Source organism: Bradyrhizobium sp. CCBAU 11386, from assembly GCF_028128955.1.
Taxonomy (GTDB): domain Bacteria; phylum Pseudomonadota; class Alphaproteobacteria; order Rhizobiales; family Xanthobacteraceae; genus Bradyrhizobium.
On record NZ_LBKA01000215.1, the window covers coordinates 1 to 44,308 of the forward strand.

39 protein-coding genes are annotated in these 44,308 nt (G+C 65.6%); 15 read left to right on the plus strand and 24 right to left on the minus strand.

Translation table 11 applies throughout. The annotated features are described in order from the left end of the window. Positions 1-168: 168 nt before the first annotated feature. A complete protein-coding gene (locus XI09_RS17570; RefSeq protein ID WP_271567941.1) occupies positions 169-1,863 on the minus strand; it encodes a bifunctional diguanylate cyclase/phosphodiesterase in 1,695 nt (564 codons plus the stop codon). Between the two features lie 221 nt (positions 1,864-2,084). On the opposite strand from XI09_RS17570, the gene XI09_RS17575 reads away from it, so the two are divergent. After that, entirely contained in the window at positions 2,085-2,345 is a 261-nt protein-coding gene (locus XI09_RS17575) for a hypothetical protein (RefSeq protein ID WP_271567942.1), read from the plus strand. 6 nt (positions 2,346-2,351) lie between these two features. Here XI09_RS17575 and XI09_RS17580 read toward each other — a convergent pair whose 3' ends face one another. From XI09_RS17580 to mtgA, 3 genes are all read right to left on the minus strand, one after another. Beyond that, positions 2,352-3,005 carry a hypothetical protein gene (locus XI09_RS17580; protein WP_271567943.1) on the minus strand — a complete coding sequence of 218 codons (654 nt, stop codon included), beginning with the start codon at positions 3,003-3,005 and terminating at the stop codon, positions 2,352-2,354. A gap of 144 nt (positions 3,006-3,149) precedes the next feature. Beyond that, a complete protein-coding gene (gene rpmF, locus XI09_RS17585) occupies positions 3,150-3,332 on the minus strand; it encodes a 50S ribosomal protein L32 (RefSeq protein ID WP_007598106.1) in 183 nt (60 codons plus the stop codon). A 168-nt stretch (positions 3,333-3,500) separates the two neighbouring features. Beyond that, positions 3,501-4,175, minus strand: a complete 675-nt coding sequence (mtgA, locus tag XI09_RS17590; RefSeq protein ID WP_271567944.1) for a monofunctional biosynthetic peptidoglycan transglycosylase — start codon at positions 4,173-4,175, stop codon at positions 3,501-3,503. A 161-nt stretch (positions 4,176-4,336) separates the two neighbouring features. On the opposite strand from mtgA, the gene XI09_RS17595 reads away from it, so the two are divergent. Further along, the gene (locus tag XI09_RS17595; protein WP_271567945.1) at positions 4,337-5,260 is read left to right on the plus strand and encodes a polyprenyl synthetase family protein; all 924 of its coding nucleotides are present in this window, start codon (positions 4,337-4,339) and stop codon (positions 5,258-5,260) included. Positions 5,261-5,267: 7 nt separating this feature from the next. Continuing rightward, a complete protein-coding gene (locus XI09_RS17600) occupies positions 5,268-5,954 on the plus strand; it encodes a DUF1345 domain-containing protein (RefSeq protein ID WP_271567946.1) in 687 nt (228 codons plus the stop codon). 53 nt (positions 5,955-6,007) lie between these two features. Here the strand turns inward: XI09_RS17600 and XI09_RS17605 are convergent, their stop codons facing one another. Continuing rightward, positions 6,008-7,837 carry a caspase family protein gene (locus XI09_RS17605; protein ID WP_271567947.1) on the minus strand — a complete coding sequence of 610 codons (1,830 nt, stop codon included), beginning with the start codon at positions 7,835-7,837 and terminating at the stop codon, positions 6,008-6,010. Between the two features lie 174 nt (positions 7,838-8,011). Next, entirely contained in the window at positions 8,012-8,440 is a 429-nt protein-coding gene (locus XI09_RS17610) for a GFA family protein (RefSeq protein ID WP_271567948.1), read from the minus strand. Between the two features lie 94 nt (positions 8,441-8,534). Between XI09_RS17610 and XI09_RS17615 the strand changes: the two genes are divergently transcribed. The 3 genes from XI09_RS17615 to XI09_RS17625 all read left to right on the plus strand — a co-directional run bounded on the left by XI09_RS17615 (position 8,535) and on the right by XI09_RS17625 (position 11,594). Further along, positions 8,535-8,909 carry a nuclear transport factor 2 family protein gene (locus tag XI09_RS17615; RefSeq protein WP_007598116.1) on the plus strand — a complete coding sequence of 125 codons (375 nt, stop codon included), beginning with the start codon at positions 8,535-8,537 and terminating at the stop codon, positions 8,907-8,909. A gap of 135 nt (positions 8,910-9,044) precedes the next feature. Further along, the gene (gene bla, locus XI09_RS17620; RefSeq protein WP_271567949.1) at positions 9,045-9,938 is read left to right on the plus strand and encodes a class A beta-lactamase; all 894 of its coding nucleotides are present in this window, start codon (positions 9,045-9,047) and stop codon (positions 9,936-9,938) included. Between the two features lie 48 nt (positions 9,939-9,986). Then, positions 9,987-11,594, plus strand: coding sequence for a Na+/H+ antiporter (locus XI09_RS17625; RefSeq protein ID WP_271567950.1), 1,608 nt, complete (start codon positions 9,987-9,989; stop codon positions 11,592-11,594). Between the two features lie 201 nt (positions 11,595-11,795). Here the strand turns inward: XI09_RS17625 and XI09_RS17630 are convergent, their stop codons facing one another. Further along, positions 11,796-12,623, minus strand: a complete 828-nt coding sequence (locus tag XI09_RS17630) for an N-acetylmuramoyl-L-alanine amidase (protein WP_271567951.1) — start codon at positions 12,621-12,623, stop codon at positions 11,796-11,798. A gap of 201 nt (positions 12,624-12,824) precedes the next feature. On the opposite strand from XI09_RS17630, the gene XI09_RS17635 reads away from it, so the two are divergent. Continuing rightward, on the plus strand, positions 12,825-13,691 hold the full coding sequence (locus XI09_RS17635; RefSeq protein WP_271567952.1) for an FRG domain-containing protein: 867 nt from the start codon (positions 12,825-12,827) through the stop codon (positions 13,689-13,691). A 9-nt stretch (positions 13,692-13,700) separates the two neighbouring features. On the opposite strand, the gene XI09_RS17640 is transcribed toward XI09_RS17635, so the two are convergent. The 4 genes from XI09_RS17640 to XI09_RS17655 form a co-directional block, all read right to left on the minus strand. Beyond that, positions 13,701-14,597, minus strand: coding sequence for a TauD/TfdA dioxygenase family protein (locus tag XI09_RS17640; RefSeq protein WP_271567953.1), 897 nt, complete (start codon positions 14,595-14,597; stop codon positions 13,701-13,703). Positions 14,598-14,860: 263 nt separating this feature from the next. Further along, complete coding sequence (gene ispG / locus XI09_RS17645; protein WP_271567954.1) at positions 14,861-16,144, minus strand: flavodoxin-dependent (E)-4-hydroxy-3-methylbut-2-enyl-diphosphate synthase; 1,284 nt, start codon at positions 16,142-16,144, stop codon at positions 14,861-14,863. A gap of 12 nt (positions 16,145-16,156) precedes the next feature. Beyond that, complete coding sequence (locus XI09_RS17650) at positions 16,157-17,110, minus strand: DMT family transporter (protein WP_271567955.1); 954 nt, start codon at positions 17,108-17,110, stop codon at positions 16,157-16,159. Between the two features lie 34 nt (positions 17,111-17,144). After that, positions 17,145-17,639 carry a Fur family transcriptional regulator gene (locus tag XI09_RS17655; RefSeq protein ID WP_271567956.1) on the minus strand — a complete coding sequence of 165 codons (495 nt, stop codon included), beginning with the start codon at positions 17,637-17,639 and terminating at the stop codon, positions 17,145-17,147. Positions 17,640-17,794: 155 nt separating this feature from the next. Between XI09_RS17655 and XI09_RS17660 the strand changes: the two genes are divergently transcribed. From XI09_RS17660 to XI09_RS17670, 3 genes are read left to right on the plus strand one after another with little or no spacing between them, the layout of a single operon-like run. Further along, positions 17,795-18,277 (plus strand): MarR family winged helix-turn-helix transcriptional regulator, encoded by a 483-nt coding sequence (locus XI09_RS17660; RefSeq protein ID WP_271567957.1) that lies wholly within the window; start codon positions 17,795-17,797, stop codon positions 18,275-18,277. Continuing rightward, complete coding sequence (locus XI09_RS17665; RefSeq protein WP_271567958.1) at positions 18,270-19,433, plus strand: HlyD family secretion protein; 1,164 nt, start codon at positions 18,270-18,272, stop codon at positions 19,431-19,433. The genes XI09_RS17660 and XI09_RS17665 overlap by 8 nt, the downstream gene beginning before the upstream one ends. Positions 19,434-19,461: 28 nt before the next feature. After that, complete coding sequence (locus XI09_RS17670) at positions 19,462-21,018, plus strand: MDR family MFS transporter (protein ID WP_271567959.1); 1,557 nt, start codon at positions 19,462-19,464, stop codon at positions 21,016-21,018. 189 nt (positions 21,019-21,207) lie between these two features. Here XI09_RS17670 and XI09_RS17675 read toward each other — a convergent pair whose 3' ends face one another. The 6 genes from XI09_RS17675 to pcaF all read right to left on the minus strand — a co-directional run bounded on the left by XI09_RS17675 (position 21,208) and on the right by pcaF (position 27,946). Beyond that, complete coding sequence (locus XI09_RS17675) at positions 21,208-22,299, minus strand: phosphotransferase (protein ID WP_271567960.1); 1,092 nt, start codon at positions 22,297-22,299, stop codon at positions 21,208-21,210. Positions 22,300-22,348: 49 nt separating this feature from the next. Next, the gene (locus tag XI09_RS17680) at positions 22,349-24,040 is read right to left on the minus strand and encodes a methyl-accepting chemotaxis protein (RefSeq protein ID WP_271567961.1); all 1,692 of its coding nucleotides are present in this window, start codon (positions 24,038-24,040) and stop codon (positions 22,349-22,351) included. Between the two features lie 261 nt (positions 24,041-24,301). After that, positions 24,302-24,904, minus strand: coding sequence for a protocatechuate 3,4-dioxygenase subunit alpha (gene pcaG / locus XI09_RS17685; RefSeq protein ID WP_271567962.1), 603 nt, complete (start codon positions 24,902-24,904; stop codon positions 24,302-24,304). After that, positions 24,905-25,606 (minus strand): protocatechuate 3,4-dioxygenase subunit beta, encoded by a 702-nt coding sequence (gene pcaH, locus XI09_RS17690; RefSeq protein WP_271567963.1) that lies wholly within the window; start codon positions 25,604-25,606, stop codon positions 24,905-24,907. 120 nt (positions 25,607-25,726) lie between these two features. Further along, positions 25,727-26,620, minus strand: a complete 894-nt coding sequence (locus XI09_RS17695) for a dioxygenase family protein (protein WP_271567964.1) — start codon at positions 26,618-26,620, stop codon at positions 25,727-25,729. Positions 26,621-26,737: 117 nt separating this feature from the next. Next, on the minus strand, positions 26,738-27,946 hold the full coding sequence (pcaF, locus tag XI09_RS17700; protein WP_027542154.1) for a 3-oxoadipyl-CoA thiolase: 1,209 nt from the start codon (positions 27,944-27,946) through the stop codon (positions 26,738-26,740). A gap of 216 nt (positions 27,947-28,162) precedes the next feature. Between pcaF and mutS the strand changes: the two genes are divergently transcribed. Further along, on the plus strand, positions 28,163-30,901 hold the full coding sequence (mutS, locus tag XI09_RS17705) for a DNA mismatch repair protein MutS (protein WP_271567965.1): 2,739 nt from the start codon (positions 28,163-28,165) through the stop codon (positions 30,899-30,901). Between the two features lie 101 nt (positions 30,902-31,002). Here mutS and XI09_RS17710 read toward each other — a convergent pair whose 3' ends face one another. The 5 genes from XI09_RS17710 to XI09_RS17730 form a co-directional block, all read right to left on the minus strand. Continuing rightward, entirely contained in the window at positions 31,003-31,809 is an 807-nt protein-coding gene (locus XI09_RS17710; protein WP_271567966.1) for a hypothetical protein, read from the minus strand. 172 nt (positions 31,810-31,981) lie between these two features. Beyond that, positions 31,982-32,491, minus strand: a complete 510-nt coding sequence (locus XI09_RS17715) for an OsmC family protein (RefSeq protein ID WP_027542149.1) — start codon at positions 32,489-32,491, stop codon at positions 31,982-31,984. Between the two features lie 55 nt (positions 32,492-32,546). Continuing rightward, positions 32,547-33,332: an ABC transporter ATP-binding protein gene (locus tag XI09_RS17720; protein ID WP_271567967.1), complete on the minus strand. Its 786-nt coding sequence runs from the start codon at positions 33,330-33,332 to the stop codon at positions 32,547-32,549. A gap of 4 nt (positions 33,333-33,336) precedes the next feature. Continuing rightward, positions 33,337-34,182: an ABC transporter permease gene (locus XI09_RS17725; RefSeq protein WP_271567968.1), complete on the minus strand. Its 846-nt coding sequence runs from the start codon at positions 34,180-34,182 to the stop codon at positions 33,337-33,339. A 299-nt stretch (positions 34,183-34,481) separates the two neighbouring features. Then, positions 34,482-35,453: an aliphatic sulfonate ABC transporter substrate-binding protein gene (locus tag XI09_RS17730; RefSeq protein ID WP_271567969.1), complete on the minus strand. Its 972-nt coding sequence runs from the start codon at positions 35,451-35,453 to the stop codon at positions 34,482-34,484. 188 nt (positions 35,454-35,641) lie between these two features. Here XI09_RS17730 and XI09_RS17735 point away from each other — a divergent pair, with 188 nt between their 5' ends. Beyond that, complete coding sequence (locus tag XI09_RS17735) at positions 35,642-38,431, plus strand: [protein-PII] uridylyltransferase (RefSeq protein WP_271567970.1); 2,790 nt, start codon at positions 35,642-35,644, stop codon at positions 38,429-38,431. A gap of 144 nt (positions 38,432-38,575) precedes the next feature. Here XI09_RS17735 and XI09_RS17740 read toward each other — a convergent pair whose 3' ends face one another. Continuing rightward, positions 38,576-39,106, minus strand: coding sequence for a methylated-DNA--[protein]-cysteine S-methyltransferase (locus tag XI09_RS17740; RefSeq protein WP_271567971.1), 531 nt, complete (start codon positions 39,104-39,106; stop codon positions 38,576-38,578). A gap of 95 nt (positions 39,107-39,201) precedes the next feature. Here XI09_RS17740 and XI09_RS17745 point away from each other — a divergent pair, with 95 nt between their 5' ends. Beyond that, complete coding sequence (locus XI09_RS17745; protein ID WP_271567974.1) at positions 39,202-39,558, plus strand: DUF1304 domain-containing protein; 357 nt, start codon at positions 39,202-39,204, stop codon at positions 39,556-39,558. 161 nt (positions 39,559-39,719) lie between these two features. Beyond that, positions 39,720-40,946, plus strand: a complete 1,227-nt coding sequence (locus XI09_RS17750; protein WP_271567972.1) for an ABC transporter substrate-binding protein — start codon at positions 39,720-39,722, stop codon at positions 40,944-40,946. Positions 40,947-41,242: 296 nt separating this feature from the next. On the opposite strand, the gene XI09_RS17755 is transcribed toward XI09_RS17750, so the two are convergent. Continuing rightward, a complete protein-coding gene (locus XI09_RS17755) occupies positions 41,243-41,668 on the minus strand; it encodes a DUF1330 domain-containing protein (protein WP_135175061.1) in 426 nt (141 codons plus the stop codon). Positions 41,669-41,848: 180 nt separating this feature from the next. Here XI09_RS17755 and XI09_RS17760 point away from each other — a divergent pair, with 180 nt between their 5' ends. Continuing rightward, positions 41,849-44,062: a transglycosylase domain-containing protein gene (locus XI09_RS17760; protein WP_271567973.1), complete on the plus strand. Its 2,214-nt coding sequence runs from the start codon at positions 41,849-41,851 to the stop codon at positions 44,060-44,062. The last annotated feature ends 246 nt before the right edge of the window (positions 44,063-44,308 follow it).

Here is a 44,308-nt window from a genome sequence, read left to right on the forward strand (position 1 = left end):
GGCCGTCACCCGGGCTGGGCCATTCCTCACGGAACGGCACCATCATAAGCGCTCGCGCTAATACAAGGGTGGGCAAAGGCGCATTGCGCCGTGCCCACCATCGCGCCCCGAATGCAAAGGAAATGGTGGGCGCGCTCCGCTTCGCCCACCCTACGGCTCTACGATGTCTCAGCCCGCCGCAGGCAGCGCGCTGTCCGGCGGCGTACTCCACGGGCGCTCGGCTGACGCCAGCCCGATCAGGCGACCCTGGATGTAGTCGCAGCCCCAGTCGCGCAGCATGTTTGCGGCCTCGTCGTCCTGCACCCATTCCGCGACCGTCTTGATGTCGAGGCGGCGGGCGAGGTCGATCAGGGTGTGCACGAAAGCGCGATCGTCGGCGGAACGGGTGATGTTCTGCACGAAGGCGCCGTCGATCTTGACGATGTCGACGCCGAGCTTGCGCAAATTGCGGAACGAGGTGTAGCCGGCGCCGAAATCGTCGATGGCGATGCGGCTGCCGAAATTCTTCAGCCGGGTGACGAAGCCGCGGACATCGTCGATGTCCTGGATCGCGACCGTCTCGGTGATCTCGACGATCAGCCGCTCGGCGACCCCGGGATGGGCCAGCATCAGCGACTCAATTCCCGCCCACCAGTCCGGATCCATGGTGGTGTCGGGCGAGATGTTGAGGCTGAGACTGACATCGGGCGCGGCCGCGAGCTCGGCGACCACGAGCTCGAGCACGCGATGATCGACGAGGCGGATAAGGCCGAGCCGCTCGGCGACCGGCACGATGTCGGGCGCGAGCAGCACCTGGCCGTCGCCCTGGTCCATCCGCACCAGGCATTCATGGAATGCGCGCTCGCGCGAGACGGCCGAGACCACCGGCTCATAGGCGAGCTTGATGCGGCGCTCGTTCAGTGCGGTGACGATCTCGTCGGTGACGCGGATGTTGACGCGGCGCTGCGCGTCGCGCGTGGCATCCGGACGCCACGCCGCAAACGAGCCGGAGCGCCGGCGCTTTGCAGCGTCCAGCGTCTCATGGGCGCGGTTGACCGCCTCGTCCGTATTGCGGGCATAACGCGGCACGCTGACCGCGCCGATCGAGGCGGTGACCGAGACCGGACCGGATTTCGTCGGTACCACCTCGTCCCGGATACCGGCGAGGAAACGCTCGGCCGCGACGTTCATGTCGTCGGTGGTGCAGTTCTTCAGGATCAAACCGAACTTGTTGCCGGAGAAGCGCCCGAGCACGTCGCCGCCGCGCAGCCGCGCGCGAATGCGTTTGCCGACGTCGAGGATCACGGCATCCGCAACGTCGAAGCCGAAGGCGTCGTTGACGCGGGCGAGATGATCGATGCCGACCAGCATGAAGGCCGCGGTCGAGCGGAAGCGGGTCGTCTCCTCGATCGCCTCAGCCAGCGCCGCGATCAGATGGGAGCGGTTGAGCTCGCCAGTCAGCGGATCGAGCCGGGCCAGCCTGGTCAATTCCTCGTCGCGGGCGTGCCGCTCATTGTTGATGCGGACGGAGCCGATCGCGCGGACCGGGCGGCCGTCGGGGCCGGCGAACCAGCGGCCGGTCTCCTCGACCCAGACCACGGGATCGGAGGCGCTCATGCGCACGCCGTATTCGAGCCGGTAGGGCGTGCCGTCGGCGCCGTGCACGGCGGATGTCTGCGCCAGCGCGGCGGTGCGCAGCGACTGCGCGGGCTCGATCAGCTTGGCGAATTCGGTGCCGGTCGCGAGCCGCTCGGCGGGGATGCCGGGGAAGACGGCACTGAGCTGCTCACCCCAGACGATGACGTCGCTGGCGATGTCCCAGGCGAACACGGCCTGGCCGAGCGCGGCCAGGATGTCGGAGGCTTGCGGCAATGCGGGGGTCAATATCGCCTCGTTTCGGGACAGCGGGGAGTCCTGTGCCGGCACAGGATAGAGCCAGATTCGCCCCCAACCCTAGGCAAAGTTGATAAACAATTTGGAAACCATGTTTCGGGGCGGTGCGGAACCAAACCGGCCTGGCCGGCATAGGCCTTGCGAGTACATGACTCGCACCGGCGCCCGCGTCCCGAAACGCGACAATCTTCGCCGGATCAACGGTGATTGCGATGTTGAGTACCGATCGATCGGACTTGGCGGACTACGGCACAGGCTCGGCCCTGGTGCCGGTGCTGCCGACGTTACAGTGGGTTAACAAGGCGCCGATGCCTCGCCCCGATCCGAGCTTCGTCACCCAACTCATCGCCAATGCCGAGCATTTTCCCCAGGCCAGCCGGCTCCGCCGCGCCTCCTCTGAAGATGCGCGGATGGCCTATGGCAGCAAGCGCCCGCTCGGAAGCGTCAGCGCGCGCACGCGGCAGGTGGCTTGAGATCGATCAGCGCGGCGGCGCGTCGGGAGACGGCGTGCCGTTGCCGTTGCCCGGCTGCAAATGCGGCGAGGGGATTTCCGGCGAGGACGTGCCTTGCACCGGCTTCGGCGCCGGATGGTCCATCAGCACGGATTCGGCGACCGATTGCGCGGAGGGCGCGGGCGGCACCGGGGCTGCTTGCGGTACCGACACCGGCTCGAATTTGGGCTCGGACGCAACGTCATCCGCCGGCGCCTCGGCCTGGCGCTTGGCCTTGCGCGGCGCCGGCACCGTCGTCTCGGCGACATAGGTGACGCGGCGGCGCGCGCGCTGGGCGATGCCGCCGAGGAAATCGGCCATCGCGAGCAGCACCAGCAGGAAATAGGTGGAGTTGCCGAATTTGGGCCACATCACGAATTCGGCCGCGGCGGCGCCGAACAGGATCAGCGACAGCAAATGATCCATCAGGAATTTCGCGCCGGGCCGCGCGCCCTTGACCACTTCGAGCAGCAGCAGCACCACACCAAGCGCGAGCAGGAGATCTGCGAGCGTGACCGGCCAGGTCTCGCCCGTGATCATCGGCACCTTGAACAGCACGTCCGAGAAGGACACGCTGGGCATCAGGAAGGCGATGATGTTGTAGACCGCGAGCGGAATCAGAAGCAGCGGGAAACCGACCATCGGCAAAATGCCTTCTCGATCAAGATATCCGGACAGAACAACGCAGCGGCGAAGCATTCGCTCCGCCGCCGTCACCGTCATATCTCATGGGGTGGCCGAAATCAGGCAGGTCAAATCATCCCGCCTGAAGAAAAAGTCCTGACCTCAGGACTCTTTCTTCTTCAGGACCTGCCGGCCCTTGTACATGCCGGTCTTGAGGTCGAGATGATGCGGACGACGGAGCTCGCCGGAGTCCTTGTCTTCCACGTAGGTCGGCTTCTTGATGGCGTCTGCCGAGCGGCGCATGCCACGGCGCGACGGCGAGGTTTTTCTTCTCGGAACGGCCATTTCAATATCCTCTAGGGATTGGTGTTATCAGGGCATCGTCCGCGAGGGACGGCTCAGCACCCGCAATACGAGGCGAGCTGAATGCCGATCAAGGCCGCGCTTATAGAGGAAGGCTGGCCGCAAAGCTAGGCTCTTGGGCCGGAAAATGCGCCCGAAAAGGGCCCGAAATCAGCGATTTTCCCGCCAGCAGGTCGCAAGCGTCGAGGCCTGCGCCCTTGCCACATAGGTCCCGGCCAGCCGCCGGACACCCGGCCCGGGGTTCCTGGCGCTGCGTTTGACCGGATTCGGCAGGATCGAGGCCAGAAGTGCCGCCTCCCGTGAGGAGAGGCTGGCGGCCGATTTGCCGAAGGCATAGGCGCTGGCCGTCTCCACCCCAAACTGCCCCTGCGGACCGAGCTCGGCGATGTTGAGGTAAATTTCCAGGATCCGCGGCTTGGGCAGGACGAAATCGATCCACAACGCCAGCGGGAATTCCAGCGCCTTGCGGATGAAGTCCCGCCCCTGCCAGAGGAACAGGTTCTTCGCCACCTGCTGGGTGATGGTGGAGGCGCCGCGGAAGGCGGTGCCGTCCTCCTTCGCGTCGTCGATCGCCTCGCGCAGCGCGCCCCAGTCGATGCCATGATGCTTGCAGAAATGGGCGTCTTCGGCCGCCACCACCGAGCGCGGCAGGTAAGGCGACATCGCCGTGAGATCGATCCATTCCCGCTGCATCGGCGCGCCCCGCAAGCTTCGCCAGGCCATCAGCGTCGAAACGGGATGGCCGGTGCGGTAGAACGGCGCGATCACATAGGGCGCGAGAACTACGACCGCGAGCGCTAGCAGCAGGATTTTAACGATGCGCAAATCGACCTTTCCGGCGCAAAATGAAACGCGGCCACGGGCCCAGCCATTAAGTCTGTGATAATTCGGGTCTTTTCCAGCACTTTTTAGGCCTTCCAAACGATTGACTGAGACGGGCTCATAAAGGATTGTCCCGCCGAATTTTAGTTCTGGAGCCCTTCTTGATGACCGGCACGTCCCCGTCCGATTTCGCCAAACGTCTGGACAAGACCGCTGATGACACCGAGGCCCTGCTCGGGCGCCTCCTGGCGGACGACATCCTGCCCGATGAAATCGCCCGTCCCAAGCGACTGATGGACGCAATGCGCTATTCGAGCCTGAACGGCGGCAAGCGCCTGCGGCCGTTCCTGGTGGTCGAAAGCGCGGCCGTGTTCGGCGTGCCGCGCGAGGCGGCCCTGCTCGCCGGTGCGGCGCTCGAATGCATCCACTGCTACTCGCTGATTCACGACGACCTGCCGGCGATGGACAATTCGGACCTGCGCCGGGGCCGTCCCACCCTGCACAAGAAGACCGACGATGCGACCGCGATCCTCGCCGGCGACGGCCTGCTCACGCTCGCCTTCGACATCATCACCCGCGACGAGATCCATCGCGACGCCAATGTGCGGCTGCTCTTGACGCGCGCGCTGGCGCGCTGCGCCGGCATCGGCGGCATGGTCGGCGGCCAGATCCTCGATCTCGCCGGCGAAGGCCGCTTTGGCGGCAACGAGCCGATCGATGTCGCGCGCATCCAGCAGATGAAGACCGGCGCGCTGCTGCGTTACGGCTGCATCGCCGGCGCGCTCCTCGGCCAGGCCACGCAAAAGGAATATCAGGCGCTCGACGATTACGGCCGCGCGCTCGGCGAGGCCTTCCAGATCGCCGACGATCTGCTCGACGTCGAAGGCGATGCCGCCGCGCTCGGCAAACCCTCCGGCCAGGATGCTGCGCTCGGCAAGACCACCTTCGTCACCCAGCTCGGCATCGAAGGCGCCAAGCAGCGCGTGCGCGACCTGCTCGCGCGGGCCGACAGTGCAGTCTCGATCTTCGGCGATCGCGCCGCCGTGCTGCAAGCCGCCGCGCGGTTTGTCGCCGAGCGCAAGAACTGACAGTGCGATGACGGGCATCGACAAAGACGATCCCGTCCTCGCGCGCTTCCAAAATATGTCGCGGCCGATGCGCGTGATTTACGCGCGGCCGCGGACATTCATTTCACTCGGCTTCGGCATTCTGGTCTTTCTGTTGCTGCCCGGCTCGCTGCGGCTGGCGACGCGGCTCGTGCTCGGCTGGGACGCGCTGATCGCGGTCTATCTGGTGCTGGTCTACGTGATGATGCTGAACAACGACCACGAGCACATCCGCCGCAACGCAGCGATGCAGGACGACGGCCGCTTCGTGATCCTGCTGGTGACGGCGATCGGCGCGTTCGCGAGCATCGCGGCGATCGTCGCCGAGCTTGGCGCCCATCGCGGCGCCGCGGAGCTGACGATTGCGATCACCACCATCGCGCTGTCATGGGCCGCCGTGCACACCACCTTCGCGCTGCATTACGCCCACGACTATTACCGACACCCGCCGGGCGGGTTGCAGTTTCCGAGCGGCGACAAGGAAGACCACGCCGACTATTGGGACTTCGTCTATTTCTCGTTCGTGATCGGCATGACCGCGCAGGTCTCCGACGTCGGCATCACCGACAAGACCATCCGCCGCACGGCGACGGCGCACGGCATCGTGTCCTTCATCTACAACACGGCGTTGCTGGCGCTGACGGTGAACATCGCGGCAAGCGCGATTGCGACGTGATCCCCCGACATTGCCCCGGCTAAGCCGGACGATGTCGGGAAGCAGTAGCCTTCTCAGTTGCAGACCTCGGCATTGGCATCGACGTGAGGGCCGCCGCCACCGCGATATACGAGGTGGCAGCCGGGCCTGACCGGCCGGCAGAGGAGATCGTTGCAAAAAATCTGACCGCTGCCGCCCGAGGCGCGACCCGCGCGGGTCGCCGCAGATGCAGCGGCACCATAGCCGCCCGCCGCACCAGCAGCCGCGCCGCCGGACTGACGACCCTGCCGTGCGGGACGCTCATCGCCGTCGTCGCGCTTGGCCGTCGTCGGCTTGGCCGTTGCGGGCTTGGCGGCACGCTGCTTCTCGCACTCATTGTCGTCGTTGACCGCATAGCCGTCCCGACAGACGATCTTGCTGCATTTGTCGCCATCGGCCTTGAAGCCGTGCTCGCAGACCAGCGGGCAGACGCGCGACGGCTTCGACTTGACCGTATCGAGCGCATCGGTGCTCGCCACCTTCACGTCGAGCTTGGTGCCGGCGTAGCGGTTGAACTGCGACAACGACCGCTGCGAGGACGTATTCCAATTGCCGTCAGCCTGCCCGGAGAAGCAGCCGACGCGGCCGAGCTCGGTCTGCACCGAGCGGCTGAGATCGGCCGGCGTCGTCGCGGGCGTCAGTGACGCGACGTTGGTGCCGGCCGGGCTCGCCGTGCTGGCCGGCGCAGCGCCCGGGGCCGTGGCGGCAAGGTTGACGCGCTGCTGCTCGGCGGCGGCCGCCTGCTGCTGCGCCTGCTCCTTCGCCTTCTGGGCGGCAAGCTGCGCCTGCTCGGCGGCCTTTGCATCGGCCGCCGCCTTGGCCTGCGCATCCTTCTGCGCACCGAGGGCGGCAAGACGATCACGCTCGGCCTCGGCCTGCTTGGCCTTCTCGATCGCGGCCACATGGGCCTGCTCGGCGCCGATCTTCTCGAGCTGGAGCTTGGCGAGGCTGGAATAGAAGCCGTCGGGATGCTGGGCGAGGAAGGCGTCCCATGCCGCCCTGTTGCCGACCTGGAGCGCGAGCTCGTAATCGCGGCGGATGTCGGCCTGCGGGTTCGCCACGGGCGCCCCTGCAGCAGCAGCCGCCACCTTGACCGGCACCAGCGGGACGTCGTCGCCGCCGAGCGAGCCATAGACGAACGGCTCCTGCTTGTTGCCGGTCGACTTGAGCACGTCGTCGCGCACGAAGCCGAAGGCGCGGCGGACATCGAGGCCCGGCGTCGTCAGGTGCTTCGACAGCGCAACCGTAAACGGGCTGTTGGCGCCGTCGCCGTCCTGCGCCGTGAAGCCGGCCTTGGCCGAATAGGCAATCAGCGTGTTGGGACTGGTCGGCTCGACCTGGGCGAGGCCCCGGCCGATGCCGCGCGAGGCCACCGTGCGCTTCATGGTCCTGCCGAACGGATTGTCGCGGCAGGCATCCAGGATCACCAGGCGGAGCTGCTTGGCGGGTTCGACGGCGACCAGGACGCGGTCGAGCGAGAGTGCCTCGTCATAGACGTCGGTATCGCGCTCGAGCTTGGCGTCAACGGGGATCAGATAATTGGAGCCTTCGACCTCGATGCCGTGACCGGCGTAGTAGACCACGGCGATGTCGGCATCGCGGGTCGCGTCCGCGAAGTCGCGCAGCACGCGCCGCGTATCCAGGGCCGACAAATCGTGCCGGTAATCGACAGTGTCGAAACCGGCATCCTTCAGCGTCTTCGCCATCACCGAACCGTCATTGACAGGGTTGGTGAGTGACGGCGCATGCTGATAGGCCGAATTGGCCAGCACCAGTGCCACGCGCTTTCCGGCAAAAGCAGGTTCGGCGCCGAACAGCAGCGCGAGGGCGAGGAGAAGCGGGCAAAGTCTGAGCAAATTGCGCATGACACGACTTCCGAAAGTTCAGGGCCGTTCGAGCCCTTTGGGATCGTTCTAGCAGGCTCCAGCGCCGGTCCTTGTGATGGAGGTCACGAAGGCGGCGCCGACGACAGACCGGATGCCCCCTCTGGTTTGTCGCGCCAGCGCCGTCGCGGTTCGCTGAGGCGTAGGCTGGTTCCCTCATCCATCCCCGATGTGCCCCCGGTATTGCGGCAGATTGTCCGTAATCTCATGCCAGGGCGCCTTCGAGCCGACGAAAATATGGGCGCTCGGCCGGATCGAGGGGGCATCGACCAGGGTTCCCATGGCGACATGGACCCATTTTCCGTCGCGCACCCGGGAATAAAGCAGCGAGCCGCAACGGGCGCAGTGGGCATCATGGGTGGTGTCGTCCCCGAAAATGATCCGCTGGTCGTCCCCCTGGACGATGCGGAGCTTCTCTTGCGCAATGCCGGCGAACGGCTTGAAAGCGGAGCCGGTGGTGCGACGGCAGTTCGAACAGTGGCAGTTCATTGCGTAAGAGAATTGGTCCGCTACCTCGTAGCGCACGGCGCGGCAGTAGCATTCGCCGGTGAGGATACGAGCGTTCGAGTTTTCTGATCCGGTCATGGCAAGGCCTGCGCGCAATTGGCTGACACACCCATAGCGCATTTTAGTGCGTACGACTAAATTCCCGCCAAGCCATCATTCAAAGGGATGACCCATGAGCCAGAATCGTTCGAGCGTCGAAGCCGTCGTGCAAAGCTATTTTGACGGGCTCTACGAGGGCGACGCCGAAAAGCTCGGCGCCATCTTCCATCCCTCCGCCGACCTTCGCTGGGTCGAGAAGGGTGAGTTACAGGTACTGACCGTGCCTGATTGGCTCGACCGCGTGCGCAAGCGTCCCTCCGGCAAGGCCGAAGGCAAGCCGCGCGAGGATTTCATCGTCACCATCGACCGTTCGGACGACAAGACCGCCTTCATCAAGGTCCGGTGCCAGCTGCCGCCCCGTTTTTTCACCGACTACCTGGTGGCGATGAAGCTCGCCGACGGCTGGCAGATCGTGTCGAAATCGTACCGGTATGACCTGAGGGAGTGAGATCTCGAGCTTTCGCTGCCCGAAATCGGGCGCACTCGCCCGCCATTCTCCGTCATTGCTTCGCTGCGCTCGCAATGACGACGCCGATAACGCGTACGTTGCATCTCCCGCCCCCATCTCGTCCGTAGGTCCCCCATGCATCTCGACCGCCGCTCCCTGCTTGCCTCGCTGTGCTGGATGGCCGCTTCTCCCGCGCTTGCCGCCGACGCGCCGCCTGAGCTCAAAGCCTATGAGCGCGAAAGCGGCGGACGGATCGGGGTCTATGCGGAGAACCTTGCGACTGGCGCGAAGATCGCCTGGCGCGCCGACGAGCGGTTCGTCATGTGCTCGACGTTCAAGGCCTCGCTTGCGGCCTGCGTGCTGGCGCGAGTCGATCGCGGCCAGGAGCAACTCGCGGCCATGATCCCTTACGGCCAGGCCGACCTGCTGAGCTACGCGCCTGTTGCCAAGCAAAATCTCGCGGCCGGCAAGATGTCGGTCGCCGAGATGTGCAAGGCGATCGTCGAGCTCAGCGACAACACCTGCGCCAATCTGCTGCTGGCGCGGATCGGCGGGCCGGCCGCCCTCACCGCTTTCTGGCGATCGCTTGGCGACACCACCTCACGGATCGACCACAACGAGCCTGAGGTCAACCGCTCCCCGCCCGGCGATCCCCATGACACCACGACGCCGGCGGCGATGGCCGGCAATCTGCGGCGGCTGGTGACCGGGGAGGCGCTGTCGCCGGCATCGCGTGCCCAGCTCACCGACTGGATGGTGGGCTGCAAGACCGGTGCGAACCGGCTGCGCGGCGGTCTGCCGGCGAGCTGGACCATCGGAGACAAGACCGGCAACAACGGCAAGGACGCATCGGGCGATATCGCGGTCGCCTGGCCCAAGCCGGATATTAAGTCCGATATCAAGTCCGACACCAAGTCCGATGCGCCGATCCTGATCGCGGCCTATACCCAGGGCGGCACGCCGAGCGCGGCGCAGATCGAGGCTGTGTTCGCGCGGATCGGGCGGATGGTGACCGAACGGCTGGCGTGAGCCCGCCGCATTGACCTTGCGGCCGCTTCCGGGTGAAGACTGATCATCATGGAAGCGAAGTTTCAGACCTTTCTCATCCTGCTTGCCGTGCTGGCGGGTGTGGCGCTGGCCGCACGCCGCTTCAACGTGGCACCCGCCATTCTCCTGATGCTGGCCGGCGTCGGCCTCGCCTTCGTGCCGGGCATGCCGCCGGTCGAGCTGCCGCCGCAGCTGGTGTTGCTGATGGTGCTGCCGCCACTGATCTACTCGGCCAGCGTCGCCATGAGCTGGCGCGAGTTCCGAAAGAATCTGCGCCCGATCGTGCTGCTCGCGGTGGGCGCGGTGATCTTCACCGCGGCGATGGTGGCGGCCGCCACACACTATTTGATCGGCCTGCCCTGGACGATCGGCTTCCTGCTCGGGGCCATCGTGGCGCCGCCCGACGTGGTGGCGCCGCTGGCGATCGCGCGCCGGCTGCACATGCCACGCCGGATCCTGGTCGTGCTCGAGGGCGAAGGCCTCGTCAACGACGCCACCGCACTGATCCTCTACCGTTTTGCGGTGGCCGCGATCATGGTCGGGCATCTCTCGCTGCCGCTGGCGGCCGGCGAGTTTGCCCTCATCGTCGCCGGCGAGATCGCCTTCGGCATCGGCGTCGGCTGGCTCTCGCTGCGCTTCCGCAAATGGGCGAGGGATCAGCAGGTCGAGCTCACTCTGTCGCTGATCACGCCTTACGTCTCCTACTGGCTGCCCGAGCATGTCGGCGGCTCCGGCGTGATCGCCACCGTGGCCTGCGGGCTCTATGTGAGCTGGAACGGCCCGCTTCTGATCTCCTCGGCGACGCGCCTGCAAGGCATCTTCTTCTGGGACCTCATCATCTACCTGATCGAGGGCCTTCTGTTCCTGCTCACCGGCTTCCAGATGCGCGCGCTCTACGAGAAGTCGAAGGCGTTTCCGCTCGACGACATCATGATTGCGACCGCCGTCGTCATGGTCGTCATCGTCCTCGCGCGCTTCGCCTGGCTCTATCCCGCCACCTATCTGCCGCGGATTCTGAGCAAATCGCTACGCGAGCGCGATCCGTCGCCGCCCTGGCAATGGGCGTTCACGCTCGCCTTCACCGGCGTGCGCGGCGCGGTGTCGCTCGCAGCCGCGCTGGCGTTGCCGTTCACGCTGCCGGGCGGCGAGGCCTTCCCGTTTCGCGACCTAATCCTGTTCGTCGCCTTCGGCGTCATCTTCATCACGCTGATCGGCGTCGGCCTGACGCTGCCGCCGGTGGTGCGCTGGCTCGGCATCGCCGAGGCCGGCCGCCACGAGCATGTCAGCGAGCATGAGGCCGAGATCACGGCGCGGCGCCAGGCGCTCGACGCCGCACTGAAGTCGCTCGACGCTCTGGCCGAGGGAAAGGAGGTCTCGGATGAGGTGATGAGGCTTCTGCGCGCCCGCCACGAGATCCGCGCCAACCAGCTTCCTGATTCCCTCGATCCCGCGCACCACGACGTCTCCGCCGCCGGCACCGCACTGACCCGCGAACTGATCGTCGCCGAACGCAAATTCATCCACGACCTCCTGCGCGACGGCCAGATCACCGACGAGACGCGGCGCCGGATCGAGCGCGATCTGGATCTGGAGGAGGCGAGTCTGGCGAACCGGGAGTATCGGGGCGTGCCGCTGTAGGCACACTGTCGTCCCGGACAAGCGAAGCGCAGATCCGGGACCCATAACCACAGGCAGTGGTTTGACGAAGACTCGTGGTTGTCGGCATCGCGCCACAACTGCTCCCTGGGGTTATGGGTCCCGGCGTTCGCCGGGACGACGGCGGAGGATTGGTCAGCGTCATTACGCTCGCAATGACGCTTGCTGAACCGGCTGCGCAAGCTACCGCCTCGCGCAAAACTCCCCCATCGCCGCCGCGACGGCTCCCGCGATCAGCTCCTGCCGCTCCAGGGAGTTCATCGCCATTTCCTCGTCGCGGTTGATGATCGAGCCGGCTTCGAGCAGCACCGCGGCGCTGTTCGTTCGCGACAGAACGACGAGCCCGTCATAGCGATAGACACCGAGATCCTTGTCAAGCAATTGGCGCCGGTAGCGGCCCATCACCGGCAATGTGTATTGGCTGGCATAGTGCAGGCCCTGCTCTTTCAACTGCCGGCCGATCATCCGGGCCAGCAACAGGCTGGTGGCAAAGTGCGAATTGCGTTCGGATACGAACAGCGAATGGCCTGAAAACCGATCGCTGAAATAGCTCATCGCGCCGTCGAATTCCCAGGCCTCGAGCAGCTTGTCCGGCACCGAGTCGTGATGGATCGACAGCAGGAGATCGGCCCGGCCGTCATTCGCGGCACTGACGCGCTTGAATAGGCTCGGCCGCGCCTTGCCGTCCGTGACGAGCAGGCGGGTTGCGGCAAAGCCTTGGTCTCTGAGTTTCGCCGTGATCAGCTTTCCGAGCCGGAAGTTGAAGCCGAATTCCGGATCATTGCGCGCGCTCAGCGCGCCGTAGGAATCCGGGGTGTGCCCGACATCCACGACGATCCGGAATTTCGGCATCTCACATTTGGCCGATGACGCCGGCGGCTTCGGCTTGGACTTGGGCCCGAGCTTCGCCATCGTTCGCGCGGCGGCGGCATGTCCGCGCTCAACAGGGGCCAGCGGCGACAACAGGGTCGACGCGACCAATCCGGCGATGATGCTGCGCAATTGCCTCAAGCGCTACTCCGCTGCCGCGACCTTGGGACGGCCGACGAACTTGTTTTGGGCAGACTGGCGCAGAGCGCCGCTATCGTCAACGCGATCGCCGCCATTCCCGTCCGCGACCGCTGCTGCTCCGCAGGCGACCGGCGGGAGAGGACAGATCAATCCAGACGGGCTAATATCCAGTCATGCATCCTTCACCCGGGACCGTGACCAATGCCTTTGGAGATGAAGAAAGACCGCCTGGTCAAGACGTGGGACGAACTGCACACTGTGCTGTACGGAATCAAGATCGACCGTCACAATCGATATCGTTCTGACTTCGTCTATCGCGGCGTCGGCGACAGGAATTGGCATCTGGACACGAGTCTGCAGCGGCTTGGCAGCCACTACGACACGGTCGAGGGCCCGCTGCTGCGGAACTTCCTGAAATATGCCGGACCTGACGAAGTCGATTCGGATGCCTTGCTGTATCGGCTCGCCCTCGCGCAGCATCACGGACTTCCGACACGTGTGCTCGACTGGACGACATCGCCAAAGGTCGCGGCCCACTTCGCCACATGGGAAGAGGCGCATTTCGAAAAGGATGCGGCGATCTGGTGCGTGGACGTCGTGCAGGCGCGCGAACTCCTGCCGAAAAACCTGCGCAACAAACTGCATGTCGAGAAGGCTTTTCTGTTTTCAGTGGAGATGCTCGACGAATACAAGCGCCTCTCCGAGTTCGACGATCTTGGCGGCGAATTTGCCTTGTTCTTCGAGCCTCCATCGCTTGACGGGCGCATCGTCAACCAGGCCGCGATCCTCTCCATCATGCCCGGCGCGGGCCTCGACATGAAGAAATTCCTCGAAAAGCACGACTATCTGTACGAACGCATCATCATTCCCGCGAAGCTGAAATGGGAGCTGCGCGACAAGCTCGACCAGGACAACGTCACGGAACGGATGTTGTTTCCGGGCCTTGATGGCACCTCCCGCTGGCTGAAGCGCTACTATGGCGCCGGCCCCAACGGCCCGGACGCCCGCGTCAATGTCAATGCGGATCCGAACGCACCGAGTGTTGCCGGAAATTCGCCAACCGTTTGACAGCGCATCTCACACCGGCCGCTCCCCCTTCACCGTCACCCGCGTGCCCGAGCGCGTATGCGGCCAGTAGTCCCACATCGCGCGGTGCTGGGTGCAGCGGTTGTCCCAGAAGGCGATGGCGTTCTCGGTCCAGCGGAAGCGGCACTGGAACAGCGGGTTCTCGGCGTGCTGGTAGAGATAGGCGAGCATCGCGTCGCTCTCGTCGCGCGGGATACCGTTGATGTGGCGGGTGAAGCCGCGGTTGACGTAGAGCGCCTTCCTGCCGGTGACCGGATGCGTGCGCACCACCGGATGCTCCGCATTCGGATAGGACGGACGATCGGCGACACCATAGTTGGCATAGAGGCCGCGATAGATCGGCTCGCCATCATGCAGTGCGGTCAGGCCGTCGAGATAGGCCTTCATGCGATCCGACAGCGCCTCATAGGCCGCATACATGTTGGCGAACAGCGTGTCGCCGCCGCGCGGCGGGCACTGCTTGATGTAGAGGATCGAGCCCATCGGCGGCTCGAGATCGCAGGACACGTCGGAGTGCCAGCCCTCGCCATTGGCGCGGGGCGAGTTTTTGTCGGCATAGATCTTCATCAGCGCCGGGTCTTGGTCCTCATGCGGCGCGGCGGGATGAAAATGCAGCTCGCCGAACTTGCGGCCGAAGGCGAGATGCTGCTGTGGCGTGATGTGCTGGTCGCGGAAGAAGATGACGAGGTTTTCCGCGAGCGCGCGATGAACCTCGTCCATTTGCCGGTTGGAACGGCCATCGCCATCGACGAGCTTGCCGATGTCGACGCCGGATATTTCAGCACCGATGATCGGTGTGAGCTTTTCGACCGCGATAGTTTCGTAAGGCGCGCCGTCTTCCGCCATGTGGCGGTAGCGCGGACCCTGCTTGCCGGCGAGTGAGCTCATGGCGTGTCTCCCGATCGTTTTGATTGGAGACATCGTAGCGTGCGGTAACAGATACGCAATCTGCGCTGCAAACACAGCCGTCGTCCCGGACAAGCGCAAGCGCAGATCCGGGATCCATAACCACAGGATGAGGCTTGGTGAAGACTTGGAGTGACAGCCTGCCGTAACCACACAGTCCTGTGGTTATGGGTCCCGGATCGGCGCGCACTTTTGGGCGCGCTTGTCCGGGACGACGGGGATGTATGGGCGCGAGCGGAGTACGACTACTCCGCCGCGGTCACCGGCACCTTGGCGCCCTGGCCGTAGCGCTGGTCGATGTAGTCGATCACCAGCGCCTTGAAGTCGGCGGAGATGGTCGGGCCGCGCAGCGTGCGGAACTTCTTGCCGTCGACGAAAACAGGCGCGGCCGGCGCTTCACCGGTGCCGGGGAGCGAGATGCCGATATTGGCGTGCTTGGATTCGCCGGGGCCGTTGACGATGCAGCCCATCACCGCGACGTTGAGCTCTTCCACACCCGGATATTTCGTCTTCCAGGCCGGCATCTCGTCGCGGATGAAATCCTGGATCGAGCGCGCCAGCTCCTGGAACGTGGTCGAGGTGGTGCGGCCGCAGCCGGGGCAGGCCGCGACCAGCGGCACGAAGGTTCGGAAGCCCATGGTCTGCAGGAGCTCCTGGCCGACCTGCACCTCACGGGTACGGTCGCCGCCGGGCTCCGGCGTCAGCGAAATGCGGATGGTGTCGCCGATGCCCTGCTGTAGCAGGATGCCGAGCGCGGCCGAGGAGGCGACGATGCCCTTCGTGCCCATGCCGGCCTCGGTGAGACCGAGATGGATGGCGTAGTCGGAGCGCGACGCGAGATCCTGGTAGACCGCGATCAGATCCTGCACCGCCGAGACCTTTGCGGAGAGGATGATGCGGTCCTTGGGCATGCCGAGCTCTTCGGCGCGCGCGGCCGAGAGCAGCGCCGACTGCACCATCGCCTCGCGCGTCACCGCGCGCACGTCGCGCGGATTGGCGGACGCGGCATTCTCGTCCATCAGCTTGGTCAGCAGCTCCTGGTCGAGCGAACCCCAATTGGCGCCGATGCGCACCGGCTTGCTGTTCTTATTCGCGATCTCGATGATGTCGGCGAACTGGGTGTCGCGCTTGTCCTTGAAGCCGACATTGCCGGGATTGATGCGGTACTTGGCGAGCGCCTCGGCGCAGGCCGGATAGGCCGCGAGCAGCTTGTGGCCGATATAATGGAAGTCGCCGATCAAGGGCGTGGTGATGCCGCGCTTGGCGAGGCCGTCACGGATGTGCGGGACGGCGGCCGCGGCCTCCTCGCGATCCACGGTGATGCGGACCATTTCGGAGCCGGCGCGCGCGAGCGCTGCGACCTGGGCGATGGTGCCGTCGATATCGGCGGTGTCGGTGTTGGTCATCGACTGCACGACGATCGGCGCACCGCCGCCGACGGCGACGTCTCCGACCTTGACCTGGGTGGTCCGGTGCCGGGGCGCGGGGCCCGCGATGTCTGAATCGATGGTGTTTTCGAGCTTGTTCATGGGGTCCAAATATCAGGTTTTGGTGACGTTCAGCAATGCATCGCGCGGCGCCGCAGCACTTTGGCTGGGACGGTTAACCAGAAAAAGCCCAGCAATTACAAGGACCGCGGCGGCCCCGAATGTCAGGCTCAAGGTGTCGTGCATGATGAAATAGCTACCCACCACGCCAAACAAAGGGGTGATGAAGGTAAAAGCGGACAATTTGCTGGCCGAATAGGCCTTCACCAGCGCGAACCAAAGCGTGAACGTGGTTCCCACCACCCAGATCGCCTGGAAGGCCATCAGGGCGAGGGACAGCGGCGCCGGCGCGTGGCTGATGGATTCGCCGAACAGCCAGGCCGCCAGGCCCAGGATCGGGATCGAGGTCGCAACCTGGTAGCCCAGCGCCTTCTCCGGCGCGGCAAAGCGCAGCCGCGTGCCCTTGGCGACCAGCGTGGTGGCCGCCCACAGCGCGGCACCGCCGACGATCATGAGGTCGCCGAGCAGTACCTTGGCATCGACATCCGGCTGCGGCACGCCAATGGCGAGCGCGACGCCGGCAAAGCTCACCGCGAGTCCCAGCCATTGCGTGCCGCCGAGCCGTTCGCCGAGCACCTGGTAGGAGCCGAGCGCGACGAAGAACGGTGCGGTGTAAAGAAAGACCACGGCGCGGGACGCCGGCGTGAGGCGCAGGCCCTGGAAGATCAGCACGAACTCGATGCCGAACATCAGCCCGGCGATCAGGCCGGGCTTCCACGTCCCGTCCTTCTCGAAGAATTTAACGCCACGTAAGCTGCCGATGATGAACAGCACCGGCAGCGCGCCCATCGAGCGGATCATCGCCTGGAGCATCGGCGGGATGTCCGGCAGCACCAGCTTCACCGCGATCTGGTTGAACCCCCAGGTCAGGCACAGCATCAGCATCAGGGCGATGGCGCCGGCACTGAGGGGGCGACCGGCGGACGGAATGGCTTCAGGTGAGGACATTTCTTCCCGATATCGGCTTTGCGCCGTTGTTGCTTTATGCAGTTTTCTGACAATGGGTGCAGATGCCCGTGATCTCCACCACAGACAATTTGGGGGCAAAGCCTGAGCTGCGCGCGGCGGCGTTGATATCCTTGGCGAAGGACGCTGACGGGATCTCGCCGACCAGACCGCAGCGCTCGCAGATCAGGAACGCCACCGCCGAGGTCGCATCGTGGTCGTGGGCGGCGCAGGCGAGATAGGCGTTGCGGCTTTCGATGCGGTGCACGAGGCCGTTGGCCATCAAGAAATCGAGAGCACGGTAGACCGTGATCGGGGCCGGCCGCGGCATCGACTTGGCGAGCTCGTCGATCACCTCATAGGCGCCGAGCGGGCGGTGGCTGGAGAGCAGCGCCCCGAGCACCTGGCGGCGAATCGGCGTGAATTTCTGCGCGCGCTGCTCGCAGACCTCCTCGGCATGCGCCAGCGCGTCCGCAGTGCAGCGGCCGTGATCGTGGTCGGGCGCGGGAAATGCCGGCTTTGCGAGGGTCATTGCCGTGCGTTCTAGCATTTCGGCTGGGGAACCCAAAGGCCGGGCCACGCGCGGCTGTCAGCCATGCTTTTCCAGCGGGACAGCGTCGCATTAACCCGCCATGAAATAATCATAAGCTTGCTTATAGTATCTCAAGCTTATTGGAGACCAAGCTCATGAGCCGCGGGCCCGTGGACCAGAACTTCCTGTTTACGCTCGCCGAGCTCTATCGCCTGCTGCGCGTCTACGCCGACAAGGAGGCGTCGCGCTTCGGCATCACCCGCGCGCAATGGGCGGTGCTGGCCAAGGTCGAGCGCAGCGAGGGCATGAAGCAGTCGGAACTCGCCGAGCTCCTCGAGGTGCAGCCGATCACGCTGACGCGCCTGATCGACAAGCTCTGCGACAATGATTGGCTCGAGCGCCGCAATGACGCCTCGGACCGCCGCGTCAAACGCCTCTACCTGAGGAAGGCCGGCCGGCAATTGCTCGGCAAGATGAGCGGGCTCAGGTCCGAAATCACCGCCAACGCGCTCGACGGTATAAATCCGGCGGATGCCCATCGTCTCCTCACCCAACTCGAAGCAATCAAGGAAAACGTGCGTACCGCGATCCAGACATCCGGAGCGGAACAAGCACGTAAGGAGCAGCGCTATGGCTGATCAAGTCATCAAGTTCCAGCCCGAGCAGAAGATCGACAGCGGCAAGCCCACCAAGAAAGCCGGCACCGATCCCCGCCGCCGCATCATCGCAGGCCTGCGGCGCTATCGCCGCTTCCTGCTGATGGTCGTGCTGCCGATCGTCGTCGCCATTGGCGGCTTGACCTTCTATCTGAATGGCGGCCGCTATGTCGGTACCGATGACGCCTATGTCGGCGCGCAGAAGGTGCTGGTGACGCCCGACATCTCCGGCAAGATCGAGAAGGTCGTGGTGAGGGAAGGTCAGCTCGTCAAGCAGGGCGATGAGCTGTTCGAGATCGATCCCGTGCCGTTCCGCCTCGCCGTGGACGAGGCCAGGGCGCAGCTCGCGCAGGCGCAGTCGACCTACGACAATCTCCGCGCCAACATCAAGATCTACGGCGACATGCTTAATCTCGCCCAGCAGGGCATCGACCTCAAGCAGCGCGACGTCGAGCGCAAGCAGGCGCTGGTCAAGAACAGCTACGGCTCGCAGCTCGACCTCGACAACGCCGCGAACGCGCTGGTCACATCAGGCTCGATCGCGCAATACGTCAAGCAGCAGATCTCGGCGGCCAAGACGCAGCTGCTCGGCGATACCGACCTGCCGCTGGAGAAATTCCCGCCCTACGCGCAGGCCAAGTCCAAGCTCGACAACGCCGAGCGCAATCTTGATCACGCCGTGGTGCGCGCGCCGATGGGCGGCGTCGCGACGCAGGTCGAGCAGATTCAGCTCGGCCGCTACGTCACGGCCGGCACGCCGGTGTTCTCCATCATCGACGTCGCCCATCCCTGGGTCGACGCCAATCCGAAGGAGAGCGACCTCACCTACGTCACCGAAGGCCAGCCTGTCACCCTCGAGGTCGACGCGTTCCCGAACCACGTCTTCAAGGGGAAGATCGGCTCGCTCTCGCCGGGCACCGGCGCGCAATTCGCGATCCTGCCGCCGCAGAACGCCACCGGCAATTTCGTCAAGGTGGTGCAGCGCGTGCCGATCCGCATCTATTTCGACGAGACCGACAAATACGTGCGGAAGCTGAAGGCCGGCATGAGCGTCTACGCCACCATCGACACCGGACATCGGCGCTCGCTCGCCGGCCTGCTCGGCCTGTCGGCGACCGCGGGCCAGGACAAAGACTAAGCCAAAGACCAAGACAAGGACTGATCCGATGTCCGGCCCCAATGCCAGCCTGATGGTCCCCGGCCTGCGCCGGAACATGGTGACGATCTGCGCCATGACCGCGACCATCATGCAGGCGCTGGACACCACCATCGCCAACGTCGCCCTGCCTTACATGCAGGGCACGCTGTCGGCCTCGCAGGACCAGATCAACTGGGTCTTGACCTCCTACATCGTCGCCGCCGCGATCATGACGGCGCCGGTGGGCTGGATCGCCAACCGCTTCGGCCGCAAGCGCATCTTCATCATCTGCTCGGCCGGCTTCACCATGGCCTCGGTGCTGTGCGGCCTCGCGCAGGACATCAACCAGATGGTGCTGTTCCGCCTGCTGCAGGGCGTGTTCGGCGCGGCGCTGGTGCCGCTGTCGCAGTCGGTGATGCTCGACTATTACACGCTCCAGGAACGCGCCAAGGCGATGTCGATCTGGGGCATGGGCGTGATGATGGGCCCGATCATGGGTCCCTCGCTGGGGGCCTGGCTCACCGAGACCTATTCCTGGCACTGGGTGTTCTTCGTCAATCTGCCGTTCGGCGCCATCACCGTGCTCGGGCTGATCATCTTCATGGACGAGACCAGGAAGGATATCAGCCTCAAATTCGACTGGTTCGGCTTCGCCGCGCTGGCGGTCGCGATCGGCTCGCTTCAGCTCGCGCTCGACCGCGGCGAGCAATTGGGCTGGCTCGAATCCAACGAGATCGTCGCGGAGTTCATCGTCTCCGCCGTCGCCTTCTACTTCTTCGTCGCGCACTCCTTCACGACCTCGACGCCGTTCATCCGCTTCGCGCTGTTCAAGGATCGCAATTTCGTCACCGGCTGCATGTTCATGGTCGTGATGGGGCTCGTGCTGTTCTCGACCATGGCGCTGGCCTCGCCCTACATGCAGAACGTGATCGGCTACCCCATCATCACCGCCGGCCTGCTGCTGGCGAGCCGCGGCTTCGGCACCTTCTTCGCCATGATGCTGGTCGGCCGCATGATGCGTTATTTCGAGGCGCGCACCCTGATCATCTCAGGCCTGACGCTGACCGCGGGCTCGCTCTACCAGATGACCGGCTGGACCGACCTGACCCAGGTGCCGGAGATCGTGACGGTCAGCGTCATCCAGGGCTTTGGCTTCGGCCTCGTCTTCGTGCCGCTCTCGACCGTTGCGTTCCTGACGCTGTCGAACGATTTGCGCACCGACGGCACCGCGATGCTGACCCTGATGCGCAACGTCGCGAGTTCGGTCGGCATTTCCGTCGTCATCGCCCAGCTGACGCAGGGAACACGCCGGACCTATGCGATCCTCTCCGAGCACATCAACCCGTTCAACCACGCGCTCCAGATGCCCGACGTCAGCGGCCTCATCAATCTCTCCACCGATGCCGGCCGCGCCATGGCCGACAGGATGGTCAGCGTACAGGCGCAGATCATCGCCTTCGCGCACGACTATTTGCTGGTGATGGTCTTCATCCTCTGCACCATCCCGCTCGCTTTGTTGATCGGCTCGACCAAGGCCACGCTGCGCAAGCAGGCCGCGGGACCGGAACATGCGGTGATGGAGTAGCGCCTGAACCTCCGTTGTCGTCCCGGACAAGCGAGCGCTGATCCGGGACCCATAGCCACTGGCAGACGTGGTTACGGGGACTCGGAGTTACCACTTTCGCAGGACGACTCCGTTCCGGGAGTATGGATCCCGGATCGGCGCGCGCTTTGGGCGCGCTTGTCCGGGACGACACTGAATGGGTAGCGCGCGCTACCCCAACAATTCCTCGCAGCCCAGATCCTCGACCGCCATCATCACCCGCTCCAGATTGTTCCACCAGATCAGCGGCGGGATGTTGATGCTCCACTGCCAGACCGGCCTGGTGATGTGCCAGAGCACCGACCACCGGTAGTCGCGATCGAGCGCACCGCGCGTGTAGCCGGTGATGCCGCTCTCAATCAGCGTGTCGTGGTAGAGATTGAGCAGCGAGCGTTCGAGCGCCTGCCGGCGTTCCGGATACCAATGCATGGCCATCATATAGGCGAGGTCGTTGGTCGGAACGTTGATACTCCACAGATCTAAATCGAAGATGCGCACGGTGTCTGCCACGCCGGCGCGCGGCAGCATGAAATTCCAGATATGGGCGTCGCCATGGGTGATGCTGAGGTGCCGGCGTGAATGGTAGCGCTGGGACAGCCGGTCCGACTGATCGATGAGACGACGATAGAGGATGCGCCGCTCCTCGCTGAGGCGATCCCCGAGCAGATCGGCGAAGCGGTCATAATGGCCCGCAAACGTCTCCATGTGTTGCGCGCTGTCCTCGGTGCTCGCCCAGGTGCCGGCGGTGTCGCCAAGTCCGGGATGGTCCCACCACGCCGCGTGCCAGCGTGCGAGGGTCATACCGATCGCAACCGCCTGATCGCGCGATGGCGGCAGCGGCCAAGCCGTCGCGATTTCGTGGCTGTCAGTGAGGTCCTCGAGCAGAAGGTGCCAAGTGAGGCTGTCCTCGTCGAAATGTCCGTCGAAGCAGCGGGGCACGAGTCCCGGCGGCATTTTCGGTGCGAGCTGGGTGTAGAAGGCCACTTCGTGCCGGCCGCCATTTGCCAGCGTCTGCGCGAATGCGGAATTGGCAGTCTTCAGGATCAGCGATTGCGGGGCACCGGCGGACTCCCCAACATAGCGCAGGCCAAGGCGGATGATGTGTGACACGACGGTGTCGCGCTGATGCAGCACCTTCACCTCGCGGACCGCGCCAGCGTCCAGCACGCCGCCCCTGCGTAGCGCGGCCGTCAGTTGGGCGGGCTCAACGACCGCCGGCAGTTGTGGAGGTGTCATAACCACGATGCCCCTGCCCCGCGCCATCCTGCACGATCACAACCCCGGGCACCAGCGGGGGACCTGGCGCCTGGCTTCAGGCCGCAGCCGTCGAGTCGCGCACGGTCCGGACCACGACCGACCGCAGCTGTTCCAGATTGGACGCCATGCCGGCGATCGCCTGCCTGACCTCCGCGGCGCGCTCGTTCACGGAGGCGGCGTCGCGGCTGACATTGCCGATCTTGGCCGAGACCTCCTTCGCGGCGGACGCCGATTCGGAAATCGACCGCGCGATCTCCCGCGTCGCGGCGTCCTGCTGTTCCATCGCGACGGCAACCGAGGTCGCCACACCGTCGATCTCGACGATGTGGCCGCCCATCGTCTCGACGGCATCGACCGCGGCCTGCGTCGAGGCCTGGATCTCGGCAATCAGCCGCCCGATCTCCTCGGTAGACTTGGCGGTCTGGTCGGACAGGGATTTCACTTCGGCGGCGACCACCGCGAAGCCGCGGCCGGCCTCGCCGGCACGCGCCGCCTCGATCGTGGCGTTGAGCGCCAGCAGGTTGGTCTGGCCGGCGATGCCGCCGATGAGGTCGGAGACCTCGGCAATCTTCTTCACCGATCCCGCCAGCGCCTGAATGGTCGAACGCGCCTGCTCGCGGCCGGCAACGGCCGATCTGGTGACCGTGCTGGTCCGCGCGACCTGGCCCGCGATCTCGCGGATCGAGGCGCTCAGTTCTTCGGCCGCGGCTGAAACGGTCTGGGAACTGCCGAGTGCCTGGGTAGAGGCGGCGGCCACCGCCTGCGGCTCCGAGGACAGCGATCGCGCGATCTCGGACAGGCTGGAGACGGCCCGCTCGACGCCCTGGCTCGCCGCGCTTGCGGTGTCGACCGAGCGCCCGGTCTCGCGCTCAACGGTCTCGGCCATCTGGTGCAGGGCGCCGCGCTTGGCGAGCGCGGCCTCCTGCTCCTTCTGCAACTGCTCCTCGCGCAGCCGCGAATTCTCGACCGCGGCCTGCTTGAACACCAGAAGCGCGCCCGCCATCGAGCCGACTTCGTCCTGGCGGTGGGCAAACGGAATGTCGGCGGCGATATCGCCGGTCGCGAGCTTTTGCATCGTATCCGTCATGCGCACGATCGGGCGCACCACGCCGAGGGCAACGCCGAGCAGCCCGGCTGCAATGAAGGCCAGGACGGCGGCGGTCACGCCGAGGAGGATGTAGAGGATCGAGCTGTCGCGCTCCGCGGCCAGCTTCTCCATGTCGGCATTCTGCTTGTTGGCGCTCTCGACGATGCTGTCGATGACGGCGCGATGCGCGGTGTAGGCGTCCTTGAGCTGCGCGTAGGCGCGTTCGGCAGCGGCGGTGTCCTTGGCCTTGAGGGCCGGCAGGAGCTGGTCCGACAGCAGCTTCCAGAACTTCTGCACCTCGGCATCGGACTTCGACACCAGCGCCGTCTTCAGGTCGGCCGAGAGGCTGGAGGCGATCCAGAATGCCTTGCGCTCGTCGTAATCCTTGCGGAGCTGGACCAGGCGCTCGCCATGGGCCGCCAGCTGGTCCGGCTCGCGCATGGCGAGGGTCGCTTCGAGATAGGCCTCGATGACATATTCCGGGGGCGGCAGGATGTCCGCGATGAGGTCGTTGCCGAGCTTGATGTCGGAATAGAGTGGACCGCCGACCTTGAGCTCCTTCAAGGCGTAAAGGCTGGTGGAGACCACGGCCGTGAAACCGATGGCCAGGACGATGCCGAAAGCAATAATCGCGGAGGAAAGCGACACACGAATTTTCATGAAACAATCCGGGGCATGCGTCGAAACAGCAGCGACCCTAGACGAATACGGTAAATACGGGATTGCTTCGCGCCGAAATTGTATCGCGCGTGCTCCGCACAACTACGGGAATTGGGCATCAAATCATCGGTTTTTGAGTCAGCGAGGCTGACACACAACGTGAAAGAGAGTGATTTCAGGCCCGATACAACGCAGCGCCCGCCTTGATGCAGGGAATGAGAAACGCGCGCCGGCGGAGCAGGCCTCCCGGCGCGCGTTGCCTCACACGTCGAAGAACACCGTCTCGTCGTCGCCCTGCAAACGCAGGTCGAGGCGATAGACCGCCTTGCCGGCCTCGCGCGTCGCGATCAGCGTGGCGCGGCGCTCAGTGGGCACCAGCGCCAGCACGGGATCGGCGGCGTTGCCGGCCTCGTCACTGAAATAGATCCGGGTGTAGAGATGCCGCAGCATGCCGCGGCCGAACACCGCAAGGAGGATATGCGGCGCCTGCGGCTTGCCGTCGGGATCGGGCACCACGCCCGGCTTGACGGTGTCGAAGGCATAATTGCCGTCCTTGTCGGTGCCGCAGCGGGCGAAGCCGCGGAAGCTCGCATTCGGCAGCGCGCGCTTGTCCTGCGGGTCGGCGAAGCGCCCTTGGGCATCCGCCTGCCAGATCTCCAGCATGCAATCCGGCACGGCGACGCCGTCACCGTCGAACACGCGGCCCTCGATGCGGACACGATCGCCCGTGACGTCGGGCGTCAGCGTCGAATTGGTGAACGCGTCGTTCCACGCATAGTCACCGGTCGGCGTCAGCCCGTATTTGAAGAACGGACCGACCGTCTGCGATGGCGTGATCCCGTTGTCCTTCACGTTGTCCTGCACTTAATGGTTCTCCATTGGCGTGGCGTTCTTGCCGCGCAGCACGATGTTGAAGCGGTAGCACAGCGCCCATTCGGGCTGGGTATTCTCGAGATCGAACGACGAGACCATCCGCGCGCGCGCCTTCTCGTCCGGTACCGAATTGAAGATTGGATCGAACGGGAACAGCGGATCGGCCGGAAAGTACATCTGAGTCACCAGCCGCGTGACGAAGGCGTGACCGAACACCGAGAGATGGATGTGTGCGGGACGCCAGGCGTTGTGGTGATTGCCCCACGGATAGGCGCCGGGCTTGATGGTGACGAAGCGGTAGTAGCCGGAGGCATCGCTCTGGGTGCGGCCTGCCCCGGTGAAGTTCGGATCGAGCGGCGCCGGATGCTGGTCGCGGACATGGACGTAGCGGCCGCAGGAATTGGCCTGCCAGATCTCGACCAGCGAATTGGGCACGCCGCGGCCGTCCTCGTCGAGCACGTGGCCGTGCACGATGATGCGCTCGCCGAGCGGCTCGCCGGTGTGCTGGCGGGTGAGGTCGTTGTCGCCCTCGCGCACGGTTTCGTGGCCGTAGACCGGGCCGGTCAATTCCGACAGCGTGTGGCGCATCGGGATCAAGGGCTTGTTCGGCGCGCGCTTGATCGAGCTCTTGTAGTCGGGCGACAGCGGCAGCGGATGCGCCTTGTTGCTGTCGACGGGATAGATGAAGGTCATCGGCGAACTCCTCCCCGGCCATGTTCGGTCCGGCCGGTCAACGTTTCCGCCAATCATTATAGGATATAACTAATTGGGGGAAGCGGGTTTGGCGGGCTTCCTTCCCCCGGCAGAGCCGCCCTATTTGATCGGCGGACGCGGCAGCACGGCCTCGCCGGTCTCGAGCCGGTAGGTGTGGTCGAGCGAATACCAGGGGGTTGCAACGTCGCGCGCGGCCGGATGCGGGGAATCATGGCGCAGGAACTTGCCGATCAGCGCCTGCGTCACCCCGAACTGCACGTCGCTGTCGATATGGGGGTCGGCGGGGTCGTAGACCTGCGAGATCAGCACCTTGAATCCGGGCTTGAAGATCAGGGCGTGCAGATGCGCGGGGCGACAGGGGTGCCGGCTCTGCGCCTTCAGCAGGCGGCCGACCACACCATTGGTCGGAATGGGATAGCCCACCATCATCACCGAACGGAAGGCGAAGCGTCCCTCCTGGTCGGTCGTGAACTTGCCGCGCAGGTTCATGTCGGCCTGATCAGGGTCCTGGTTCTCGTAGAGACCGACCGGCGAGGCGTGCCAGACATCGACCTCCGCGCCGGCGACGGGACGATCGTCCTTGTCCACGACGCGGCCGCTGACGAACAGCGGCGCCCCCGGTGTCTCGGAGCGGACGATCGATCCGCCATTCTCGACCCGCGGCGAATTCAACCGCCAGAACGGTCCGAGCAGCGACTGGTCGGTTTCCGTATTGCCCTGATCGCCATTGTTGAGCAGGCACACCAGCGGCGAGACGCCGAGCGAGCCCGCCATCAGCACGACCTCGTTGTGCGTGTCGGTCGTCAGCTTGCCGAGCTCGGCCAGGATCGCGGTGGCGTCGCGGAATTCTGCCTCGGTCAACCGAACATCGCGAACGAAGCCGTGCAGGTGCTTGACCAAGGAGACCATGATCTGGCGAAGCCGCGGATCGGATGTCCGCTCCATCACCGCCAGTGCCGCGGCCGTGACGTCCTGCTCGCGCTCGATGATCATGGCGCCATCCTTCTCCCTGTCATTCCGGGGCAGCCCGCATGGCTGAACCCGGAATCTCGAGATCCCGGGTTCAGCCCTGTCGGGCTGCCCCGGGATGACGGGACGCTACGCGTCCCGTCAATTCAGCTTCTCGATCGCCACGGCAACGCCCTGACCGACGCCGACGCACATGGTGGCAAGCGCAAGCTTGCCGCCGCGCTTCTCCATGCCGTGCACGGCGGTGAGCGCCAGGCGCGCGCCGCTCATGCCGAGGGGATGGCCGAGCGCGATGGCCCCGCCATGCGGATTGACGAAATCGGCATCGTCGGCAACGCCGAGCTGGCGCATGCAGGCGATGCCCTGGGAGGCGAAGGCCTCATTGAGCTCGATCAGGTCGAAATCGCTGATCTTCTTGCCGAGCCGCTCCATCAGCTTGCGCGTTGCCGGCACGGGACCAATGCCCATGATGCGCGGCGGCACGCCGGCCGAGGCGAGGCCGAGGATGCGCGCGCGGGGCGTGAGACCATGCTTCTTCACCGCGGCTTCCGAGGCGAGGATCATCGCGGCGGCGCCGTCATTGACGCCGGAGGCGTTGCCGGCGGTCACCGTGCCGGGATTGCGCACGATCGGCTTCAGCTTGGCGAGACCTTCCAGCGTGGTTTCGGGACGCGGATGCTCGTCCTTGTCCACCGTGATCGGACCGGCCTTGCCGCCGGGAATGGTGATCGGGGTGATTTCTTCGGCGAAATAACCGGCTGCAATCGCCGCACCCGCGCGCTGCTGCGAGCGGATGGCGAAGGCGTCCTGGTCGGCACGCGAGACCTGGAATTCCTCGGCGACGTTCTCGCCGGTCTCAGGCATCGCATCGACGCCGTACTGCGCCTTCAGCAGCGGATTGATGAAACGCCAGCCGATGGTGGTGTCGAAGATCTCGGCCGAGCGGGAGAAAGCTTCCTGCGCCTTGCCCATCACGAAGGGCGCCCGCGTCATGGATTCAACGCCGCCGGCAATCGCAAGCTCGATCTCGCCGGAGCGGATGGCGCGGCCGGCCGCGCCGACCGCATCGAGGCCGGAGGCGCAGAGCCGGTTCAGGGTCTGGCCGGGAACCGAGTCCGGGAGACCCGCGAGCAGCAGCGCCATGCGCGCAACGTTGCGGTTGTCCTCGCCGGCCTGGTTGGCACAGCCGAAGAAGACCTCGTCCACCTGCGCCCAATCGAGATTGGGGTGCTTGGCCATCAGCGCCTTGATCGGCGCGGCGGCCAGATCGTCGGCGCGCACCTTGGCGAGCGAGCCGCCGAAACGGCCGATCGGGGTCCGCACGGCATCGCAGATAAAGACGTCACGCATCGTTGTTCTCCCTGAATGCCGCGATCCGGCCCAAATTCTTCAATGTCGGCGGAGTTTTAGGAGGGCGCCCGCGGCAGGTCAATTGACTGATACGCGCGTGTTCCGAGGGGCGTGCAGGCCTGCCACGCATGCCGCGGTGCGGACAGCGTGGAAAACCCGCCCTCCCCGGCCAAAGCGATAGGAGCACGGGACGAAATTTTGTAGGTTGCGCCGCCCATGACGATGCAACAGCCCATTCCCGCGCCAGACCCGGAACCCACGCCCGCGCAGCAGGCGGAAGCCGCCGCGCGCGTCACGCCGATGATGGAACAGTATCTGGAGATCAAGGCGGCGCATCAGGGCCTGCTGCTGTTCTACCGGATGGGCGATTTCTACGAATTGTTCTTCGAGGACGCCGAGATCGCCTCCAGGACGCTCGGCATCGTGCTGACCAAGCGCGGCAAGCACCAGGGCGCGGATATCCCGATGTGCGGCGTTCCGGTCGAGCGCTCTGAGGATTATCTCCACCGCCTGATCTCGGCCGGCCACCGGGTCGCAGTCTGCGAGCAGACCGAGGATCCCGCCGCCGCGAAAGCGCGCGGCAACAAGAGCGTGGTGCGCCGCGGCGTGGTGCGGCTGGTGACGCCGGGCACGCTGACCGAGGACACGCTGCTCGATGCGCGCGCCAACAATTACCTGCTGGCGATCGCGCGCGCCCGCTCGTCTTCCGGAGGTGATCGCTTCGGGCTCGCCTGGATCGACATCTCGACCGCCGAATTCATGCTGACGGAATGTTCGGGCGGCGAACTCGCCGCGACGCTGGCGCGCATCAATCCGAACGAGGCGATCGTCACCGACGCGCTCTTCAACGACAACGAGCTCGGACAGACCCTGCGCGAATTGCCGGCGGTAACGCCTCTGACCCGCGACGTCTTCGACGGCGCCACCGCCGAGAAGCGGCTGTGCGACTACTTTGCCGTCGCGACCATGGACGGGCTGGCACAGCTGACCCGGCTCGAAGCGACGGCTGCGGCTGCCGCCGTCACCTATGTCGACCGCACCCAGGTCGGCAAGCACCCGCCGCTGCCGCCGCCCGCGCGCGAAGCCTCGGGCGCAACCATGGCGATCGATCCCGCCACGCGCGCCAATCTCGAGCTGACGCGGACGCTCGCCGGCGAGCGCCGCGGCTCGCTGCTGGATGCGATCGACTGCACCGTGACCTCGGCGGGCTCGCGCCTGCTGGCGCAGCGTCTGGCGGCGCCGCTGACGGATGCGCCGGCGATCGCGCGGCGGCTCGATGCGGTCGGCGCCTTCGTTGCCGATTCCGCCGCGCGCGAAGACATCCGCAGCATCCTGCGCGGCGCGCCCGACATGTCGCGGGCGCTGGCCCGTCTCTCGGTCGGCCGCGGCGGACCGCGCGACCTCGCCGGCCTGCGCGATGGCATCATCGCCGCCGACCAGGTGCTGGCGCGGCTCGGCGAACTCGACCAGCCGCCACAGGAGATCGCGGCGGTGATGACGGCCTTGAAGCGACCATCGCGCGAGCTCGCGGCCGAGTTTGCGACGGCGCTCGGCGAGCAACTGCCGTTGATCAAGCGCGACGGCGGCTTCGTCCGCCAGGGTTACGAGCCTGCCCTCGACGAAGCACGAAACCTGCGCGACGCCTCGCGCCTCGTGGTGGCCTCGATGCAGGCGCGCTACGCCGACGACACCGGCGTGAAGGGCCTCAAGATCCGCCACAACAACGTGCTCGGCTATTTCGTCGAGGTGACCGCGCAGCACGGCGACAAGCTGATGTCGGCGCCGCTGAACGCGACCTTCATCCATCGCCAGACGCTGGCGGGCCAGGTGCGCTTCACCACCTCCGAGCTCGGCGAGATCGAGGCCAAGATCGCCAATGCCGGCGACCGCGCGCTCGGGCTCGAGCTCGAGATTTTCGAGCGGCTCTGCGCCAAGGCGCTCGCTATCAGCGACGATCTGCGCGCCGCGGCGCAAGGTTTCGCGCTGCTCGACGTCGCAACGTCGCTGGCAAAGCTCGCCGTCGACGAGAACTATGTGCGCCCCGAGGTGGATTCGTCGCTCGGGTTCGCCATCGAGGCTGGCCGCCATCCCGTTGTGGAGCAGGCGCTCAAGCGCAACGGCGAGCCGTTCATCGCCAATGCCTGCGACCTGTCGCCGGGACCTGCGCAAAAGTCCGGCCAGCTCTGGCTGCTCACCGGTCCCAACATGGCCGGCAAGTCGACCTTCCTGCGCCAGAATGCGCTGATCGCCCTGCTCGCGCAGATCGGCAGCTTCGTGCCGGCCACACGCGCCCGCATCGGCATCATCGACCGCCTGTTCTCGCGCGTCGGCGCCGCCGACGATCTCGCCCGCGGCCGCTCCACCTTCATGGTGGAGATGGTCGAGACCGCGGCGATCCTCAACCAGGCCGGCGAGCGCGCGCTCGTGATCCTCGACGAGATCGGCCGTGGTACCGCGACCTTCGACGGCCTCTCGATCGCCTGGGCCGCGATCGAGCATCTGCACGAGAGCAACCGCTGCCGCACGCTGTTCGCGACGCATTATCACGAGCTGACCGCGCTCTCGGCCAAGCTGCCGCGGATGTTCAACGCCACCGTGCGGGTGAAGGAGTGGCAGGGCAACGTCGTATTCCTGCACGAGGTGCTGCCGGGCTCGGCCGACCGCTCCTACGGCATCCAGGTGGCGAAACTCGCCGGCCTGCCGCCCGCGGTGATCACACGCGCCAAATCCGTGCTGGCGAAGCTCGAGGCGCAGGATCGTGGCCAGACCGCGCGGGCCCTTGCCGACGATCTGCCGTTGTTCGCCGTGCCCTCACGCGCCGCCGCTGAAGCCGCGCCGCCGAGCGAGGCGGAGCTGCTGATGGACGCGGTGAAGGCGCTGCACCCCGACGAGATGTCCCCGCGCGAGGCGCTCGATGCGCTCTATGCGTTGAAGGCCAAGCTGCCGAAGCAGTGAATAGTGCGTAGGGTGGGCAAAGCGTAGCGTGCCCACCGTGCAACGACAAATTTGCGGATGAATGGTGGGCACGGCGCGCGAAGTGCGCGCCTTTGCCCACCCTACGAAGCCCGCCCCGCCAGCCGCTTTCGCCGCCCGTTCCACCACAGCGTCAGATTCCAAACGATGCAGGTCGTGAGCCCAAGGCTGAGGCCGATTGCGGAGCCGAAATTGGCGACGCCGGCATGCATGACGGCGATCGCCATGCCGAATCCGAGCAGGCCCCAGGCGGAGTTGGCGAGCACGGCGGCGGTCGGCGGACCGCCGATGCGCGGATGCAGGATCAGCATGATGCTGGAGAACACCACCGGATACAGCGCGATGATGCCGCTGATGCGGGGGCCGACCCAGCCCGACGTCGAAACCACGATGGCGACGAGGGTCGCGACCAGCGCAGCACGCACGGGGACGTCGTACCAGCGCCGCGTCACCAGCGGCATCTTCGCGTGGCGATAGCCTGCGAGCAGCGGAATGCAGATGCCGAACGCGATCAGATTGGCGGCAAGCCCGGCGGTGAGCGACCAGTCGAACTGGCGGATGATCGAGGCCAGCGCGATCCACACCGCGACGGCGCTGCCGCAACTCACCACGAGATTGTGCCGCTGCGACAGCACGACATAGGTGAGGCACATGAAGATGGTCGCCGCGTTCACCGGCAGGCTCGCCAGCGCGCCCTGCGCGATGAAGCCGGCGTCATGATCGATTGCGAGAAAGACGTAGGACGGACCGGCCGAAACCGGCAGGGTGGCGATCAGTGCGCCGATCACCGGCCCCGATCGTTCGGTGATGATCGAGGCCGTCACGACGAACGCCGCCGCGATCGCCATGCGCAGGAGCAGGAAGAGGATGAAGTGGAGCTCGGGGGACATTTAACGCGGGAGATTATTGTTGAGGTAAATTATCCGCGGGTTCGTTCACCTCTCCCATAGGGAGAGGTCGATTTGCGCAGCAAATCGGGTGAGGGCTTCAGGTCCCACGAGATGGCGCAACCCCTCACCCGCGCCTTCGGCGCGACCTCTCCCTATGGGAGAGGTGGGCAGCTCACATCCGCTGCATCGACACCGACACCTTCGGGCCGTTCTTGATGGTCTGGTAGACCACGCAATAGCGCTCGGTGAGCTTGAGCAGCAGATCGAGCTTGTCCTGCGGCGCGGGCGTGTCGACCTCGAAGCGCAGGCGGATCTCGGCGAAGCCGACCGGCGTCTCCTTGTCGACGCCGAGCGTGCCGCGGAAATCGAGATCGCCCTCGGCATAAACGTTGCCGGTCTTGAGCGGCACCTCGATCGCGGTCGCAACCGATTTCAGTGTGACGCCGGCGCAAGCAACCAGCGCCTCAAGCAGCATGTCGCCGGAGCAGAGTTCGAGGCCGGAGCCGCCGGTGGCCGGATGCAGGCCGGCAAGCGCGATGGCGCGGCCGGTCTCGACCTTGCAGGCGATGCCGTCGCTGTCGGTCGAGCCCTTCGCCTTCAACGTGATCAGCGCGGTCTTGGGATCGGTCTTGTAGCGTTCCTTGATCGGAGCCTGCATCTGGCGCAGTTGAGCAGCGTCCATCTTCGTTCTCTCCCGGAAAAATCGCTCCCCGATGTACCGGCTTGGGGAGAGATTGTCACCACCACATGGCCTGGCCGGGACCCTGGGTTGCGTCACGGTCGGGCACACTGCGGTCGAGCGAACGGTCGAGTGACGTCAGCACACTTCGCTTGAAGTTCTCGAACAATTGCGAATTGCGGTCGCGCGGCCGGCCGAGGTTGATCTCGATCTGGTCGAACAAGCGCCCCGGCCGCGGCCGCATCACCAGCACGCGGTCGGCCAGCACCACGGCCTCGTCGACGTCATGTGTGACGAGGATCAAGGTCGGGCGCGTGTCGGCCCAGAGATCGAGCAGATGATCCTGGAGATCCCTGCGGGTGAAAGCGTCGAGCGCGGAGAACGGCTCGTCGAGCAGCAGCACCTCGGGCTGCGGCACCAGCGCCCGCGCGATCGCGACGCGCTGCGCCTGCCCGCCGGAGAGCTCGCGCGGCCAGGCCTGCGCCTTGTCGGCGAGCCCGACGCGCTCGAGCGCGCGCGCCACCTTCTGGCGCCGCTCGGCCGCGGGAAGATCGGCAAGGCCGAAACCGATATTGTCGGCGACGCTGAGCCAGGTCAAAAGCCGCGGCTCCTGGAAGATGATGCCGATCTTGGCGTGCGGCGAACTGATCGCCTCGTCGTCGAGCGTCACCGTGCCTGAGCTGGCGCGGTCGAGGCCGGCGATGGCGCGCAGCAGCGTGGACTTGCCGCAGCCGGAGCCGCCAATGATGGCGACGATCTCGCCCTGCCTGATCTCGGCGGAAAAGCGCGCCAGCGCCTGGACGCCGTTGGGATAGGTCTTGCCGACCCGGTCGAGCGCCAGCATCGAGTTATGCTCCCCTGCCGCGCCCGAAGGCGTCCTGCCAGCGCAGGAAGGGCGCGGACCCGACCTCGATCAGCCAGTCCGTGAGCTTGCCGAGCATGGCGAAGATCACGATCGCGGCGAGGATCTGCGCCGGCTTGCCGAGCTGCTGGCCGTCGAGCAGGAGATAGCCGAGGCCTTCGGAGGCGCCGATCAATTCGGCCGCCACCACGAACATCCAGCCGAGCCCGAGGCCGACGCGCAAGGAGACGACATAGGCCGGCAGCACCGCAGGCAGCAGGATGCGGCGGATCATCGCCGGTCCGGACAGGCGGAAGGTGCGGCCGACCACGACGATCTTGCGATCGACCGAGAGGATCGCGCCCATGACGCCGCGATAGACCGGGAAGAACACCCCGACCGCGATCAGCGCGATCTTCGAGGTCTCGAAGATGCCGAGCCAGAGGATGAACAGCGGCACCCAGGCCAGCGAGGGAATCGCGCGCAGCGCCTGCACGGTCGGATCGAGCAGCCGCCGCGCCAGCGACCAATAGCCGGAGATCGCCCCGAGCAGCGTGCCCGCGACGACGCCGAACGCGAAGCCGAGGCCGACGCGCCACAGCGTCGCGGCGATGTGGCGGACCAGTTCGCCGGAGCGGGCGAGATCAGCGATGGTGACAAAGACGCGCGAGGGCGGTGGCACCAGCCGGCCGTTGGACCAGCCAGACCACACCACGAACTCCCAGCCGAGCGCGAACGCGAGCGGCAACAGCAGCCCCAGCACCGGCCGCGCGTAACGCGCAACGCGCGAGGGAACAGCGGCGCTCTCGGCCGCATCAGAGGATTGTTGCAAGGCAGGCGCGTCGGAGATCATGGCCGGTAGGAAGCGCGTCTTGTCGGGGAATGCAACACTACTATTGCTGCGTTCTCCGCCGTCGTCCCGGACAAGCGAGCGAAGCGGAGCGCAGATCCGGGACCCATAGCCACAAGAAGACGTGGTTACGAGGACTCGGAGTGACCGCCTTCACACAACAACCACGCCCTGTGGTTATGGGTCCCGGGTCTGCGCTTACGCTTGCCCGGGACGACGGTGGAGTTTACTGCCGCAGCGAGCATCTATCCACCTGCGTAGCTCGGATGGAGCGAAGCGCAATCCGGGCTACAAGAGCGAGATCAATTCGTCGGCAGCGGGACCTGGTCGTCGATCAGCGCATCCAACGTCGCCTTCACGTCGACCTTGGCGTCGACGACTCCCGCCTGCTGCAACGCCAGGCCCGCGGCGAGGATCGACTCGCGCTGGGGCGCGCCGATGCGGCTATGCGTCAGCTCGGTGCGTTCCTTGAGCTGCTTGTCGACGACGGCCTCGGGAAGCTTGGTCACGGCGATGAAGATCTTCTTCAGATCGTCATAGTTCGCCAGCGAATATTTGCGCGCCTCTTCGTAAGTTGCGAGGACGCGGCGGGCGATGTCCGGATAGTCCTTCAGGAACTGCTCGCGCACATTGAGGATGCCGCAGGTGTTGGCGTCGGCCTTGCGGTAGAACAGCTTGGCGCCCTCCTCCACCTCGGTCTGTGCCATCATCGGATCGAGCCCGGCCCAGGCATCGACATCGCCGCGGATCAGCGCGGTCTTGCCGTCGGCGTGCTGGAGCAGCACCGGCGTGATGTCCTTCTCGGTGAGGCCGGCACCAAGCAGCGCGCGCACCAGGAAGATGTGCGGATCGGTGCCGCGCGTCACCGCGACACGCTTGCCCTTGAGATCAGCGACGCTTGCGATCCTGGACTCCTTGCCCGTCACCAGCGCGGTCCATTCGGGACGCGAATAGACGTAGATCGACTTGATCGGGTTGCCGTTGATCTTCGCCACCAGCGCCGCCGAGCCCGCGGTCGAGCCGAAATCGATCGAGCCGGCATTGAGGAATTCCAGCGCCTTGTTGGAGCCGGCCGACTGCACCCAGGTGATGGTGATGACGTCCTTGGCGAACTCCTTCTCCAGGAGCCCCTTCTGCTTCAGCACCAGCGACACCGGGTTGTAGGTAGCCCAGTCGATGCGGATTTCCTTGAGCGGATCGGCCGCCCGCGCGGCGGGGGTCATGGCGAGCGCCATTGCTCCCGCCAACAGAATGCGTCGTGTCACCTTGGTCATACCCGGCCTCCTCAAAAACTTCATTGTTTTTCAATGAGTTATATCTAGAGGTCAACGAGAAAATCCCACCCTTGAAAGCGGGTCGCCCGAGAACAAGTTTGCCCGGTGCCGGGCTTTTCAAGCATGGAACGACTATTGCCAGCGAATGGCGGGTGACAGCGCCTGTCACCTCTTATATCCGGTGAGGCATGGACAGCGTCGCGACAGAGCACAAGCAAGCGGTGGACGATCGCTTCGACACCGCGCGGATCACCGCCGCGGTCGATGCGCTTGCCGAAAAGCACCACGGACGCGAGGACGCGTTCCGCACGGCCATGGCGCAATTGCTCAAGGCCGAGCTGATCGCGGCGCGCGCCGCCGCACAGGCGATCCTGCTCAAGGACCGCCACGGCCGTCGCTGCGCCGAGCGGCTGTGCCATGTGCAGGACGAGATCATCCGCATCCTGTATTCGGCGGCGACCCGCCATCTCTACCGCTCGCCGATCCCGAGCGGCGCCGAGCGCATGGCGGTGGTGGCGACCGGCGGCTATGGCCGCGGCCTGATGGCGCCGGAATCCGACATCGATCTGCTCTTCATCCTGCCCTACAAGCAGACGGCCTGGGGCGAGCAGGTCGCCGAGGCGATCCTCTATTGCCTCTGGGACATGGGGCTGAAGGTCGGACACGCCACGCGCTCGGTCGACGAATCGATCCGGCAGGCGCGCGGCGACATGACGATCCGCACCGCGATCCTGGAGACGCGCTTCCTGACCGGCGACCAGCCGCTCTATGACGAGCTGGTCGAACGCTTCGACAAGGAAGTGGTGCAGGGCACCGCGTCCGAATTCGTCACCGCAAAGCTCGCCGAGCGCGAGGAGCGGCACCGCCGCGGCGGCCAGTCGCGCTACCTGGTCGAACCCAACGTCAAGGACGGCAAGGGCGCCTTGCGCGACCTGCACACGCTGTTCTGGATCGCCAAATACGTCTATCGCGTCCGCGACACCGACGAGCTGGTCGAGCGCGGCGTGTTCGACGCGCAGGAATATCGCACGTTCCGCCGCTGCGCCGATTTCCTCTGGTCGGTGCGCTGCAATCTGCACTTCTACAGCGGCCGTGCCGAGGAGCGCCTCTCCTTCGACCTCCAGCGCGAGATCGCGATCCGGCTCGGCTACACCTCGCATCCCGGCATGCAGGACGTCGAGCGGTTCATGAAGCACTACTTCCTGGTCGCCAAGGAAGTCGGCAACCTCACCGCCATTCTCTGCGCCAAGCTCGAGGACCAGCAGGCCAAGCCCGCGCCGGTCTTGAGCCGGATGATGGCGCGGCTGCGCCCGACCCCGGTCAAGCGACGCGTCCCCGACAGCGACGACTTCATCGTCGACAACAACCGCATCAACGTCGCCGCGCCCGACGTCTTCAAGCACGATCCGGTCAACCTGATCCGCATCTTCCGCCTGGCGCAGAAGAACAACCTCGCCTTCCATCCCGACGCGATGCGCGACGTGACGCGCTCGCTCGGCCTGATCAACGCCCAGCTTCGCGAGAACCCCGAAGCCAACCGGCTGTTCATGGAGATCCTGACCTCCGACAACGCGGAGATCGTGCTGCGGCGCATGAACGAGACCGGCGTGCTCGGCCATTTCATCCGCGCCTTCGGCAAGATCGTCTCGATGATGCAGTTCAACATGTATCATCACTACACCGTCGACGAGCATTTGATCCGCTGCATCGGCTTCCTCCAGGACATCGAGCGCGGCGGCATCGAGGAGTTCGCGCTGGCGAGCGACCTGATGCGCAAGACCCGGCCCGAGCACCGCTCCGTGATCTACATCGCCACGCTGCTGCACGACGTCGCCAAGGGCCGGCCGGAGGATCACTCGATCGCCGGCGCCAAGGTCGCGCGGCGGCTGTGCCCGCGGCTCGGCTTCAGCGCGGCCGACACCGAGCTCGTGGCCTGGCTGATCGAGGAGCATCTGACCATGTCCACGGTCGCGCAGTCGCGCGACCTGTCGGACCGCAAGACCATCGAGAATTTCGCTGCCGTGGTGCAGTCGGTCGAGCAGATGAAGCTGCTGACGATCCTCACCACCGCCGACATCCGCGGCGTCGGTCCCGGCGTGTGGAATGGCTGGAAGGCGCAGCTGTTGCGCTCGCTTTATTATGAAACCGAGCCGGTGCTGACCGGCGGCTTTTCGGAGGTCGATCGGGGAAAACGCCTCGTGGCCGCACATGCCGAATTCCGCATGGCCTTCGCCGAATGGCCGGCGGACGAGCTCGATGCCTATATCGCCCGGCACTATCCGGCCTACTGGCTCAAGGTCGAGCTGCCGCGCAAGATCCGCCACGCCCGCTTCGTCCGTTCCAGCGAGCAGGCCGGCCACAAGCTCGCGATCAATGTCGGCTTCGACGAGGTGCGCGGCGTCACCGAGCTGACCATCTTCGCCGCCGACCATCCCTGGCTGCTGTCGATCATCGCAGGCGCCTGCGCCTCCGCCGGCGCCAACATCGTCGACGCCCAGATCTACACCACGACCGACGGCCGCGCGCTCGACACGATCTCGATCTCCCGGGAATACGACCGCGACGAGGACGAGGGACGGCGCGCCACCCGGATCGGCGAGATGATCGAGGACGTGCTCGAAGGCAAGCTGCGCCTGCCCGAAGTGGTGGCGCGGCGTACCGTGCGCAGCAAGGCGCGGCCTTTCGTGATCGAGCCGGAAGTGACCATCAACAACCAGTGGTCCGACCGCTACACCGTGATCGAGGTGTCCGGCCTCGACCGGCCCGGCCTGCTCTACGAGCTCACCACCGCGATCTCGAAGCTCAATCTCAACATCGCCTCCGCCCACGTCGCGACCTTCGGCGAGCGCGCGCGCGACGTGTTCTACGTCACCGACCTGCTCGGCGCGCAGATCAACGCGCCGACCCGCCAGTCCGCGATCAAGAGCGCGCTGACCCATGTGATGGCCGGCGACAAGGCGGTTCAGCCGGCAGCGTGACGGCGGTCGCGCGCACCTCTCTCCCCCTCGTCATTCCGGGGCGCCGCGCAGCGGCGAGCCCGGAATCCATCGAGCCACTGGTGACGCGGATAAATGGATTCCGGGTTCGCGCTACGCGCGCCCCGGAATGACGGGGAGAGAGACCTAGACCTCCACCCCCTCATGCCGCAGCAGCCAGCGCTTGCGTTCCAGCCCGCCGCCGTATTTCACCAGCGAGCCGTTGGCGCCGATCAGGCGATGACAGGGCAGCACGACGCCAATCGGGTTGGAGCCGTTGGCATGGCCGACGGCGCGAATGGCTTTGGGCATGTCGATCCTTGCGGCGAGTGCGCCGTAACTCATCGTGGTGCCGGCGGGGATCCTGGCAAGCGCGGTCCAGACCTTTTGCTGGAACGGTGTGCCGGCGATGCGCCATGCGATGCCTGAAAGCCTTCCGAGATCGCCGGCGAAGTAATCCGACAGCGCGGCCTTCATCGCTGCCGGCGCGGACCGCTCGCTCAGATCCGCCGCGCCGTAATGCAGGCGCAGCAGCTCGCGCATGCGGTGCTCGTAGTCGTCCCAGTCGAGCGCGCGCAGGGCGCCCTCGGCATCGGTGACGAGCAGAGCGGTTCCGATCGGCGTCGCCAGACGATCGAGGCCGAAGCGTTCCGGCAGGTTGGTTGATCGAGCGGCCATTGCGACTCCATCACTTCAAAACATGGGATCGCACTTGCCATGCCGGACGTGCTACCGTCCACCCGAAAGCTGACGCTGGGGAGCTCAACTTGATCCTGATCGCCAATGTCCTGGTGGCGCTGGTCGCCGCACTGCACGCCTACTTCCTGATCCTGGAGATGTTTCTCTGGGACAAGCCGCAGGGGTTGAAGGTCTTCCGCAATACGCCGGAGAAGGCCGCGATCACCAAGGTGATGGCCGCCAATCAGGGCCTCTATAACGGCTTCCTCGCCGCCGGCCTGATCTGGGGCTTGCTTCACGGCAACCCGGCCTTCGCATTCCAGATCAAGGCGTTCTTCCTGCTCTGCGTGATCGTGGCCGGCGCTTACGGTGCGGCGACCGTCAGCACGCGCATCCTGATCGTGCAGGCGCTGCCGGCGGCAATCGCACTGGCGGCATTGTTCCTGGCCTAGGACTGCTGGTTAAGATCCTTGGCCTGAGACGCTACGGCGCAGCGCCGCGATCCTTGCGCGGCGGCGAACGTTCCTCCACACTCTTCGGCAGCGATGGCGACCGTTGCGATCAACGGAAAAGGACCATCGGCCGAAAATTCCGTCAGGAGGAACAACCCAACATGAACAATCGCAGAGCCTTCATCGCTGCCACGGCGGCGCTCGCCTTCGCGTTCTCCGCCAGCCAAGCCCTCGCACAGAAGAAATACGACACCGGCGCGAGCGACAGCGAGATCAAGATCGGCCAGACCGTGCCGTTCTCCGGCGCCTACTCCGTCTATGCCAATATCGGCAAGACCCAGGCCGCCTACATCAAGATGATCAACGATCAGGGCGGTATCAACGGCCGCAAGATCAATCTGATCCAGTACGACGACGCCTATTCGCCGCCGAAGACCGTCGAGCAGGTGCGCAAGCTGGTCGAAGGCGACGAGGTGCTCTTCACCTTCCAGCTCATCGGCACCGCAGCCAACGCCGCCGTGCAGAAATATCTCAACGGCAAGAAGGTGCCGCAGCTGCTGGCCTCGACCGGCGCGGCGCGTTTCAACGATCCGCAGAACTATCCCTGGACCATCGCCTACAATCCGAATTACGTGTCCGAGGGGCGCATCTACGCCAAGTACATTCTCGCCAATCACCCCAACGCCAAGATCGGCGTGCTCTACCAGAACGACGACATGGGCCGCGACTATCTCGCGGGCCTCAAGAGCGGCCTCGGCGACAAGGCCGCCGGCATGATCGTCGGCGAAGTGTCCTACGAGGTCACCGACCCGACGGTGGACTCGCAGGTGGTCAAGCTGAAGTCGATGGGCGCGGACCTGTTCTATGACGCCTCCACGCCAAAGTTCGCGGCACAGGCGATCAAGAAGCTTGCCGACCTCGGCTGGAGCCCGGTGCACATCCTCGACATCAATGCGAGCCCGGTGTCGGCGACGCTGAAGCCGGCCGGCCTCGACATCTCCAAGGGCATCATCTCGACCAATTACGGCAAGGACCCCGGCGATCCCCAGTGGAAGGACGATCCGGGCGTGAAGGCCTTCTTCGCTTTCATGGACAAGTACTTCCCCGAAGGCGACAAGCTCAACACCGTCAACACCTACGCCTATTCGGTCGCCGAGCTGCTGGTGCAGGTCTTGAAGCAATGCGGCGACGACCTGACGCGCGAGAACGTGATGAAGCAGGTCGCCGGCATCAAGGGCTACACGCCGAGCCTGGCGCTGCCCGGCATCAAGATCAACACCGGGCCGAACGACTACCGCGTCAACAAGCAGATGCAGATGATGAAGTTCACCGGCGAGCGCTGGGAGCTGTTCGGACCGATCATCGAGGACAACGGTCCGTCGGGCTAGCGGTTGCTTGAATTTCTGGAATGCGATCGGCGGCCTGAGGGCCGCCGATTTTTTGAGCCGCACTGCGCGAATTGATCGCGAGCCCAATCCATCACCGTCACCCCCGCGCAACGGCGGAGCCGTTGTCGCTGGAGGTGGCCGCCTCTTCAGCGGCCCTCGAAGGGCGACGGCCCGGCTGGTGGTCGCGCAGAAGCATCGGGGCCGTGCATCCTTCGAGGCTCGACCCACGATGCATTCGCACCGTAGGTCTGGCACCTCAGGATGACCGGGAGAGAGACTGCCGCCTTGTGCGACGTCTACTTCGGTATCTCCCCAAAGTTCTTCCCCACCGGCAGCACGGCGTGCCGGATCAGCCGCGAATCCTCCACCGCGGCCTGACGGTGCTTCACCGCTTCGCGGTAGACGGGATCGCGGATCATCTCGACGAAGGCGGCGACGCTCGGGTATTCGGCGATGAAGCAATGGTCCCAGCGCTCTTCCTGCGGGCCGATCAGCATCAGCTCGAACCTGCCCTGCCAGACGATGCGGCCGCCGAGGCGTTCGAACACCGGGCCGCTCTCGCGGCCATAGGCCGCATAGGCCTCCGCGCCGCTCGCCTTGCGGCCGTCCGGATAGGCGGCGTCCTTGCGCAAGCGCACCAGATTGAGCATGTGGATCGGGCCCGGGCGGTCGTTGTCCCGGAATTGCGCAAAAATCTCCTTGGTCGGATCGATGTGGCCCATAGGTACTCCCTCGTGTGTTCCCTCTTGTTCTGTGGCGCCGATCCTAGCTTCGCCGTCCGATGAGCGGAACTGCGGCGGGCGAATGCCGCACCTCCTAATCGCGCGTTAACGTCCGGGTAACCGGGCCTTAAACAGCGACCGCTAGCGTGCGGCGGGGCGGGCTGACCGGGCATTTTGCGTATGGCGTGGGGAAAGAAAAAGGGTGGGCGGAAGGAGCCGTTGTTCGGCTTGCCCGCGGCGCTCGCCGACCTGCGCCTGACCGCGGCCGACCGCGTCCCGGGTGGCGAGGACAAGCCGAAGAAGTCGGCGAAATCATCCGCCAAGCGCAAAGCTGAGGATTCCGGCGACGAGCCGCCGCGCGAGCGGAAGGCATCGGCCGGCCGCAGCGGCGCCAAGCGCCGGTCGAAGTCGCGCATCGGCGCCAGCATTGGCCGCCTGGTCTATTGGGGCGCGGTGCTGGGCTTGTGGGGCGCCATCGCCGTGATCGGCGTCGTGGTCTGGGTCGGCGCCCATCTGCCGCCGATCCAGTCGCTGGAGATTCCCAAGCGTCCGCCGACGATCCAGATCGTCGGCATGGACGGCAGCATGCTGGCGCAACGCGGCGAGATGGCCGGCGCCAATGTCGCGCTGAACGATCTGCCGCCATACCTGCCCAAGGCCTTCATCGCCATCGAGGACCGCCGCTTCTATTCGCATTTCGGCATCGATCCCGTCGGCATCCTGCGCGCCCTCGTCACCAACGTGCTCCATCGCGGCGTGTCGCAGGGCGGCTCGACGCTGACGCAGCAGCTCGCGAAAAACCTGTTCCTGACCCAGGAGCGCACCATGCAGCGCAAGCTGCAGGAGGCGGAGCTCGCGATCTGGCTGGAGCGCAAGCATTCCAAGAACGAGATCCTGGAGCTCTATCTCAACCGCGTCTATTTCGGCTCGGGCGCCTACGGCGTCGAGGCCGCCGCGCAGCGCTATTTCGGCAAGTCGGCGAAGAACGTGACCATCGCAGAAGCCGCGATGCTGGCCGGCCTCGTCAAATCGCCCTCGCGGCTTGCGCCGAACCGCAACCCGGAAGGCGCGGAAGCGCGCGCGCAGATCGTGCTCACGGCGATGGCGGATGCAAAATTCATCACCGAAGCGCAGGCGCAGGCCTCGATCGGCCATCCCTCCTACAACGTGAAGCCGGTCGGTGCCGGCACGGTCAATTACGTCGCCGACTGGATCGGCGAGGTGCTGGACGACCTCGTCGGCCAGATCGACGAGAGCATCAAGGTCGAAACCACGATCGACCCGAAGCTGCAGAGCGTGGCGGAAGCCGCCATCATCGACGAGCTCGCGGCCAAGAGCGTGAAGTACAATGTCAGCCAGGGCGCGCTGGTGGCGATGACGCCCGACGGCGCCGTGCGCGCCTTGGTCGGCGGGCGGAACTATTCCGACAGCCAGTACAACCGCGCGGTCACCGCCAAGCGCCAGCCGGGCTCCTCGTTCAAGCCGTTCGTGTACCTGACCGCGCTCGAGCAGGGCCTGACGCCGGACACCGTGCGCCAGGACGCGCCGATCGAGGTCAAGGGCTGGAAACCCGAAAACTACACCCATGAATATTTCGGCGCGGTGACGCTGACCCAGGCGCTGGCGATGTCGCTCAACACGGTAGCGATCCGCCTCGGCCTCGAGGTCGGGCCGAAGAACGTGGTGCGCACCGCGCACCGGCTCGGCATCTCCTCCAAGCTCGAGCCGAACGCCTCGATCGCGCTCGGCACCTCCGAGGTCTCGGTCGTGGAGCTGGTCGGCGCCTATGCGTCGTTCGCCAATGGCGGCTTCGCGGTGGCGCCGCATGTCGTCACGCGGATCAAGACGCTCGGCGGCAAGCTGCTCTACATGCGCCAGGCGGACGAGCGCAACCAGGTGATCGACCCGCGCTATGCCGGCATGATGAACACGATGATGCGGGAGACGCTGATATCAGGCACCGCCAAGAAGGCGGAGATCCCCGGCTGGCCGGCAGCCGGCAAGACCGGCACCAGCCAGGATTACCGCGATGCCTGGTTCATCGGCTACACCGCCAACCTCGTCACCGGCGTCTGGCTCGGCAATGACGACAACTCGCCGACCAAGAAGGCCACCGGCGGCGGCCTGCCGGTGGAAGTGTGGTCGCGCTTCATGCGCACCGCGCACGAGGGCGTGCCGGTGGCGAACTTGCCGAACTCGCAGGCGAGCTGGGGCCTCTCGAACCTCGCGCAGGCGGCCTCGCAGGTGTCGCCGCCGACAGCGGCCGCGCCCGGACCGGCATCGGCGAACAATGCCGGCTATCGCCCGCCCCCCACGCGCGCCAATGCGCGGCCGGAAGCCGCCGCAGGACTCGACGGCTGGCTGATGGACCGGCTGTTTGGCGGGAACCGATAGGTTCGTCGTGAGGTCTCCATGACCTCAAAACAAAAACTGCGAAAACAACCCCATGCACAGTAGCCGGTGATTGCCGGTGCGATGCGCGGTGGATTGTGCGAAGCGCTTGATGCGACGGGGCAAATCGAGCGAGCCGCGCAATCGTCGCGAAGTGTGGCGAGAATCGAGCGAGACGGGCTGAAGCTGCCTCATTCTCAACTGTCATTCCCCGCGAAGCGAAGAGTGGGTGAACTCTCGCCTTCCCCT

What these genes read in the sequence shown, in the direction of transcription:
- XI09_RS17760 (WP_271567973.1), top strand. Translation starts at nt 41,849, where the DNA reads ATGGCGTGGGGAAAGAAAAAGGGTGGGCGGAAGGAGCCGTTGTTCGGC.
- XI09_RS17575 (WP_271567942.1), top strand. Translation starts at nt 2,085, where the DNA reads ATGTTGAGTACCGATCGATCGGACTTGGCGGACTACGGCACAGGCTCG.
- XI09_RS17605 (WP_271567947.1), bottom strand. Translation starts at nt 7,837, where the DNA reads ATGCGCAATTTGCTCAGACTTTGCCCGCTTCTCCTCGCCCTCGCGCTG.
- XI09_RS17665 (WP_271567958.1), top strand. Translation starts at nt 18,270, where the DNA reads ATGGCTGATCAAGTCATCAAGTTCCAGCCCGAGCAGAAGATCGACAGC.
- XI09_RS17695 (WP_271567964.1), bottom strand. Translation starts at nt 26,620, where the DNA reads ATGATCATCGAGCGCGAGCAGGACGTCACGGCCGCGGCACTGGCGGTG.
- XI09_RS17715 (WP_027542149.1), bottom strand. Translation starts at nt 32,491, where the DNA reads ATGGACGCTGCTCAACTGCGCCAGATGCAGGCTCCGATCAAGGAACGC.
- XI09_RS17735 (WP_271567970.1), top strand. Translation starts at nt 35,642, where the DNA reads ATGGACAGCGTCGCGACAGAGCACAAGCAAGCGGTGGACGATCGCTTC.
- pcaF (WP_027542154.1), bottom strand. Translation starts at nt 27,946, where the DNA reads ATGCGTGACGTCTTTATCTGCGATGCCGTGCGGACCCCGATCGGCCGT.
- XI09_RS17675 (WP_271567960.1), bottom strand. Translation starts at nt 22,299, where the DNA reads ATGGCGCGGGGCAGGGGCATCGTGGTTATGACACCTCCACAACTGCCG.
- XI09_RS17670 (WP_271567959.1), top strand. Translation starts at nt 19,462, where the DNA reads ATGTCCGGCCCCAATGCCAGCCTGATGGTCCCCGGCCTGCGCCGGAAC.
- XI09_RS17750 (WP_271567972.1), top strand. Translation starts at nt 39,720, where the DNA reads ATGAACAATCGCAGAGCCTTCATCGCTGCCACGGCGGCGCTCGCCTTC.
- XI09_RS17725 (WP_271567968.1), bottom strand. Translation starts at nt 34,182, where the DNA reads ATGATCTCCGACGCGCCTGCCTTGCAACAATCCTCTGATGCGGCCGAG.
- ispG (WP_271567954.1), bottom strand. Translation starts at nt 16,144, where the DNA reads ATGAACAAGCTCGAAAACACCATCGATTCAGACATCGCGGGCCCCGCG.
- XI09_RS17625 (WP_271567950.1), top strand. Translation starts at nt 9,987, where the DNA reads ATGGAAGCGAAGTTTCAGACCTTTCTCATCCTGCTTGCCGTGCTGGCG.
- rpmF (WP_007598106.1), bottom strand. Translation starts at nt 3,332, where the DNA reads ATGGCCGTTCCGAGAAGAAAAACCTCGCCGTCGCGCCGTGGCATGCGC.
- XI09_RS17720 (WP_271567967.1), bottom strand. Translation starts at nt 33,332, where the DNA reads ATGCTGGCGCTCGACCGGGTCGGCAAGACCTATCCCAACGGCGTCCAG.
- XI09_RS17710 (WP_271567966.1), bottom strand. Translation starts at nt 31,809, where the DNA reads ATGTCCCCCGAGCTCCACTTCATCCTCTTCCTGCTCCTGCGCATGGCG.
- bla (WP_271567949.1), top strand. Translation starts at nt 9,045, where the DNA reads ATGCATCTCGACCGCCGCTCCCTGCTTGCCTCGCTGTGCTGGATGGCC.
- XI09_RS17635 (WP_271567952.1), top strand. Translation starts at nt 12,825, where the DNA reads ATGCCTTTGGAGATGAAGAAAGACCGCCTGGTCAAGACGTGGGACGAA.
- XI09_RS17615 (WP_007598116.1), top strand. Translation starts at nt 8,535, where the DNA reads ATGAGCCAGAATCGTTCGAGCGTCGAAGCCGTCGTGCAAAGCTATTTT.
- XI09_RS17655 (WP_271567956.1), bottom strand. Translation starts at nt 17,639, where the DNA reads ATGACCCTCGCAAAGCCGGCATTTCCCGCGCCCGACCACGATCACGGC.
- pcaH (WP_271567963.1), bottom strand. Translation starts at nt 25,606, where the DNA reads ATGACCTTCATCTATCCCGTCGACAGCAACAAGGCGCATCCGCTGCCG.
- mutS (WP_271567965.1), top strand. Translation starts at nt 28,163, where the DNA reads ATGACGATGCAACAGCCCATTCCCGCGCCAGACCCGGAACCCACGCCC.
- XI09_RS17755 (WP_135175061.1), bottom strand. Translation starts at nt 41,668, where the DNA reads ATGGGCCACATCGATCCGACCAAGGAGATTTTTGCGCAATTCCGGGAC.
- XI09_RS17730 (WP_271567969.1), bottom strand. Translation starts at nt 35,453, where the DNA reads ATGACCAAGGTGACACGACGCATTCTGTTGGCGGGAGCAATGGCGCTC.
- XI09_RS17610 (WP_271567948.1), bottom strand. Translation starts at nt 8,440, where the DNA reads ATGACCGGATCAGAAAACTCGAACGCTCGTATCCTCACCGGCGAATGC.
- XI09_RS17650 (WP_271567955.1), bottom strand. Translation starts at nt 17,110, where the DNA reads ATGTCCTCACCTGAAGCCATTCCGTCCGCCGGTCGCCCCCTCAGTGCC.
- XI09_RS17680 (WP_271567961.1), bottom strand. Translation starts at nt 24,040, where the DNA reads ATGAAAATTCGTGTGTCGCTTTCCTCCGCGATTATTGCTTTCGGCATC.
- XI09_RS17600 (WP_271567946.1), top strand. Translation starts at nt 5,268, where the DNA reads ATGACGGGCATCGACAAAGACGATCCCGTCCTCGCGCGCTTCCAAAAT.
- XI09_RS17740 (WP_271567971.1), bottom strand. Translation starts at nt 39,106, where the DNA reads ATGGCCGCTCGATCAACCAACCTGCCGGAACGCTTCGGCCTCGATCGT.
- XI09_RS17580 (WP_271567943.1), bottom strand. Translation starts at nt 3,005, where the DNA reads ATGGTCGGTTTCCCGCTGCTTCTGATTCCGCTCGCGGTCTACAACATC.
- XI09_RS17640 (WP_271567953.1), bottom strand. Translation starts at nt 14,597, where the DNA reads ATGAGCTCACTCGCCGGCAAGCAGGGTCCGCGCTACCGCCACATGGCG.
- XI09_RS17595 (WP_271567945.1), top strand. Translation starts at nt 4,337, where the DNA reads ATGACCGGCACGTCCCCGTCCGATTTCGCCAAACGTCTGGACAAGACC.
- XI09_RS17660 (WP_271567957.1), top strand. Translation starts at nt 17,795, where the DNA reads ATGAGCCGCGGGCCCGTGGACCAGAACTTCCTGTTTACGCTCGCCGAG.